The organism is Pantoea sp. (genome assembly GCF_032114055.1).
Lineage (GTDB): Bacteria > Pseudomonadota > Gammaproteobacteria > Enterobacterales > Enterobacteriaceae > Pantoea.
On the sequence record NZ_DAMCTB010000016.1, the window covers coordinates 1 to 57,579 of the forward strand.

Below are 57,579 nucleotides of genomic sequence, written 5' to 3' on the forward strand. Positions count from 1 at the left end.
GCCTCTCCCAAACCCCCGTCTGCAAATTCTTTTTGTTTATAACGATGCAGTGTTGTCTGCTGGGCTGAAAGCCAAAACCAGAGCCAGAGCAAACTCCGTGAACCTGAAGCGATAAAGTGCCCAACACAGAAAGAAGAAATAACAGCGGGGAGGGAGGCCGTCAGAGCCGCTGAGCGGATGAGGGATTTCAGGACGAGCGACAGGGATGTCGCGAAGAGGCGGGCTCGCGCCAGGGATGGCGCGTCCCGCCGGGCCGTGAGAAATCCGGAAGAAGCGAAGGGACCGCGAAGCGGCGGTGATGCAGGCCGGAGCCCGGGGTCAAGGGGGCGCGGCGACTGGCGCCCCCTTGTCGGTCGCCTGCAGAAGCAGGCCTGAAACTGCCCGGCCCGCCAGGCGAACGAAACCCTCTCCGGGTAAAACCACTGCAGGCGAACGAAACCTCATCAGGGGAAACCACTGCAGGCGAACGTACCCCTCTATTTATTCCCTAAAATCATAAAGAAAAATTTTTAATTATTTCCTGTTATCAACAGGAGTTCTTACTATCAGAAAATCAGATAATGTAAAGCGAGGTAAATAACGTGAATTTCCAGCAGCTTAAAATCATCCGCGAGGCGGCCCGCTGTGAGTTTAACTTAACGGAAGTTGCTAACGCGCTATTTACGTCGCAGTCAGGTGTCAGTCGTCATATCCGCGATCTGGAAGATGAACTGGGCGTTGAAATCTTTATTCGTCGCGGCAAACGTCTGCTGGGCATGACAGAACCGGGCAAAGCGTTACTGACAATAGCCGAACGCATTCTGGACGAAGCGGGGAAGGTGCGACGGCTGGCCGATGTGTTTACCAATGAAACCAGCGGCATCCTGACCATTGCCACCACTCATACCCAGGCGCGCTACAGCCTGCCGAAAGTCATCAAAGCTTTCCGTCAGCTCTATCCCAACGTCCGGCTCGAACTTAACCAGGGATCCCCGCAGGAGATTGTCGCTATGCTGCTGGCGGGAGAGGCGGACATCGGTATCGCCAGTGAAATGCTGGTCAACAACAGCAGCCTGGCAGCCTTTCCCTGGTTCAGCTGGCACCATGCGCTGCTGGTGCCAGCGGGGCATGAGCTGGTGCAGAATCAGCCGGTGTCACTCAGCACGCTCAGCCACTCTCCACTCATCACCTATCGCCAGGGGATCACCGGCCGGTCACGTGTCGATCGGGCTTTTCAGTCAGCGGGGCTGAAGCCGGATATCGTACTCAGCGCCCAGGACTCCGACGTGGTCAAAACCTACGTTAAGCTGGGATTAGGCGTTGGGATACTGGCCGATCAGGCGTGTGAAACCGAAGTGGGTGAAGAACTGGTGCGCATTGACGCCACGCACCTGTTTGACCCCAGCACGGTCTGGCTTGGCCTCAAGCGCGGCCAGCTGCAAAGAAACTATGTCTGGCAGTTTCTGGAGCTCTGCAACGCCAATCTTTCGCTGGAAGAGATCAAACGTCAGGCGCTCTCTTACAGCGGTGACGATGAACCGGTTATCGACTTCCAGATCTGATTGCCTGCCGCACCTTGCAGAGGTGCCAGGTGCCTGCGCGGCATAAAATTTCGAATCCGGGTCAAAAACTCGCTCACCCGTCTTTCTTACCCGGCATAACAACATCCTGCACACGTCAGGCGCGATAAAGTGGAATCCGCTTACCAAAAGGGGATGTTATGTCGCGACTACAACTCAACGACAGCGATCTGCTACGCCAGCAGGCACTGTTTGCCGGACGCTGGCAGGATGCGCATCAGGGTGCCACGCTGCCGGTTACCGATCCGGCCACGGGCGAAACGCTTGCCACGATTCCGGCCCTGGGACGGACAGAGACAGAACAGGCGATAGCCTGCGCGGACTCCGTGCGCATCAGCTGGGGCAAAACGACCCATGCCAGCCGTGCTGCGCTGCTGGAAAAATGGCATCAGCTGATACTTGATCATGCTGACGATCTGGCGACCATCATGACTGCTGAACAGGGCAAACCACTGGCGGAAGCCCGGGGGGAGGTGCTCTACGGTGCCAGCTTTGTAAAATGGTTTGCGGAGGAGGCCCGCCGCATCTATGGCGACACCATCCCCGCGCCCAGCGCCGATCGGCGCATTCTGGTGCTGAAACAGCCGGTAGGGGTAGCTGCGGCCATCACACCGTGGAATTTTCCCATTGCAATGATTACCCGAAAAGTCGCGCCTGCGCTGGCGGCAGGCTGCCCGATCATTGTGAAGCCTTCTGAGCTGACGCCGCTTTCAGCACTGGCGCTGGCCGTGCTGGCGGAGCGTGCCGGTTTTCCGCCAGGTGTGTTGCAGGTGCTTACCGGCCTGCCTCAGGAGATTGGTGAGACGCTGACCAGCAGCCAGACGGTACGCAAAATCTCTTTTACCGGCTCGACCCGTATCGGGCAGCTGCTGATGCAGCAGAGCGCCAACAGCCTCAAGCGCCTGAGCCTGGAGCTGGGCGGTAACGCGCCGATGATTGTCTTTGATGATGCCGATATTGAGATTGCGGTTGCGGGCGTCATGGTCAGCAAGTTCCGCAACGCCGGGCAGACCTGTGTCTGCGCTAACCGTATTCTGGTCCAGCGGAATATCTATCCCCGTTTCACCGCACGGCTGCTGGAGGCGGTCGCCACCCTCAAAGTGGGAGATGGCTTTGCGCCCGACAGTACAATAGGCCCATTGATTAATGCCCGCGCAGTGGAAAAAGTGAATGGTCACATTGACGATGCGCTCAGCCAGGGCGCAACGCTGCTGACCGGCGGTATCAGTCAGGACAACGGCACCTTTGTTCAGCCCACTGTGCTCGGTGATGTCACAGTCAGGATGCGCATCGCCCATGAAGAAACCTTTGGCCCGGTCGCGCCATTGTTCATTTTTGATGATGAGGATGAGGCGATTGCCATGGCGAATGATACGCCCTATGGACTGGCGGCCTATTTCTTTACCGAGAATATCCGACGGGCGTGGCGGGTGGCGGAAGCCCTGGAGACGGGTATGGTGGGCTTTAATACCGGGGCGGTTTCTCTGGAGGTGGCGCCTTTTGGTGGCGTGAAACTCTCCGGTATAGGACGCGAAGGTTCCCGATATGGAATAGAAGAATATCTTGAACTGAAAACCTTTCATATTGGCAGTCTGTAATACAAAAATAACGCGCCAGTCGGTCAATCCGGCTGGCGCATTTTTTTGCCGGAAATAAACAGAAATTCTCCAGCGTCAAATGCCTTCTTTTATAAAAGTAAAAAAAATTCCAGAGGTGTGAAGCGGGTCAGTGAATCGCCTGACGCTGCACACTGGGATGAACCCTTTTCACCAGAATATCCGCTTTGGTGCAATTTTCGTGCAGGCTGCACCAGCAGGGCGCATAATTTTTGTGAAGTAAATCATCTGTTTAATGCTTCGGCAATTCCGCAATAAATTCTGCGGCAATACGGCAGAAAATTTTTTTGCGCTGTTTTAAACGCATTTTTATTTTTTGTCCGGCTGGCATACTTTCTGCATTAGTTAATTAACAGCGCAGAAATGGGCAATCACAAAAAGTGATAACCCGGTCACTGATGGGTGTAACAAATAAGGAATGATTCCATGTTGAGTTTCGACCCTGAAAAAGTTTCTCTTCCGGCTGGCCATTATATTGGCGGCCAGCACTGCACGTCTCAGGGGGCCTCTTTTCAGGTGAAGCGGCCTTCTGATGGCCGGGTCTATGCCACGCTGCAGGATGCCACGCCGCAGGATGTCGATCGCGCGGTGACCGTGGCGCATCAGGCACTGAAAACCAGTGGCTGGGCCGGCTGCGCGCCACGCGAACGCGGACGGGTATTGCGGCGCTGGGCCGAACTGATTGAGCAGGACCCCCTGCTGGCCCAGCTGGAAGCACTGGGTTCGACCCGGCCAATCAGCGACGTGGTGCTGCATGAAATCCCCTTTACCGCTGAAGCCATTCGCTTCTATGCCGAATGCGCCGACAAATACAGTGGCGACCTTTTTCCGACCCGCGACAGCAGCCTTGGCATGCTGATAGCTGAACCTTATGGCGTCATCGCCGCCATTACCCCGTGGAATTTTCCGCTGTCAATGGCGTCATGGAAATGCGGACCGGCGCTGGCGGCAGGCAATGCGGTAGTGCTGAAACCCTCTGAGCTGACGCCGTTTTCAACGGTCCGCATGGCGGAGCTGGCGATTCAGGCGGGCTTACCGGCAGGGGTGCTGAATATTGTTCAGGGCAGTGGAGCCGTCACCGGCAGTGCGCTGGTCACCCATCCGCTGGTGCGTAAAGTGTCGTTTACCGGGTCGACCCTGACCGGCGCACGCATCATGAGTGATGCCGCGCAGCATGGCATGAAACCGGTCACGCTGGAGCTGGGCGGTAAAAGTCCGCAACTGGTGTTTGATGATGCAGGTGACCTGGAGGTCCTGGCCCAGCGGATCCTGCGCGGCTTCACGGCCAACGGCGGCCAGGCCTGTGTGGCAGGCACCCGGCTCATCGTACAGCGCAACATAGCTGATCCGCTGATCGAACGGCTCATACAACTCTGTCAGGAAGTCAGACCGGGCGTGACGTGGCAGGAGGAGAGCCGTTATGCGCCACTGATCGACGAACGTCAGGGCCGTAAAGTGAGCTCAGTGGTTGAGGCGGCGAAAGCGCAGGGCGCTGAAGTGCTGGTGGGCGGAGAACGTTTCGCCAGTACTGACGAGGGCTGGTTCTGGCAGCCCACCCTGCTGAGCCAGGTCACGCAGGATAACCCGGCGGTACAGCAGGAGATTTTTGGTCCGGTGCTGACGGTGCAGACGTTTGATGAGGAAGAGCAGGGCCTGGCTATGGCAGCGCATGACACCTATGGCCTCTGCGCCGGTGTCCATACCCTGAGTCTGCCGCGGGCGTTGCGTGCGATGCGCGCCATTGAAGCGGGCACCGTCTGGATTAACCGCTATGGCCGCTCTGGTGACTTCATCATTCCGACCGGCGGCTTTCTCGGTTCAGGCATTGGTAAAGATCTGGGCCGTCAGGCGTTTCAGGCCTGCCAGCGGCAGAAGAGTGTACTTATCGATTTTTAAGCGCAACTGACAAGACGAGGGTGTTACATGGCACTGTTTAAACCGAAATTTATCACGTTCGACTGTTACGGCACGCTGATTCGCTTCGATATGGCTGGCGCTGCGCAGCGCTGTTTTAGCGACCGCGTCGAACCGGAAGACATGCACGCCTTTACGACCGATTTTTCCGGCTACCGCCTGGATGAGGTGCTGGGCGCATGGAAGCCTTATTACGACGTGGTCAGCAATGCAATTCAGCGCACCTGCAAAAAATGGGGTGTCCGCTGGGACAAAGCAGACAGTGATTTTATCTATACGGACTGTGCCAGCTGGGGGCCCCATCCCGACGTGCCCGCCGGGCTGGCGAAGGTTGCCACAGAATTTCCGCTGGTGCTGCTGACCAACTCGATGAAAGATCTCATTCCGCACCATATTCCTCGCCTGGGCGCAACCATCCACATGGCCATCACGGCGGAAGAGACGGGCGCCTATAAACCGCAGATGAAAGGCTTTGAGTACATGCTCGACACACTCGGCTGCGGCCCGGAGGAGATCCTGCATGTTTCGTCCAGCTTCCGCTATGACCTGATGACCGCCCACGATCTCGGCATCAAAAACAAAGTCTGGGTCAATCGCGGTCATGAACCGGCCAATCCCTACTACCAGTACACCGAAATCAACGATATCGGCGGCCTGCCCGGCGTAGTCGGACTCTGAGGAACTCCCCATGAAACTGGAATCGTTCTGGCAGGCCACCGCCCCGGCATTTACGGGGGCCGCCCGTGAACCTCTGCCCGCGCAGGCGGAGGTGGTTGTGATAGGGGGCGGCTTTACGGGTGTCTCGGCTGCGCTGAATCTGGCGCGGAGCGGCATCAGCGTGGTGGTGCTGGAGAGTGGCGACGTCATGAGCCAGGCGTCAGCGCGCAACGGCGGTCACTGCAATACCGGCGTGGCTCACAACTTCGCCTCGCTGGTGGCAAGTCAGGGTCTGGAGCAGGCCAGCCGCTTCTACCGGGCATTTGACGATGCGGTGAGCTATGTCTGGCAGCTGATCCAGGATGAACAGATTGATTGCGACTTCCGGCTATGCGGCAAGCTCAAACTTGCCAGCAAAGCGTCGCATGTTGCCGGTCTGCGGGAAGCCTGTGAACTGATGCGCCGCACCGTGGATCCGCAGATCGAACTGCTCGATAAAACGGCGGTGCGCGACGAGATCGCCAGCGACGATTTCCACGGCGGTCTGCTGCAGAAGCGGGGCGGTCAGATGCACATGGGGAAATTTGGTGTCGGCCTGGCGGAGGCGGCAGCCCGCAGCGGGGCGAAGATCTACCCACATCACGCCGTGACGAAGCTGGAACGCCTGAAAGGCTATCAGCATCGGGTTCACACCGCGCAGGGCACGATTCTGGCCGATAAAGTGCTGATGGCGACCGGCTGCTCCAATGTCGGCCCCTTCCCCTGGTTTCAGCGCCGTATCGTGCCGGTTGGCAGTTTCATTGTGGTGACCGAAGCCCTCGATCCGGCGCTGCTGCGTCAGGTGCTGCCTCACAATCGGACCTATGTGACCTCACTCAACATCGGCAACTATTTCCGCACCACCACGGATAACCGACTGGTATTCGGCGGCCGGGCGCGGTTTGCGGTCAGCAATCCGACCTCCGATTCACGCAGCGGCGAAATCCTGCAGCACGCGATGACGCAGATGCTGCCGCAGCTTCGCCAGGCGCAGGTGGATTACTGCTGGGGCGGCATGGTCGATATGACCGCCGACCGTCTTCCTCATGCCGGTGAACAGGATGGACTCTTCTATTCACTGGGCTACAGCGGGCACGGCACACAGATGTCGGTCTGGATGGGGCGCGTGATGGCCGATCTGCTGGCCGAAAAACGCACCGAAAATCCCTGGCAGCGCGACACATGGCCCGCGCTGCCCGGTTATCACGGCAAGCCATGGTTTTTACCGCTCGCAGGACTCTATTACAAAGCAAAGGATCGCCTTTCTTAACGTCCCGTCGGGTGCTGGTCGCCAGGTTATCAGCACCGCCAGACCATGATCCTGGTTCGCCTGACTATTGAGGGTAGAGAGATGAGTAAATTTGATAATAACGACGCTGATGCGGTAAATCCGGCTCTGACGCGCATGATCACCGAAGGTTCACTGTCCCGCCGCAGCCTGATGAAAATCCTCTCCGCTGGCGCAGTGATGAGCAGCGGTCTGGTAGGTTTTTCCGGGGCTGCACTGGCGGACGATAAACCCGTCAAAGGCGGCAAACTGCGTGCGGCGATGTCGAACGCCTCTGCCACCGATACGCTTGATCCCGCCAAAAGCAATAACAGTGCCGACTACACTCGCCAGTTCATGTTCTACAGCGGCCTGACTGAACTGGATAAAAACCTGATGGCGCAACCGGCGCTGGCCGAATCGCTGGAATCCAGCGATGGCATCACCTGGCACATCAAGCTGCGCAAAGGGGTCACCTTTCATGATGGCAAACCGCTGACCGCCAGCGATGTCATCTTCTCGCTCAGTCGCCACAAAGATCCTGCTATCGCCTCTATCGCTTTTAAGCTGGCCGATCAGTTCAAATCTTTTAACGCCGTTAGTGACAATGAGGTGCAGCTGGAACTGAACAGTGCCAATTTCGACGTTCCTTATATGCTGGCGACACCGCCGTTTTTAATTGTGAAAGAGGGCACCACCGATTTCAGTAAAGGCATTGGCACCGGTCCGTTTATCTGCAAAACGTTTATGCCGGGTACCCGCACCATTGGCACCCGAAACCCCAACTACTACAAGCCGGGACTACCGCATCTGGATGAGGTCGAGCTGATTGGTGTCACCGACGGTGCAGCGCGCGTTAACGCCCTGATGTCGGGCGACCTGCAGATGGTTTCAACCCTCACCGCCGCCGACTGCAAGCGTCTCAAAGCCAGCGGGGAGTTTGGTGTACTGGAGAGTAAGTCAGGGATGTACACCAACCTGATTATCCGCACCGACATGAAGCCGGGAAACAACGAAGATTTCGTGCTGGCGATGAAATATCTGCAACCGCGTGAAATGCTGGTGAAAACGGTCCTGCAGGGCTATGGCGACGTCAGTAATGACACCCCGGTGCCACCGTGGCATCCGCTCTATAACGCCGATCTCAAACCGCGTCCGCTGGATGTGGAAAAAGCGAAGTTTCACATCAAAAAAGCGGGCATGACGGGTTCTGCAGTAGAGATCATCACCACACCAAATATTGAAGGGGCGAACGAAGGCGGCCAGCTGATTCAGCAGATGGCGCGCGGGGCAGGACTGAACGTCAAAGTGCGGCGCGTGCCGTACGACGGCTACTGGTCCTCGCACTGGATGAAGGATCCGTTGGGTTATGGCTCGATAAATCCGCGTCCGACCCTGGACATGCTCTTTTCGCAGTTTTATCTCTCTACCGCACCGAACAACGAATCGGGCTGGAAAAATCCCCAGTTCGACCAGCTGGTGGTGGCGGCACGTGGCGAGCGCGACGCGGCGAAACGCAAGCAGATGTATGGCGACATGCAGGCGCTGATTTATGACCACTGTGGCACGATTATTCCGACCTTTATCAGCTCAACCGATGGTTACAGCAAAAAGGTCAAAGGCGTCGAGCCCTGGCCGTCAGGCATGATGATGGGCTACCGCTTCCATGAATTTGCGTGGCTGTCTGCCTGATCCCAGCCTACCCCCTAAGGTTACTTATCAGGAGTTTGCCGATGAACAGATACATGCTGTTCCTGATTGCCCGGCGCACAGGTGCCGGCATCCTGACGTTGCTCATTGTCTCGGCGGTGGTGTTTTTCATCACCAGCCTGCTGCCGGGTGATGCGGCGCAGATGATCCTGGGTCAGAACGCCACGCCGGAAACGGTGGCGGCGTTACGGCAGCAGCTGGGTCTCGATCAGCCTTTGCTGATGCGCTATCTCCACTGGCTGGCGGGGCTGGTACAGGGCGATTTTGGCGTCTCGTTTGCCAGCCATTTGCCGGTTTCTCAACTGGTGGCACAGCGCATCCCCGCAACCTTTGAACTGGCGGGGATCACCACGCTAATCTGTGTGCCGCTGGCGCTGTTTATCGGCATCCTCGCCGCGATGAATCGCGGCTCCCGGCTCGATCGGGCGCTGGTTATCGCGACGATGGCAACGGTGGCGGTGCCGGAGTTTCTGGTGGCAACCGTAGCAGTACTGATTTTTGCCGTCCGGCTGCACTGGGTATCGGCCATGTCTTTCGGCAGCCCGGACAGTGATCTGTTGAGCTATCTCAAAGCGTACGCGCTGCCCGTGCTGACACTCTGTTGCGTGCTGGTGGCGCAGATGGCCCGTATGACGCGCGCTGCCATTATCAATCAGCTCGACAGCCCCTATCTGGAGATGGCGCAGCTGAAAGGGGTGTCGCCGCTCAGAGCCGTATTGCGTCACGCGCTGCCCAACGCGGTCGGGCCGATTGCCAATGCCATCTCTCTCAGCCTCTCCTATCTGTTTGGCGGGGTTATTATCATCGAAACCATCTTCAGCTATCCCGGTCTGGCCAGCCAGTTGGTCGATGCGGTCAGTAACCGGGACCTGCCCGTGGTGCAGCTCTGCGTCATGCTATTTGCCGCCTGCTACCTGGTACTGCTGCTGCTGGCCGATATTCTGACTATCGCCTTTAACCCGAAATGGAGAAGCGCATGAATACTCTCTTGTTGCCGTGGCGTTTCTTACAATCGCTCTCCTGGTCAGGCCGGCTGGGCCTGCTGGTTTCGCTGTTCTGGCTGCTGATGGCCCTGTTCGGCACCGCGCTGGCACCACACAGTATTGACGATATCGGCGGCGGTCCGCTGATGGGGGGACTGACGCCCGAGAATCTGCTGGGTACTGACTACCTGGGGCGCGACATGCTGAGCCGGATTCTCTACGGTGCGAAGTTCTCGATCGGTCTGGCATTGAGTGCCGCACTGCTGGCCAGCCTGGTCGGCACGCTGCTGGCACTGCTGGCCGCCGTAACCGGACGCTGGCTGGAAGAGTTGCTGGGGCGGATTAACGACGCGCTGCTCGTGCTGCCGGGCAAAGTGCTGTCGCTGATGATCGTGGCGGTGTTTGGATCCTCGCTGCCCATGCTGGTTCTGACCGCTGTCTTTACCTACTGGCCGGGCGCATTCCGCATCGCCTTTGCTATGGCCAGCTCGCTGCGCAGTATGGACTACGTGCGGGCCTCGCGGCTGCGGGGCGAAAGCCGCTGGTACATTGCGATCCACGACATACTGCCCAACATGGTGCACCCGATGCTGACTGACTTTGGCCTGCGTTTTGTCTATATCGTTCTGCTGCTGAGCGGCCTGAGTTTCCTCGGTCTGGGCGTGCAGCCGCCTTACGCCGACTGGGGAACGCTGGTGCGTGAAAATATGCAGGGTCTGTTTGACGGCTCGCCTGCGGTGCTGATGCCTGCGCTGGCGATTGCCAGTCTGACCATCGGAGCCAACCTGTTTATTGACAGCCTGCAGGCGATGCGCCCGATGACGCTGGTAAAGGAGGGAGCATGAACGTGACGCCACATACTGCAATGCCCGTGATTTCGGTCGACAAACTGCGCGTGACGGCGCAGACCGATCGCGGTGAAGCGATCGATCTGGTTTCTGACATTCACTTTACGGTGCAGAAAGGTGAGGTGCTGGCGCTGATTGGCGAATCCGGGTCGGGTAAAACCACGATTGCGATGGCGCTGATGGGCTATGCCCGCAGCGGCTGCCGCATAGCCGAAGGGCATGTGCACGTTGCCGGTACCGACGTCAACAGCCTCTCGCCGGGTCAGCTTCGCGCCTTTCGCGGCAACAAAGTTGCCTACATCGCCCAGAGCGCGGCGGCGTCGTTTAATCCGGGTATGAAAATCATGGATCAGGTGATCGAGCCGGTTGTTATCCACGGCACGCTGACCCGCAGGGAGGCAAAAGTCAGGGCGATTAGCCTGTTCCGTGAGCTGGCACTGCCGGATCCCGAAACCATTGGCGATCGCTATCCCCACCAGGTGTCGGGTGGTCAGCTGCAGCGTCTGATGACGGCGATGGCGCTGATCGGCGAACCCGACGTGGTGATTCTGGATGAGCCCACCACCGCGCTAGATGTGACGACGCAAGTGGAAGTGCTGAAAGCATTTCGCCGCGTGGTACTGCAGCGTGGCGTCACCGCAATTTATGTCAGCCACGATCTGGCCGTGGTGGCGCAGATGGCTGACCGGATCCTGGTGCTGTTGCGCGGCAGAATGGCGGAATATGGTTCGACCGCGCATCTGATGGGCGCGCCGCAGGCGGACTACACCCGACAGCTGATGGACGCCGCGCGACAGAAAGAGCGCCCCAGCAGCTGGTGTCCGTCGACAGCCGATCTGCAGCCGCTGCTGGAAGTGCGCGACATGAGCGCGGGTTATGGCCCGCGAGGCAGCGACGGACAGCCAAAAATACCGATTCTGGAAGGGATCAACCTTCAGCTGTGGAAAGGGCAGGCGATCGGCATTATTGGTGAGTCAGGCTCCGGCAAAACCACGCTGGCTCACGCCATCGCCGGGCTGAATGCGCCGAGTCAGGGGCATATCCTGTTCAACGGCCACTATATCGCAGGCGATATGCAGAAACGCCCGGATAACGAGCTGCGGCGTATTCAGTATGTGTTTCAGATGGCAGACACGGCGCTGAATCCGGCTCACAGCGTGGAGCGGATCCTGACGCGGCCGCTGACGCTGTTTCACGGCCTGAGCGGTGCGGCTCGGCAGCAGCGGCTCTGGCAGCTACTGGATCTGGTGCAGCTGCCGCGCAGCGTCTTATGGCGGCGTCCCTGGGCGCTGTCAGGCGGACAGAAACAGCGCGTTAATCTGGCACGTGCGCTGGCGGCGGAGCCGGATCTGATTCTGTGCGACGAAGTCACCTCGGCGCTGGATACGGTGGTCGCCGCCGCCGTGCTCGACTTAATCAGCGAACTACGACGTGAGCTGGGGCTGGCCGTGATCTTCATCAGCCATGACATGCATGCCGTGCGCGCGGTGTGCGATGAGATTGTGGTGATGAAGCGGGGTCGCATCGTTACTCAGCTGGCACGTCAGGACTACGATAAGCCAACCCGTGAACTCTATTTCGAGCGGCTGAAACGGGCGGTGCCGGAGCTGCGTCAGGGATGGCTGGATGAGCACGAAGAGATTTTGAAAGCGGAGTAGGCTGCACGTTTTCAGCCATGCTGAATGCGCCCACATTTATCCGTCTCTGCCACCATCTTGTGCGGCACAGACGGCACGGGTCAGCGCATCGCGGCGATGTCGCCATGCCGCTGATCGGTTACTGACAACAGAGGTCCTCTTTTTATGCCTGCACCCCTTCGTTATGTACAGGATAGTGTCAATTTTCCCGATTCCGCCGATGTGGTGGTCATTGGTGCCGGTATTGCCGGTGCTGCGGCTACCTGGGAGCTGGCGAAACAGGGCGTGAATGTCGTGCTCATCGAAAAAGGCCTGGTCGGCGCAGAACAGTCGAGCCGCAACTGGGGCTGGTGTCGCCAGCAGAATCGCGATGAGCGCGAACTGCCGCTGATTATGTATGCACTGCAACGCTGGGGCGAGCTGAATGCGGAAACCGGCGAGGAGCTGGGGTTCCGTCGCAGTGGACTGGTCTATGCGACAAAGGAGGAGTCGGAGATCGCCGCCTGGGATAAGTGGAACCAGATGGCAAAAGGCTATGGCATGCAGAGTGCCATTCTGACTGCAGAGCAGGCCAAAGCGATGACGCCTGGCAGCACCACAACCTGGCGCGGTGGCCTCTCATCGCCGACTGACGGTCATGCCGAGCCACGGTTGGCTGCGCCAGGGCTGGTGGCGGGTGCCCAGAAAAAGGGGGCACTGCTGTTTCAGCAGTGTGCGGTGCGCGGCCTGGATATAGCGGCAGGACGCGTCAGCGGCGTCTGGACAGAGCGCGGGCTGATCAAAACCAGCCGGGTGATCTGTGCGGCGGGTGCCTGGACCTCCATGTTCTGCCGTCGCCACGGCATCGAACTGCCGCTGGGCAACGTGATCGGGACGGCTTTCCGCACGCAGCCTATAGAACAGGCGATCGCCATGCCGCTCTATACCCCCGGCTTCGCCTGTCGGCCACAGCTGGATGGCAGTTATACCGTGTCGGTTTCCGGCCGGGGACGGCTGGAGCCGGGTGCCCAGGGGCTGCGCTATGCACGCCAGTTTTATCCGACTTTTAAAAGTCGCCGTAAAAACCTCACGCTGAACCTCGGCCTGTCACCGTTTTTCACAGGTCCGGAAGCCATGGGAAGCTGGGCTTTTGATCGCGAGTCGCCTTTTGAACGCACGCGTATTCTCGATCCGGCCGCCGATGCCGGGATTGTCGAAGAGGGGCTGGCGGCGATGCGGCGGGAATATCCGGCGCTGAGCGGTCTCAGGCTGGCGCAGTCGTGGGGCGGCATGATTGACAGCACCCCGGATGCTATTCCGGTGATCTCTGCAGTGGCAAAAGTGCCGGGACTGATCCTCTCGGCGGGCTACAGCGCCCACGGCTTCGGCATCGGGCCGGGCGCCGGACGACTGGCAGCCGATCTTGCCACCGAAGCCACACCGATAGTGGATCCGACACCTTACCGCTACAGCCGTCTGGTTGACGGCAGCGGACTCGATACGCCAGGCATGATGTAAGGAGAACGCGAATGAGCCTGACACTACGCGCAATGACACCCGATGATCTCGACGCCTGCTACCAGATGACACAGGCGCTGAAATGGCCACACCGGCGTGAAGACTGGCAGCTGGCGCTGCAACTGGGCGAGGGTACGGTGATTGAAGAGCAGGGTCATATCATCGGCAGCGCAATACTCTGGCGCTGGGGCGAGCGCGCCGCCACGCTGGGTCTGGTGATTGTGGATAATCAGCAGCAGGGGCGCGGGCTGGGCAAACAGCTGATGCTGGCGCAACTGGAAAAAGTGCCCGACTGTAATGTCCGGCTGCACGCCACCGAAATGGGCAAGGGATTGTATGAAAAGCTCGGTTTCGTCACCTGTGGCGAGATCCGTCAGCATCAGACCCGCGCACTGACCACGCCGCCAGCGGTGACGATTCCGCCGGGGCTGCAACTGCGTCCGGCGACCCTGGCCGATCACGCCAGGCTGGTGACGCTGGATCAGCAGGCAAACGGTATGTCCCGTCCGGCACTGTACGAACATTTGCTGCGTGACTGCCAGACGCTGCTGCTGGAGGATGCAGCACAGCAGATTCAGGGCTTCGCCAGCCTGCGCCGCTTTGGTCACGGCTGGGCGATTGGCCCGGTGATCGCGGCGGCTTTCCCGGTCGCGCAGGCGCTGGTCGCCACACTGATGCAGTCGCTTCAGGGGCAGTTTCTGCGCATCGACACCGATGCCAGCCTGCCCATGTCCAGCTGGCTTCATACCCTTGGGCTGGATCAGGTTGATGCGCCTGTCACGATGGTGCGGGGTACGCCGTGGACACCGCAGGGCATGCTGCCATTCGGACTCATGACGCAGGCGATGGCCTGATGCATATCGTTTATAAATCCGAACCGGAACGGGGGCGCATCTGGCAACGCTGGCTGGCGGAACATGCGCCGGACATTCAGCTGCATATCTGGCCCGAAACAGGCGATCCGGCGCAGGCAGAGGCGCTGGTTGCCTGGCTGCCACCGGCAGATATTGCGACGCACTTTCCCCGGCTGAAGCTGCTGTTTTCAGTGGGAGCCGGCGCGGATCAGTTTGACCTGCATGCGTTACCGCCCGATCTGCCGGTGATCAGAATGGTCGAGCCGGGGCTGACGCAGGGCATGGTCGAATATGTCACCTTCGCGGTGCTCGGTCTGCATCGCGACATGCCGCGCTATTTTCATCAGCAACGCCAGCAGCAGTGGCAGGCACACAGTGCAAAACCCGCTGCGCAGCGGCGGGTAGGGATCATGGGGCTGGGCGAACTGGGGCAGGCCGCATTAGCGCAACTGGTGGCGCTGGGCTTTGACTGTGCGGGCTGGAGCCGCACGCCGCGCCACTGTCCCGGTATTCGCTGCTGGCACGGCGACGATCAGCTGGCGGCGTTTCTGGCGCACAGCGAGATTCTGGTCTGCCTGCTGCCACTGACCGAAGCCACACGAGGCCTTCTCAACCGCGCGCTGTTCAGTCAGTTGCCACCGGGTGCGGCACTGGTGCAGGTCGGGCGCGGCCCGCAACTCATCGCGGACGATCTGCTGCAGGCGCTGGCAAATGGTCAGCTGCGCGCCGCCGTGCTTGATGTTACTGACCCGGAGCCGTTACCGCCGGCGCACCCCTTCTGGCACCATCCCGCCATCTGGCTGACACCCCACATCGCCAGCCAGACACAGAATGAGAGTGCTGTTGCGGCCCTGCTGGAAAACCTGCGGCGTTATCAGCGCGGTGAGCCGCTGCACGGTGAAATCGACCGTTCGCGAGGATATTGAGATGGAACACTTAGTGGCCCTGCGCCGTGATTTACATGCGCACCCGGAACTGGGCTTTCAGGAGCAGCGCACCAGTGACATCGTTGCCCGCTTCCTGCAGGCGCTGGGCATTGAGGTGCATCGTGGCATCGGTAAAACCGGTGTCGTCGGAATACTGAGAAAGGGCAGCAGTGAGCGCATGATCGGCCTGCGTGCTGACATGGACGCGCTACCGATGCGGGACCAGAGCGGTACGGCCTGGCAGAGCGAAACAGAGCAGGTAAGTCACGCCTGTGGCCATGACGGCCATACGGTGATGCTACTGGGGGCCGCCGAAAAACTGGCGCGCGAGGTCAGTTTTGACGGCACTGTCTGCTTTATTTTTCAGCCTGCCGAAGAGGGGCTGGCGGGCGCACAGGCCATGATCGATGACGGTCTGTTCAGCCGTTTTCCCTGCGATGCCGTTTACGCTATTCATAACTGGCCAGAACTGCCGCTCGGTCAGGTGCAGACCCGGCCCGGTCCCATCATGGCGGCGGCTGACCGCTTTGATATCCGCGTGCTCGGCGGCGGCGGCCATGCCGCTCAGCCGCATTTGACGGGCGATACCCTGCTGGCGGCCAGTGAGCTGGTGGTGCAGCTCAATACGCTGGTGTCACGCGCACTCGACCCCTGTGAAACGGCACTGCTTACCGTGACCCGGATGCAGGGCGGCTTTTCACACAATATGATTCCGTCAGAGGCGACGATAACCGGCACGGTACGCACCTTCAGCGCGGCCGCGCAGGATAGGATTGAAGCCCGGCTGCGTCAGATGGCAGAGCACATTACGGCTGCTCATGGCCTTCACGCCGAAGTCAGTTATCTGCGCTACTACCCGGCAACGCTGAATGGGGCGGCAGAGGCGCAGTTTTGTCTGCAGGCACTGACAGCGGCGGGCATCCGGGCAGACGTCGCCCCCCAGCCTGCGCTTACCTCAGAAGATTTTGCGTTTATGCTGCAGGCACGTCCCGGGGCCTATCTCTGGCTGGGTTCTGCACCCAGCAAGCCGCTGCATCATGCCGCTTATGACTTTAACGATGCGCTGATTCCTTATGGCATTGACACCTTTGTCACGCTGATTCGTCAGGCGCTGGCGGAGAAATTTCCCTGCTGAATGCTGCAGGATTTTGACAGGAAATGCCGCTGCATGGGGAATTACGGCAGCGTAATAACCTCGTGCATTGCGATACTTGAGCCAACCGAACGTTACGTGGATGAGGGTTTAAAATGCAGAATGTCATGGCAGAACAGCAGGCATACTCCGATAACAGCCTGTTACTTGATGCACGCGAGCAGCACGTCCCGCGCGGAGTTGTGACCGCCCATCCGCTGGTGATTGAACGCGCCAGGGGCAGTGAAGTATGGGATGTGGAGGGGAATCGCTATCTCGACTTCGTCGGCGGCATTGGTGTGCTGAATGTCGGGCATAACCACCCGGCGGTGGTCAATGCGGTCACCCGCCAGCTGGGCCTGGTCTCTCACGCCTGTTTTCAGGTGGTGGCTTATCCAGGCTACATCGAGCTGGCGCAGCGGCTGAACCAGCTGGTCGGCGGTGACGAGGCGTATAAAAGCGTCTTCTTTACCAGCGGCGCGGAAGCCGTGGAGAATGCGGTCAAAATTGCCCGCTCGCATACGCAGCGGTCTGGCATCATCGCGTTTGATGGGGCATTTCATGGCCGGACCCTGCTGGGCGTCACCCTGACCGGCATGTCCGCGCCTTACAAACAGAACTTTGGCCCGTTCCCCGGAGACATCTACCGGCTGCCTTTTCCGAATCCGCTGCACGGCATCACCGAAGCGGACTGCCTGAAGGCGCTGGATCAGCTTTTTGCCGTGCAGATCCTGCCGGAACGGGTCGCGGCGATCATCATCGAGCCGGTGCAGGGCGATGGCGGATTCCTGCCTGCGGGACCGGCCTTTATGCAGGCGCTGCGCCGGATCACCAGTCAGCACGGCATTCTGTTGATCTGCGATGAGGTGCAGTCCGGCTTCGGGCGCACTGGCACGATGTTCGCCTTCCAGCAACTGGGCATTAAACCGGATTTGATCACCCTGGCGAAAAGTCTGGGCGGCGGCCTGCCGATTTCCGGTGTGGTGGGCCGGGCAGAGATCATGGATGCGCCGACCCCTGGCGGGCTGGGCGGCACGTATGGCGGAAATGCATTGGGCTGTGCGGCGGCGCTGGCGGTACTGGATCTGTTTGAGCAGGAAAACCTGCTGCAGCGTTCGTGTCAGCTCGGCCAGCAGCTCAATGCCCGTCTGCGACAGCTGGCAGAAAAATATGCCTGTATCGGCGACGTGCGAGGTGTGGGCTTTATGCAGGCCGTGGAAATTCTTGATTTCGAAACCGGCCGTCCGGATGCGGCGCTGACCCAGAAGATCCTCGACAGCGCCTGCCAGGAAGGGCTGCTGCTGATTAAATGCGGTCTGCATCGCAACACCATCCGCTTCCTCGCGCCGCTGGTCACTACCGACTCACAGCTGGAAGAGGCGCTGCATATTTTTGATATCGCTCTGGCCCGCGCCACTGGCCGGTTGGGTTAAAACTGTTCCTCATTGTTTTTGTTAAAGTAAGTCGAAAATCTCCCGCTGGTATAACCACTGCGAAGCGCTGGCGCAGTGACTGTAAAGCGTGTTATATCTTCGGGAGGTTCTGCACAATTAACCACGAGCCTATCCGGTCAGGCGATTTAATTTGTCAGTCTGCTATGGGCAGTGCTCACCATCCCGACGGACTTTAGTTCGTGCTGGTTGTTCCGCGCTGTCCCGCTCAGGACTGACTGACACAATGACGCCTGCCGGAACAGGTTCTGACAGTGAGGGGATGCTATGAACGGCTTAATGAAACTCGACCGCATTGACATCAACATTCTGGTGCAGCTGCAGAAAGATGGCCGTATCAGCAACGTAAACCTCGCCGATGCCGTCGGCCTCTCGCCCAGTCCCTGTCTGCAGCGGGTCAAACGTCTGGAGCAGGCCGGATTTATCACCGGCTATGAAGCGCACATCAATCTCACCCGCATTACCGATTCGGTAACGGTCTTTACCGAAGTCACTCTCTCAGGTCATCGACGCGAAGACTTTATGAAATTCGAAAGTGCGATGCGCGACGTGGATGAGCTGATGGAATGTCACCTTATTACCGGCGGCTACGACTACCTGCTGCGCTTTATTACCCGCAGTATTGAGCATTATCAGGAAGTCATTGAGAAGCTGCTTGATGCTCAGATTGGTATTGATAAGTACTTCAGTTATATCGTCATCAAATCCCCGATTATGAAAAGCAGCGTGCCGCTGCGCTCACTGATCGGCAAACAGAATTCCGTCGAGTTCGGCGTATAACGGGCGGCCAGGCGTCGCCCCTTTCTCCTGGCATCCTGAAAGCGGGCTGTCATCCCGATCCCGTGCGACCCTCCTGACGCTTTTTCTGCACGCTCCTGCACGTTTTTCACCGCGCTAATCAGCGGCTTCTTCATCAGCATAAAATTTTTTTTCAGTGCGAATTTCAGCGGCTCTGCCGGGTTTCATCGCTGGCTACAGCCTCAACCGTTGCGTCAATCCTCTTACACTAATTCTGACCGAAACAAGGAGTGGCTATGGACTCATTACAGATTGCTGACCAGCAGTGGCAGCGCGATGCGTTCACCGTTTCAACCTGCCGCCAGCGGCTCGACCTGACATGGATTCACCTCCAGCTGGCGGAGAAATCTTACTGGGCTAAAGGCCAGCCGGCAGCAAAAACCCGGCGGGCGATAGCGGGTTCACTGCCATTTGGTCTTTATCACCAGCAGTCACAGATTGGTTTTGCCCGACTGATCACTGACTACACCCGCTTTGGCTGGCTGTGCGATGTGATGATTGATGAAAACTGGCGTAGTCACGGGCTGGGCAGCTGGCTGGCGACCTGCGTCCGTGAGCATCCGGAGCTGCAGACAGTTCATCGCTGGATGCTCTCAACCCAGGATGCCCACCAGGTCTACCAGCGACTCGGCTGGCGCGTGGTGCAGCATCCCGACATGCTGATGGAGTTTCCCCCTTCCTGAAACAGGAGTTAACCCGATATGCGATACCGCGTTGGCGTGGATATTGGTGGATCCTTTACCGATTTCGCCGTGCTCGATCAACACACTAATCAGATCCACACCCTGAAAGTCCTGTCGCGACCAGATAAGCCCGGTAGCGAAATCGTGGCCGGACTGACGCAGTTTCAGCAGCGTCAGGGCATTGACCCTGCAGAGATTGACTATTTCACTCACGGCACCACGGTCGGAATCAACGCGGTTATTCAGCGACGCGGTGTGCGTCTGGCGCTGTTTACCACCGAAGGCTTTTGCGATGTGCTGGAGCTGGCGCGGCTGAAAATCCCCCACATTCATGACCTGTTCTCGCGGCGGGCGGCACCGCTGATTACCCGCGATCGGGTCTTCGCCATCCGTGAACGCAGCGATGCGCACGGCAATGTGCTGCAACCCGTGGATCGCCAGAGTGTGCTTGACGCTATCCAGCAGGCACGCGCTACTGGCTGTCAGGGCATTGTGGTTTCGCTGCTGCACAGCTATCGAAACCGGCACAATGAAGCGGTGGTTAAAGCGATTATTGATGAAGTGGCGCCTGAACTGCTGACCTCCTGCTCTGCGGACATCTGGCCGATTATTCGCGAATATGAACGAACCATTACGGCCACTATTAATGCCTACGTGCAGCCGATGGTCATCCACTATCTGGAATCCTTTGAGCAGGCACTGAAACGGCTGGGCGTCAGGCCGCCGCCGCGCATTACCAAATCCAACGGTGGCGTGATGGGTGTCGAACAGGCGAAACGCGAATGTGTCCAGATGGTGCTCTCCGGCACGGCGTCCGGGGTCATTGGCGCCAGCTATCTCGCCAGCGCCTGCGGTTTCGACAAAATCCTGAGCCTGGATATTGGCGGCACCAGTGCTGATGTGGCGGTGATTATTGATGGCAATGTGGCGCAGGGTAACGGTGAAATTATCGGTGATTTCCCGATCTTCATTCCTTCTGTTGCCGTGACTTCAGTGGGGCAGGGCGGCGGTTCGCTGGCGTGGATTGATGGACAGGGCGTCCTGCAGATGGGGCCTGACAGCGCAGGATCGTTACCCGGCCCCGTCTGTTTTCAGCGCGGCGGCACACAGCCCACGGCCACGGATGCCTTTGCTGCCTGTGGCATGATGGGCCACGGTGCGCTGGGTTATGACGCCGTGACGGTGGATGTCGACGCCGCCTGCCGGGCCTGGCAACCCCTGGCTGAGGCGCTCGCGCTTTCAGTGCAGGAAACGGCAGAAACCGCTATCCAGCTGGCGATCTCCAGTATGTACAGCGATACCAGTGGCTTGCTGTCGCGCTTTGGTCTTGACCCGCGTGAATTCTGGTTCCTCGCTTTTGGCGGCGCGGGGCCCATGATGGGCTGTTTTCTGGCCCGTGAACTTAATATGAAAGGCGTTATTGTGCCGCCGACGCCAGGCGTACTTTCTGCCCTGGGCGGGCTGGTGGCAGACATCCGCAACGACTTTATCCGCACGCTGTATGGCGATCTGACGCCCGCGCTGGCTGATACCTTAGCCAGTGAAGCCACAGCATTACAGCAGCGCGCCTGCGGCTGGCTGGTGCAGGAGCATGGCAGCGATATGCCTTATAGCCTGCAGTTCAGTGCCGATATGCGCTACCGCGGTCAGTCATTTGAAATCGACGTACCGCTGGAGGCGGAGTGGCTGACACAGGCGGATGTCACCGCGCTGCATGATGCCTTTGATCGCCAGCATCAGGTCCTGTTTGGTCACTGCGACCCACAGGCACCCGTGCAGCTGATCAATCTGCGGCTGGTGATCGTCTCACCCACGCCAAAACCCGCAATGAATCCACTGGCCGTGGCCACGGACGCCGTGCCGGTGCTGAAGCAGACCCGGGCATGGATAGAGGGTGGCTGGCATCAGGTGGATCTGGTCCTGCGTTCGGTGCTGCGCGCCGGACATCAGCTCAGTGGCCCGGTCATCATTGCGCAGGACGACTGCACCACCTGCGTACCACCCGGGATGACCGTCATGGTTGATTCATTCGGGAACCTGCTGATTACGGCGAGCGAGGCATAACATGGCAATTGATGGGCGTAACTTACAAATCCTGGCGAACTACTGCGCCGCTGCGGCTGATGCGATGGCCTTTACGCTAATGCGTACCGCGCACTCCACCTTCGTGAAAGAAACCGAAGATTTCTCCTGCCAGATTGTCAGCCGTAACGGGCTGGCCTTTGCTTCACCGCGCAGCTTTGGCGCGCCCTGGTATAGCGGCATTGACTACGCGCCTGTGCTGGCGCTGATCGAGGAGTATGCCGAGGGCGATATCTGTATTACCAATGACGCCTATGCGGGTAACGTGGCCACGCACTCGCCCGATATTCATATCTGGAAACCGGTGTTTCATCAGGGCGACATTGTCTGCTTTGTTGTCGGTCATATTCATAACACGGACGTGGGGGGCGCGGTACCTGCCTCGCTGTCGCGCTCGCTGACCGAAATCGTTCAGGAGGGGATTCGTATACCGCCGCTGAAAATTGTGCGGCAGGGCCAGCTTAACGAAGAGGTTGCCAGCATCATGCGGCTCAACGTCCGTGCGCCGGAGCAGAACTGGGGCGATTTCAAAGCGCAGCTGGCGTCGGTGAATGTGGGTGAGCGAAAGATTCATGACATCATTGCCCGCTTTGGCATCGACGACTTTTTACAGGGCATTGAGGGTATTCTCGATTACGCCGAAGCGCAGGCGCGCGCCATTATTCGCACCATCCCTGATGGCGAGTATTTTTATGCCGACTACGCCGATGAAGATGGGGAGGGCGGCTACCCCTGTCGCATCGCTGTTACGCTTCGGGTCGAGGGCGATCGGCTGGAACTGGACTACACCGGCAGCGATCCGCAGCTGGCCTCGTCACTGAACATGCCGACCGGCGGGCGGGAGCGGCATCCGCTGGCGCTGGTGGGGGTCACCTATGTGCTTTCCACCTTGGACCGCTCGCTGCTGCTCAATGCGGGCACACTGCGACCCACCCGGGCAATTCTGCCGCCTGGCACGGTGATGAACTGCGAAGCACCTGCGGCGGTCGGGATGCGATCGCTGACCTGTGCGCTGTCGCAGATTGCGACTCTCGGTGTCTTCTCGCTGGCGATGCCGGCGCGCCTGCCGGCGAACTCGCCCGGCGGCAACTCCATTATGAATATCCGCACGCAGCTCCATGACCGCAGCGTCGTCGCCTCGCTGGGGCCGGTAGGTGGCGGAGCAGGCGGTACACCGCGTCATGACGGCCCCGATGGTTCCGGCGGTCTTTCCGCCTTCCTGAAAAACACCCCGATTGAGATCAACGAGGCGGAGGTCCCGATTCATTTTCATCGCTACGGGCTGGCGCAGGACAGTGCCGGAGCGGGTCAGTTCCGGGGCGGCTTAGCCACTGAAATGGCCTTTGAAATCTTCTCGCCCGGTACCACCATTACGGCACGCAACCGTAACCGTTCGGTGTTTGCCTCGGCGGGCGTCGTGGGCGGACGGAGCGGGGCGCTGTCGACCTTTTGCACCCGCCGCAACGGCGAAATCATCAGTCACGGCAACACGGACGTGATCCACTGCCAGCCAGGCGATGTGGTTGAAGTGCGCGGCCCCGGTGCAGGCGGCTATGGCCTGCCATCAAAGCGCGATGTGGCAGCGGTGCTGCAGGATGTGCGTTGCGGCTATCTCAGTATTGCCGCAGCCAGGAGAGAGTATGGTGTGGTCGTGACAGATAACCGCGCAGACCCTGAGGCGACCGCGCGCCTGCGTGCCAGTATGCCGCAGCAGCCAACCTGCCACTTTGAACACGGTGAAGCACGGCAGCGTTTTGAAGCACTCTGGACGCCAGCGCGTTATGAACTGCTGACGGCCTTTCTGGCGAGCGCACCGGTCAGCTGGCGTCACTTCCTGAAAACCCAGGTATTTCGCGGGGTTGAAGAATCAGGCGAAACGGCTGAAATGGCAAAAATATTCAGTGAGTTGCGTCAGCGATATCCGGCTATCGCGAACAGTTAAAGGCAATGGCTCATCGTCGACTACGCTTTAAGTCTGCATGGACTACGAGGGGAAACGCGACGATGAGCATGAAAACCAGTGATTTTTTTGTCCAGCGCCTGAAAGAGTGGGGTGTGACACGTATCTACGGCTACCCGGGAGATGGCATCAATGGGGTGCTGGGCGCAATTCAGCGTGCGAATGCTAAAGGAGAGGGCATCGAATTTATTCAGGTGCGGCACGAAGAGATGGCTGCCTTTATGGCCGCCGGACACGCAAAGTTCACCGGCGAGCTGGGGGTCTGCCTCTCTACCGGCGGACCGGGCGCCACCCACCTGCTGACCGGCCTCTACGACGCGAAAATGGATCATGCGCCGGTGCTGGCGATCGCCGGTCAGGCGGAAGCGACTGCCCGCGGGGCCAGCTATCAGCAGGAGATGAATCTGGACCGCATCTTCTCTGACGTCGCTAACTTTGTTCAGGAAGCCTCCGCCACCAGCCAGGTACGGCACCTGCTGGATCGCGGCGTGCGCATTGCCAAAGCGCAGAATGGCGTAGCGGTCATTATCATTCCTAAAGATATTCAGGATGAAGCGTGGGAGCCGCCGCAGCATCTGCACGGTTTTACCCATTCCGGTAGCGGTTATCAGCGTCCGAAAGTGGTGCCTTATCAGGCGGATTTGCAGCGCGCTGCTGACGTGCTGAACGCCGGTAAAAAGGTGGCAATCCTGATTGGTGCAGGCGCACGTGGCGCAGCTGTGGAAGTGGTTCAGGCCGCCAATGTGCTGGGTGCCGGTGTGGCAAAAGCCCTGCTGGGCAAGGATGTATTGCCGGACGATGCGCCTTTTGTTACCGGATCGATTGGCCTGCTCGGCACCAAACCCTCCTCCGATTTGATGCAGAACTGCGATACGTTGCTGATGATCGGCAGCGGCTTCCCGTGGACAGAATTTCTGCCAGAAGAGGGCAAGGCGCGGGCGGTCCAGATCGACATCGACCCCGCTATGCTGGGCCTGCGCTATCCCAGTGAGGTCAATCTGCATGGCGATGCGGCGGAAACGCTGCGTGCGCTGTTGCCGCTGCTGGAGCATAAGCAGGATCGCAGCTGGCAGGAAGAGATTGCCGTTCAGGTTCGTGACTGGTGGACGCTGATGGAGGAGCGCGCCATGGCGCCCGCCAATCCGGTTAACCCGCAGCGGGTGGTGTGGGAGATGTCACCCCAGCTTCCGGACAATACGATTGTGACCTCCGATTCCGGCTCGTGCGCCAACTGGTTTGCCCGCGATTACCGGGTTAAGCAGGGTCAGCGTGCCACGCTCTCTGGCGGGCTGGCCTGTATGGGTGCGGCGGTGCCCTATGCGATTGCGGCAAAATTTGCCCATCCGGAAAAACCGGTGGTGGCGCTGGTGGGCGATGGCGCCATGCAGATGAACAATATGGCCGAGCTGATCACCATTCAGAAATACTGGCAGCAATGGGCCGATCCACGCCTGATCGTCTGCGTGTTCAATAACCAGGATCTTAACCAGGTGACGTGGGAGCAGCGCGTAATGGAGGGCAATCCCCGTTTTGACGCCTCGCAGCAGTTGCCGGATGTGAAGTATGCCGAATTTGCCCAATCGCTGGGAATGGTCGGAATCTATGTCGATAATCCGGACAATCTGGCCGCGGCCTGGCAGCAGGCGCTCAGCGCCGACCGCCCGGTTTTACTGGAGGTGAAAACCGATCCGGAGGTCGCTCCGTTGCCGCCACACATCACCTTTAAACAGGCAAAAGCTTTTATGGCGTCCATGGCGAAGGGTGACCGCGGTGCGGCACAAATCATCAGTGACACCGCCAGCCAGCTGTTTCACAAAAAGCATTAGGGGCTAAATGGGGCTGTCGCGCCTCACTAACCTTATTCCCGGACGCTTTCGCGTCCGGGTTATTCGCCACTCATCTCACTTAACGGGAGTCTTACCATGGCTGCTCACTCCACCCCTGTCTGGCTGATATCAGGATGTTCGACCGGTTTTGGTCGCGAACTGGCACAGCAGACGATTGCGCGGGGTTTTAAGGTCATTGTCACGGCGCGAAACACCGATAAGATTGCTGATCTGGTCGAAGGGCACGACAACGCACGGGCGGTGGCTCTTGATGTGACACAGCCGGCGAGCATCGACCAGGCCGTACAGGCGGCACTGGACGCCTTTGGCACCATTGACGTACTGGTCAATAACGCTGGTTATGGCTATCAGAGTTCGATAGAAGAGGGCGTAGAGAGCGAAATCCGTGCGCAGTTCGATGCCAACGTGTTCGGCCTGTTTGCCCTGACCCGCGCCGTGCTGCCGGTCATGCGAAAAGCGCGCAGCGGCCACGTTATCAACATCACTTCAGTTGCGGGCTTAATTGGCTTTGCCAGTTCCGGCTACTACTCTGCCAGCAAACATGCGGTGGAGGGCTGGTCCGATGCTCTGGCGCTGGAGGCGGGCCCGCTGGGCATTCACGTCACCTGCGTCGAGCCTGGCCCGTTCCGCACCGACTGGGCGGGACGTTCACTGCATCAGACACCGAGCACGCTGCCGGATTATGCAGAGACCGCAGCCGCACGGATGAAAGCGACCGCCGAAAACAGCGGCACCCAGAAGGGCGATCCGGCGCGCGCCGCCAGGGCGATGATAGCTATTACGGAGGCGGAGCGTCCGCCACGCCATCTGGTGATGGGCGCCTGGGGGCATGAAGCCGTCATCAGCAAGCTCAAAGAGAGGCTGGCGGAAATTGAAGCCTGGAAACAGACGTCGGTCGGGACTGATTTTCCGGAATAGGGCGAGTGCAGTGTGGACAGCGTGACACCGCCTGCGGATGAGCCTGAAGAGTGTGAAAACAGAGAAGGCCCGTTAAGCGGGCCTTGCAGCGTAAGCGCGTGTTCCGGCTTCCTGCATTTCTCGCGCGTTAAACGCTGTCAGCTTGCGGGCAACAGGGCTGATGGCGAGCGCTTTCTGGCCTGAGCTAACGTAGTTCATTTTTAACCCAGGCATCGCGTCGTAGATCTCTTCCAGCGGCGTCGGACGATTACGGTCAGCAATTTCACCCGATGCAGCCTGGAAAAGAAAACCGCCGGTTGAGAAGCTTTCATCGTGACCGACGGGCGCTGGCGCGAAGCCAACGATCGCGGCTTTGATTGCCTGGTAATCTCTGACTGCTGCGCGGCGACCGAGCGGCATCATCATGAGGCGGCGCTAAGCATGATCCAGATGCAGGGGGGATCTTCGGTGCCGTTGCCTTCTCCGCTTCACTGCTGGACAGCCTGGGGGGGACGGTTAGCGTCAACATGCAAACAGGTGCTGCCTGACCGGTTTCAGGCAGCACCTGATGGCCTGCGCGCGTCATGGCGCTCAGGCCGCTTTTCGCAGTCACCTTTGCTGCGCGGATGAGGATTGTATCAGTGCCGCAAGCCGATCGGCGGGTACAGCCTGACTGAACAGATAGCCCTGCAGTTGATTACAGCCCGCATTCGCCAGCGCAGACATCTGGTCCGGCGTTTCGACACCTTCCGCCGTCACCATCAGACCCATGGCATGACCCAGTTTTACCACCGACTCCACAATCGCCATCGAATTTTCGGCCACGCCCAGCGACTGAGTGAAAGAGCGGTCGATTTTGATTTTATCCACGGGGAAGGTGCTGAGATAGTTGAGGCTGGAGTAGCCGGTGCCGAAGTCATCCAGCGCAATCCGGAAACCCGCTTCGCGCAACGCCACGATAATGGCGCGTGCCTCACGCTCATTTTCGATGAGTACCCCTTCGGTGATCTCCAGCTCCAGGCGCGCCGGGTTGCCGCCCTGCTCGCTGACGATAGTCATGACCCGCTCAATAAAGCCGGTAGAGCGAAACTGAACGGGTGAAACGTTGACCGCCACCAGCAGTTCAGGGAAGCGCTGCTGCGTCGCGCAGGCTTCGGCCAGTACCCACTCGCCCAGCGGAATAATCAGACCGGTTTCTTCAGCAATCGCAATAAATTCACCGGGTGCAATCGGGCCACGGGTCGGATGGTGCCAGCGCAGCAGCGCTTCAACGCCCACCATCTGCTGACCGCTAATGTCCATCAGCGGCTGATACCACACAGCCAGCCCCTGATGCTGTTGCAGTGCGATGCGCAGGTCGGCGGCAATAGTCTGGCGGGTGCGTACCGACTCATCCATTGCCCGTTCAAACTGACGGTATTTGCCCCGGCCGCCGTTTTTCGCGTCATAGAGCGCGATATCCGCTTTACGCATCAGCTCCATACGATCAACGCCATCTTTGGGGGCCAGCGACAGTCCGATACTGGCACCGCTCCAGACATCACTGCCGAACAGCGTAAAGGGCCGGCCCAGCTCGTCAATGATGCGCTGCGCCAGACTCTGCACCTGGCCAATGTTTTCAACCTCCTGCATTACGACAATAAATTCATCGCCGCCGAGGCGTCCCACGGTATCGCTGGCGCGCACCAGACAGCTCAGACGCTGTGCCACTGCGATAATCAGCTCATCGCCGGCATGATGACCGTGGGTGTCATTGATGGTTTTAAACCGGTCGAGGTCGATGAGCAGCAGCGCCACCCGCTGATCGTGACGTGTTGCCAGCGCCAGCGCCTGGGTCAGGCGATCCTCCACCAGCGCACGGTTAGGCAAGCCGGTGAGCACGTCATGAAACGCCAGGTGCTGCGCCTGCGCCTCCGAAGCGCCGAGTCTGAGCATCGACTGAGAGAGGTTGACCGAAGAGTGCCAGAGCCGTCGCACCATATAGAGGCAGAGCAGGGTTATGGCGAGCACCGCCAGCCCGGTAGAGGGGCCGATGGTTCGCAGCATGTCCGCACCGGGACGGGCGGGGATCCAGTTAAGGTAGCCCACCGGATCGCCCGCCTGCGCAATCAGCAGATAGCGGGCGCTGGCGTCCGGCTGTGGCGAACCATCGGAGAAGTGTAACCCCTGAAGCTGATTGCGTTCCGCCAGGCTGGCCAGATAACCATCATCCAGAAACTTCAGGCTCACCAGCCGGAAGCCTGGCAGGGGATCGCTTTCCTGCCGGACAGCCCCCACGGCCAGTGCCGCAGCACGCTGTGTCACGCGGGCATAATCGGCATTATCCTGGCGACCCGGATTGCTGACCAGCGGGTGATGCATGACCTCAGCAATCAGCGGATTGCGATCCGGATCGGCAACCGGCTGGCCTTCACGCCAGACCCGGACAATTGCATTTTGCGGACCCAGCACCATGATCAGCTGATGCCCAAACATCTCATAAAGCCACTCGCCAATATTCTCATCCAGCCATGTGTCACTGTGACCCGCCGCCAGGTGCTGCTGCAAGGGTGCCCAGCGTGACAGGCTGTGCAACTGGCGCAGATGTTCACTCAGACTTTGTGAAAAAGAGGCTTCAATCATCCGTTGCTGCTGATGCCGTGCTTCACTGTTGGTCAGCGATGTGCCGGCAAACAGCGCAGCGCCTGCACCGGTAAACGTCAGCAGTAAGATCGCCACCAGCGGCACCAGCACTTCGCGCAAAAAACTGCGCCGGAAATCAGAGGAAAGTTTAAGCGTGCTAATCATATTTTTGTTCTTCTCTGCATCAGGGGAACAGCTTAAAAATTAGCAGATGTCAGCCGATCGTCCATGCTGATCCTGATTTCGCAAGCGGCGTAAAGGCGGGTTTTCGCTGACCGCTATTTGCAACAGAACCTGTCTTTTGTATCAGTTAATTTAATGAAGTGGATCCGGTCGGCAGTCAAAGAAACTGACAGTGTGCGAGGTGGGCAGGATGACAGGCGTGAAGGCATCAGTGCCCGTATTCCCTGTGAACTTCGCGCCTATGGTTCATACTTGTAGACGCTGATTATTTGACGAGCGGATAACCGTGAAGGCAACGGTTACTGCATCTATTATTTGCCTGCCAGCCTGAAGCTGTCAGCTGACTGAAAGGGAAAATAATGCCATTGTTATTCGGTGAGTTATCTGGTTTCCCATCGTGGGTGCCTGTTGTATTACTCGTCTCGCTCTCCTTTGTACTCGGTTTTCTGGCCCGCCTGATCCTGCTCGGGTTTATTCGTTACTGGCAGAGCCGTGACAGAAAACTGTTTAAATCGCTCGAGAAACATCTCAGTGGCTCCATGTTTTTCTTCATTCCGCTTCTGATGATCAATGTCGGCATCCAATACATTAATTTCCATCCTGATTCACTGGATTTAATCACCAACATCATCAATGTCTTTATCATTATGTCCTTCTGCTCGGTCCTGATCCGGCTGACCAATGTGGCGCAGGATATGCTCTATATCCGCTATGACATCAATATTTCCAATAACCTGCGTGCGCGCAAAATTCGCACCCAGATTATCTATGTCAAAAAAGTGGTGATTGTTATCCTGGTTCTCTTTTGTGTGTCGCTGATTTTGCTGAGCTTCCCCGGCGTCCGGAAATTCGGCACCACCATCCTGGCCGGTGCCGGTGTGGCCGGGATTATTATCGGTTTTGCTCTGCAGAAGTCGCTGGTCAATCTGTTTGCCGGTATCCAGATCGCCTTTACCCAGCCGATTAAGATTGATGATGCAGTGGTGGTGGAAAAAGAGTGGGGCTGGATAGAGGAGATCAATCTGACCTACGTGGTAGTGCGAATCTGGGATTTGCGCCGTCTGGTACTGCCCATCACCTATTTTACCGAAAACCCGTTCCAGAACTGGACGCGCAATAACGCTCAGATCTTAGGATCGGTGTTTCTCTACGTCGACTACTCAATGCCGCTGGAGCCGCTGCGCCGGCATTTTGAAAAGGTACTGAGCGAAACGCGACTCTGGGATGGGGAAACGCAGGTGTTGCAGGTGACCGATACCACCGAAAAGACCATGACTATCAGGATGCTGATGACTGCGCAGAACTCACCGATCGCTTTCGATCTGCGCTGCTACGTGCGGGAAAAGATGATCGCGTTCATTCAGCAGAAATACCCGCAAAGCCTGCCACTGGTCAGGGCATCACTGACGGACAGCGTAAGTGAGAAGGAGACGCGAGAGCGCACTGAGTGACAGAAATCAGAAAGCAGAGCGGCCGCCCGGACAGGAAACCTGACTAAACGGGCGGGCGTTCTATTGTCTGAAGCCGCCTTAACATGGCGCGACCGGAAGTGCGTCTGACGCTGACAGACAGGGTGGCCTCTGCGCGGAGCGACGGCGTCAGTCAGGAAATACGCCAGCGCCTGTTAACCCCAGGTGTTTTTAAACGCATTCTCCTCTCTGTTGTCGCACGGCGGCGTCTGGATCATTTCAACGAATAAAGCCTTGTGCCCAACTCTCCTCCTCTATTTTCGCCGCTATCGACGCCTGAACGTTTCGAAATAAGTTTTGGGCCGACAGGATATTGCCTGGCTGGCGCATAAAGTATTTTCATTTCATAGACGTTTGCTGTGCTTTTTCCAGCCAAAAATATTGGTTTTGCAATTGCTCAATCCAGTAAAGATATAAATTCATCCCGAAGAGGGGATTGTTAACGTGATGATAATTAATGAGTTAAATGTTTTTTCAGAGGGGGTTGCGCTCTTAAAGGGCGGTGAGAATGAAATCTGCAGAAACAGATTATTACATTGTCAGCTTATGTAAAGGAGAAAAGGCAACCGGAAAAGGGGAGAATTCGAGCAGTTTTTTTGAAAATTAAATCTCTCTGTGCCTGCGATAAGCAGAACGCGAATCCTGCCATATACTTTACGCATATTCACGTAATGAATATACATGGGATTTTAACGCTATTTATTGCAGCACTGCGAACGTTTTCCGGCGTCTCAGTACAGGAGAGAGTAAAATGGATCAAACCGCATTTATGATCGGGTTTTCGATCATGGCTATCGCATCACTGGTTATTTACGCCACAGGCGGCAAACAGTTTCCTTCCCGTCACCATACGCTGATGCACGCTTCCGTGCCGTTTATCGCGGCGACGGCCTATCTGGCTATGGCCATGGGATTCGGCAATCTTATGCTGGACAATGGCATCACCGTCTATCTTGCACGCTATGCCGACTGGTCTGTCACCACCCCGATTCTGCTGGCCGGACTGGTGATGCTGGCCTTCCATGACGAAGGCAAGCCGGGTGAGATGGGCGGCTTTCTGACGGCCATCATCGTGCTGGATGTCATGATGATCATCACCGGTCTGATCTCATCGCTGGCTGAAAGTAGTGCTGCGAAATGGGTCTGGTATCTCTGGTCCTGTGCCGCATTTCTGGGTGTGGTTTACCTGCTCTGGGGTCCGCTGCGTACGATTGCTGCAGCGCGGGGACACGCTATGGCGGCAGCGTACAACAAAAACGTGGCGCTACTGACTGTGGTCTGGTTCATCTACCCGATTGTTTTCCTGGTGGGTCCGGAAGGTCTTCGGATTATTACCGATCAGACCTCTGTCTGGACGTTTTTGATTCTGGATGTCATCGCTAAGGTTTTCTATGCCTTTTATGCGGCCGCCAACCTCAAAAATGCGCTTTCACAGAGCCGCTATGCGGGTAAAGCAAGCGCATGATCCGGTTGAGGCAGGGCGGATGGGCGGGACTCTGGGGGGCTGCTTTTGTTGCCTCGCTGAGCCCCCTGTCTGTTCAGCTGGGCTTTGCGGTGATAGCAATTGGCTTTATCGGGATGGCACACGGTGCCAGCGATCTTGAAGTCGTCAGGCGCGAACGCCGGCTGCCGTTTCTCGTGGCCTATGGGCTGGTTATCGTGCTCTGTCTGTTCTGGTGGCATAATAATTCAGCCCTCGCACTGCCCGGATTTTTGCTGGCTTCCGCGATACACTTTACCCTTGAGGATGCTCCTCGCGGGCATCTCATCGAGCGCCTGGCGCGGGGGATCGGCATGATTACGATCCCTGCCACGCTGCATCTGAATTCGTTCAGTACCATTCTGTATCAGGCCGGCCTGACGTCGGCCATACCCGATTCTGTCGCCGCAGGCATTGCGCTGACGGGTGGGATATGTGCGGTGGGGCTGATTGTCACTGGCGTACGTCGTCACAACATCTCACTGATTACTGGCATACTGGCGCTGCTGCTGTTGCCGCCGTTTGTCGGTTTCTCCATGGGTTTTTTAATTCTGCATGCGCTGCCGCAGACCCGGTTACGGCGCGATCAGCTTGGATGTCGCAGCTACAACAGCTATCTGTACGCCACATGGCCCATACTCACGGCAGCGATTCTGCTGGCGGCAGCAACCGCCGTGATGATGCATCCCGCCGACAGGGCAGGTATCCAGTCGCTCTTTGCTGCGCTGGCTGCGCTGGCGATCCCTCACATGCTCATTACGCCCTGGTTTGAACCGCAGCAGCAGGCATAAAACAGGTTGCGCAGGTGACAGGCACATCGCCTTCACCCACGCCAGACGCAGTATAAAACGCGTGCAGAGCTGCTGGGGTTAACGCAGCGAAAAGCCTGCGTCAGCGTGTTCAGCCTTATGAACAAACTGCGCGATGCGCGATTCCAGTTGGGCGATATGGTCGTAGCTGATGCGTTTGAAGAAATCGCTGTCACTACTCTGGCTGACCACCTGCCGGAATCCGGTCAGCCAGCCGGCGCTGCTGCCTGGTGTATCCGTGAGGCTGAACAGGGTATCGCGTTCTTTCTGCGTGTCATGTGCTCCACGACTCAGCAGATCAAGCTGCTGCTGAAACTGGTTAACGCCTGCGCTGTCGCCATTCTGCCGGGCAATGTCCAGTGACTGCTGAGTGAGATCGTGCAGCAGCGTATCCTGCGCTTTTACCTTATCTTCGACAAATTTTGCCACTTCACGGTAGCTGTCTGCCTGTTTTTCCTGGGGAACAAAGCGTTCAACCAGCTTATTCAGCATGCCTTTTGTAACGGCAAGATCCATGGAAAGCGTCGTGGAGTTACCTGAACCGCTGTAGGATTGCAGCGCGTCTGAAATCAGTCCGGCCATATCGGCTTTAGAGAGGGTAGCATCGGACTGCAGGGCGGAAAAATGGGTGTCGATAGCGTTGGTAATGCCATTGGTGGCAGGGCCGCTCTTATTGATTATGCCGTTGCGCAGCTGAATCACCTCATTCAGATTCTTATCCCGGGCCGCCTGACTGAGCTGCGGCAGGGCGGAAGGCGCCGGGTCGATCAGTCTGCTGACCTGCTCTTTGGTCAGCGCGATCGTTTTTGGCAGAGCTGCCTGCTTGCTGAACAGGTCTGCGCCTGCCGGGCTGTTTTCAGATAAGCTAATCATTACTCTCTCCATGTTGTGTCAAAAAAGCCTGCTCATAATATCGGCCATCTGTTAACCAACTTTATGTTTTCCACCAGGCCGAATGCCGTTCTGTTACTGCCGTCAAAAAACGGGCCCGTCAGAAAAGGGCCGTGGCTGAAGCTGAAGCTGATTAACCAGTTGATTTTAAAATTATTAAAAGAGTGATGATGTTGTACTACCTATACCCGCATCGCCATCCCTCTCTTTCATCCTCCGGAAAAGCCGACGGCCCGGATTAATCCTGCTGATGTTCAGATGCTGCTGGTGGCTTCAGAGCCTGGGCGAGAGCGGCAGCCTGTTTATCATTTCTGCACGGCCACTCTTCAGGTGTTCGCCGTGTCACCCCGGCATCACCTTCACCACTCTTTCACCGCGCCGTCACGGTTCTGTCATCTGACCCCCGCAAGCTAACCCTATCCCGCAGCGCCTTATCACTGCGTTACCACTCTGCAACCCGTGAGGATTTCATCGTGATGGAGTTATCCAGACATCCGACCACTGTCTATCAGGCTGTTGCCGCCCAACTGGAGCAGGCGCTGAAAGAGCGTTATCGCTGCGGTGACTATCTGCCCTCCGAGCAACAGCTTGCCGATCACTACGACGTGAACCGCCACACGCTGCGCCGGGCAGTGGATGAGCTGGTGCAGAAAGGCCTGCTCCAGCGCCGCCACGGCGTCGGCATCCTGGTACTGATGCGACCCTATGACTATCCGCTGCATGCGCAGGCGCGCTTCAGCCAGAACCTGCTGGAGCAGGGCAGCCACCCGACCAGTGAACGGCTGCTGGCGGTGCTGCGTCCGGCCAGCAACGACGTCGCCAGTGCACTGGGCGTGAAAGAGGGCGACAACGTCATTCATCTGCGCACCCTGCGCCGCGCCAACGGCGTGCCGCTCTGTCTGATCAACCATTTCCTGGCCGATCTCAGCTGGTGGCCACAGCTTCAGCATTTTAACAGCGGGTCGCTGCACGACTTTCTGGTGGAGCACACCGGCAAACAGCTGGTGCGTACCCAGACGCGCATCAGCACCCGCCGCGCGCAGGCCAGAGAGTGCCGCCAGCTCGATATCGCCCTGCATGCGCCGCTGCTCTGCGTGCGCACCCTGAACAAAACCTGCGATGGCGCGCTGGCGGAATACTCCGTCAGCCTGACGCGCGGTGACATGATCGAACTGACCCTGGAGCACTAATGGAACAGCAAACGGATCGCCAGCGCTGGCTGTCGGTACTGGCCCACAGCAACGCCGTCATGCTGGAAACACACTGGCAGGCGCTTAATCTTCAGCCCGCATTCACCCTGGTCCGTCCGGCCGAGATCGGGCTGACGCGGCTTCAGGCGCGGATGGGCGCGACCGGCAACCGCTTTGTCATGGGTGATGCCACGGTGACGCGCGCGGTGGTGCAGTTGCAGGATGGCACCCTGGGCTACAGCTATCTGCTGGGGCGCGACAAAGCGCACGCCGAACGCTGCGCCCTGCTGGATGCGCTGTTGCAGCAGCCGGAAACCCGGCCGTTGCTGGAAGAGAAGATTATTACCCCGCTGGCGGCGTGGCGCGATGAGCAGCGTCAGCTGCGCGCCCGTGAAATCGCCAGCAGCAAAGTGGATTTCTTTACGCTGGTTCGCGGAGATAACTGATGACTTTACTGGCAAGTTTTAACCATCCGGTGGCGGATGCCCAGCGCGCATTTCGCCGCATTCTGAAAGCGATGAGCGAGCCGGGCGTCATGGTGTCGCTGCCCCTGCAGCAGGGCTGGGGCGCACTGTCGCCCGCCGCCACGGCGCTGCTGCTGACGCTGGTCGATCAGGAGAGCCCAGTCTGGCTGGATGCAAAAATCGACAGCGAGCAGCTGCGCAGCAACCTGCGTTTTCATACCGGCGCGCGGGTCAGCAGTGGGCAGGATGCGCCGTTCGCCCTGAGCCATGCAGCGGCGCAGCCCGATCCGGCGCTGTTCGCGGCCGGTGACCCTCTCTCACCGGAAAAAAGCACTACGTTGATCATCGACGTGCCGTCGCTGAATGGCGGCTTAACGCTGCGCCTCTCCGGACCGGGCCTGCGGGAAACCCGCGCCATTGCGCCGCAGCTGCCGGAGAGCGTGCTGGCCTATCTGCGCGCCCGGCCGCATCCGTTCCCGCAGGGCGTGGATCTGATCTTCACCTGTGGCGAGGCGATGATGGCTGTGCCGCGCACTACCGTTGTGGAGGTGTGCTGATGTATGTCGCGGTGAAAGGGGGTGAAAAAGCGATTTCAAATGCCCATCAGCTGCAGGCCGACCTGCGGCGGGGCGATCGGGCGGTCGCTGAACTCGGCTGCGATCAGGTGGCGCAGCAGCTCGGGCTGGCGGTCGATCGGGTAATGACAGAAGGCGGCATCTGTGATCCGGAACTGGCGGCCCTGGCGATTAAGCAGGCCAGCGGCGATCTGGTTGAGGCGATCTTCCTGCTGCGCGCCTATCGCACCACGCTGCCCCGGCTGGCGGAAAGCAGGCCGCTGGCGACCGGCGCGATGCGCATCGAACGCCGCATCTCCGCCGTCTATAAAGATCTGCCGGGCGGCCAGGTACTGGGGCCGACCTGTGATTACAGCCATCGTCTGCTCGACTTTATGCTGCTGGCCAACGGCGAGACACCGGTCGCGCCGCGCGACGATTGCCAGATCACTGAGGCGTGCCCGCATATATTCAGCATGATGAGCAGTGAAGGGCTGGCCGCCGAAGAGGTGGATGACGGCAGTGAGCCTGCCGATGTCACCCGCGAGCCGATGCAATTCCCCGCCTCACGCGCTGCACGGCTGCAGCAACTGGTGCGCGGCGATGAAGGCTTTCTGCTGGCGCTGGGCTACTCGACCCAGCGCGGTTATGGCCGCACCCACCCGTTTGCCGGTGAGATCCGCACCGGCTATCTCAGCGTCTGCCTCTGTCCTGAAGAGCTGGGTTTTGAGCTGGAGATTGGCGAACTGCTGCTGACGGAGTGTGAAATGGTCAACGGCGTGGCCCACAACGAGGCGGCGGCACCGCACTTCACCCGCGGCTACGGCCTGGTTTTTGGCCGCGCCGAACGCAAGGCGATGGCGATGGCGCTGGTGGATCGGGCACTGCAGAGCCGCGAACAGCAGGAGCGCATTACCAGCCCGGCGCAGGATGAGGAGTTTGTGCTGTCACACGCCGACAACGTCGAAGCCGCGGGCTTTGTCTCGCATCTTAAGCTGCCGCACTATGTTGATTTCCAGGCCGAGCTGGCGTTGCTCAGACAGCTGCAGCACGATTATCAGGAGCGCCAGCATGGCTGAACTCACCGGCTACAACAACGGCTATCTCGACGAGCAGACCAAACGCACCATCCGCCGCGCCATCCTGAAAGCGGTGGCGATCCCCGGCTATCAGGTACCGTTCGCCGGACGTGAGATGCCGATGCCTTACGGCTGGGGCACCGGCGGCATCCAGATCACCGCCAGCGTGATTGGCGATCAGGATGTGCTCAAGGTGATCGACCAGGGCGCGGATGACACCACCAATGCGGTGTCGATCCGCCACTTCTTTCAGCGGGTCAGCGGTGCGGCCACCACCGAACGCACCACCGATGCGACCCTGATCCAGACGCGTCATCGCATCCCGGAAACGCCGCTGAAGGAGGATCAGATCCTGATTTTCCAGGTGCCAATCCCGGAACCGCTGCGTTTTATCGAACCGCGCGAAACCGAAACCCGTCTCCTGCATGCGCTGGAGGAGTACGGCATCATGCAGGTGAAGCTCTACGAGGATATCGCCCGCTATGGCCATATCGCCACCACCTACGCCTATCCGGTCAGGGTCAACGGGCGCTATGTGATGGATCCCTCGCCGATCCCCAAATTCGACAATCCGAAAATGGACATGATGCCCGCGCTGCAGCTGTTTGGTGCCGGGCGCGAAAAGCGCATCTACGCGTTGCCGCCTTACACCCGCGTGGAGAGCCTCGACTTCGACGATCACCCCTTCACGGTCCAGCAGTGGGAGGAACCCTGCGCACTGTGCGGCTCGCGCCACAGCTATCTGGATGAAGTAGTGATGGATGACCAGGGGACGCGGATGTTTGTCTGCTCCGACACCGATTTTTGCCATCAGCAGCAGGAACAGCACCATGCACAGTGAACAGCCGCTGCTTGCGGTCAGTCAGCTCACTCATCTCTATGCGCCGGGCAAAGGGTTTGAGCAGGTCAGTTTCGATCTTTATCCCGGTGAGGTGCTGGGAATTGTCGGCGAGTCCGGCTCTGGTAAAACCACGCTGCTGCAGAGCCTGTCGGCGCGTCTGGCGCCTCAGCAGGGCATCATTCTCTATCGGGGAGGCGATCTCTGGCAGATGAGCGAGAGCGACCGCCGTCGCCTGTTGCGCACCGAGTGGGGCGTGGTGCATCAGCATCCGATGGCAGGGCTGCGTTCGCAGGTCAGCGCAGGGGGCAACATCGGCGAACGGCTGATGGCGACCGGGCAGCGCCACTATGGCGACATTCGTGCCGCGGCGAGCCGCTGGCTGCAGGCGGTGGAGATCGATGCCGGTCGCATCGACGATCTGCCCACCACCTTTTCCGGCGGCATGCAGCAGCGTCTGCAGATCGCCCGCAACCTGGTGACGCAGCCGCAGCTGCTGTTTATGGATGAGCCGACCGGCGGGCTGGATGTCTCCGTGCAGGCGCGCCTGCTGGATCTGCTGCGCACGCTGGTGCGTGAGCTGAATCTGGCCGTGATCATCGTCACTCACGATCTCGGCGTGGCGCGACTGCTGGCGCATCGCCTGCTGGTGATGAAACAGGGGCGGGTGGTGGAAAGCGGTCTGACCGACCGCGTGCTGGACGATCCTCACCATCCCTACACTCAACTGCTGGTCTCTTCGGTGCTCAATTAAATGATGACGAACCGTGCCCGCCTGCGGGTTGAAAATCTCTGCAAGACCTTTGTGCTGCATAACCAGAACGGCGCGGCGCTGCCGGTGCTGCACAACGCCAGCCTGACGGTGAACGAGGGCGAATGCGTGGTGCTGCACGGCCACTCCGGCAGCGGCAAATCCACGCTGCTGCGGGCGCTGTATGGCAACTATCAGCCCGACAGCGGCCATATCCGTGTCGCCCATCAGGGTGACTGGATCGACATGGCGCAGGCCCCGGCGCGGCAGATTATTGCGCTGCGGCGCGATACGCTGGGCTGGGTCAGCCAGTTTCTGCGGGTGATTCCGCGGGTGCCGACGCTGGAGATTGTGATGCAGCCGCTGCTGGAGCGCGGCGTTGAGCGCGCCCTCTGCGAGGCGCGGGCCGCTGAACTGCTGAGCCGCCTGAATGTCCCGCAGCGCCTCTGGCCACTGGCTCCTTCCACCTTCTCCGGCGGCGAGCAACAGCGGGTTAACATCGCACGCGGCTTTATCGCTGACTATCCGGTGCTGCTGCTGGATGAGCCGACCGCCTCACTCGACAGTGTGAACAGCGCGGCGGTGGTGGAATTAATTGAACAGGCGCGCGCCCGGGGTGCCGCCATCGTCGGTATTTTTCACGATCGGGCTGTGCGTGAGCGGGTAGCCGATCGGCTGCACCTGATGCAGCCGATCGAAACAGGAGCGCAGGCATGATCATCAATAACGTCAGGCTGGTGCTGGAAAACGAAGTGGTGAGCGGCTCGCTGGAGTTTCGTGATGAGCGTATCAGCAGCTTCAGCGAAATCCGCAGCCAGCAGCCGGGAGCGCTGGATGGTGAAGGAGCCTGGTTGCTGCCGGGGCTGGTGGAGCTGCACACGGATAATCTCGATAAATTTTTCACGCCGCGCCCCAAAGTAGACTGGCCCGCCCATTCGGCGATGAGCAGTCACGATGCGCTGATGGTCTCCAGCGGCATCACCACTGTGCTGGACGCGATTGGCGTCGGCGATGTGCGCGACGGCGGGCACCGTCTGGATAACCTCAGCAAAATGATCGACGCCATCCGCGACAGCAACCGTAAAGGGCTGAACCGGGCCGAGCATCTGCTGCATCTGCGCTGTGAGCTGCCGCATCCCACCACGGCGTCACTGTTTGAGGCGCTGATGGGCACCCCGGAGCTGGCGCTGGTTTCGCTGATGGATCATTCACCGGGCCAGCGGCAGTTCGCCTCGCTGACCAAATATCGCGAATATTATCAGGGCAAGTATCAGCTCAGTGATGCGGAGATGCATCAGTTCGAACATGACCAGCTCACCCTGGCGGCGGCGTGGTCGCAGCCCAATCGCGAGACGATAGCCGGGCTCTGCCGGGAACATGGCATCGCCATCGCCAGCCATGACGACGCTACCGCTGCCCATGTTGAAGAGTCGCACGCGGCGGGCAGCCGCATCGCCGAGTTCCCGACCACGCTGGAGGCGGCGCGCGCCTCGTGCTACCGCAACATGCAGGTGCTGATGGGCGCGCCCAACATCGTGCGTGGCGGATCCCACTCCGGCAATGTCGCCGCCTGGGAGCTGGCCGCCAGCGGGCTGCTGAACATCCTCTCTTCCGATTACTACCCGGCCAGCCTGCTGGATGCCGCGTTCCGGCTGGCGCAGGATGCCCGCAACAGCCTGGACATAGCGCAGGCTGTTGCGCTGGTCACCTGCAATCCGGCGCGCGCGCTGGGGCTGTTTGATCGCGGGGTGATCGCCGAAGGCTGCCGCGCCGATCTGGTGCTGGCCCATACCGCCCACGGCTATCCGCATGTGCGGCACGTCTGGAGCAAAGGCCGGCAGGTCTACTGATGGCGCGGCTCATCTGGCTGACCGGCCCCTCCGGGTCAGGTAAGGATAGCCTGCTGGATGCGCTGCGTGCAGCACCGCCGCCCCGGCTGCTGATCGCCCATCGCTACATCACCCGCGCCGCCGATGCGGGTGGTGAGAACCATGTGGCGCTGAGCGAAGCGGAGTTTACCCGCCGCGCCGCGCTGGGGCTGTTCGCGGTGAGCTGGCAGGCGCACGGCTTCCGTTATGGTATCGGCTGTGAGGCGGAGCAGTGGCTGGCGCGCGGGCAGAGTGTGGTGGTGAACGGCTCACGGCTGCATCTGGCCCAGGCGCAGGCCCGTTTCGGCGCGCAGTTGCTGCCGGTCTGTCTGCAGGTTTCCCCCGCGGTGCTGGCGGCGCGGCTGCGCCAGCGCGGACGGGAAGATGAGGCAGAGATTGCCCGGCGGCTGGCCCGCGCGGCGCAGCCCCAGCCCGACGGCTGCCTGATCCTTAATAACGATGGCGCCCTGGCGGAGACCGTCCGGCAGCTGCGCCAGCTTCTGGAGGCGCATCCATGACGCGGACGCAACCCGGCACCGCTTCCGGCACGGACAACAACAGACCGGCCGCTCTGACACTCACTTTTCTGGGCACCGGCGGGGTGACGGCGGCACCGCTGCCGGGCTGTGCCTGCCGTGCCTGCCTGCGGGCCACGCACGACCCGCGTTTTGCGCGCGCGCCCTGTAGCGCGCTGATTGAATATGGCCGCGAGCGGGTTCTGCTGGATGCCGGGCTGCCGCTGCTGGCGTCCCGTTTTCCGCCCGGCACCCTGTCGCGCATTCTGCTGACGCACTACCATATCGATCATGTCCAGGGGCTGTTTGCGCTACGCTGGGGGCGGGGCGATCCGATCCCGGTCTGGGGACCGCCCGACCCGCGTGGCTGTGACGATCTCTACAAACACCCCGGCCTGCTCGATTTCCGGCCCGCCCTGACGCCGTTCGTGGCGCACGCCTTTGGTGAACTGCAGGTTACGCCGCTGCCACTGCAGCACTCCCGGCTGACGCACGGCTATCTGCTGGCATGGCATGACATCCGCATCGCCTGGCTGTGTGACACCTGCGGTCTGCCGCCCGACACCGCCGACTTTCTGCGCGGTCAGCCGCTGGACCAGCTGGTGATTGACTGCAACGATCCGCCCTGTGCCACGCCGCGTAACCACAATGATGTGACGCAGGCGCTGGCGACAGTGGCGCTGCTCCGGCCGCGTCAGACCTGGCTGACGCACCTCAGTCATGAGATGGATAACTGGCTGGCGGAAAACAGGCTACCGGACGGCGTGCAGCCCGCCCGCGATGGACAGACGCTGCGATGCGATGCCGCGTGGCCTGTCACCGTTTGATCATCTGGCTGTCATCCCGCGTTCATCATGCCACGCCTTAATAAGCCGCAGAACGTAATCAGCGATGACGGAGAACAGCATGGCACAGGCCCTCTTGAAAACGGTGGTCGATAACGATCTGCCGCCAGCCAGCTTCAGCGGACAAAAAGTGTTGTCAGTGCAGAAACTGAGCAAAGCCTGGGGCGACACGACGGTGCTGGATCAGGTCAGTTTCGACCTGCATGCCGGGGAGCTGGTCGGGGTCATCGGCCGTTCGGGCGCCGGTAAGTCGACTCTGCTGCACATGCTCAACGGCACCATCGACGCCACGTCCGGCGCGATTATCAGCATGCAGGGGGAGGCGGAGCGCAACGTGGTAACGCTCAACAGCCGCCAGATGCGCGAGTGGCGCAGTCAATGCGGCATGATCTTTCAGGATTTCTGTCTGGTGCCGCGCCTCGACGTGCTGACCAACGTGCTATTGGGGCGGCTGAGCCAGACCGGCACGCTGAGGTCTTTCTTTAAAATCTTCGCCGACCACGACCGGGCGCACGCCATCGAACTGCTGCAGTGGATGAACATGCTGCCGCAGGCGCTGCAGCGGGCCGAAAACCTCTCTGGCGGGCAGATGCAGCGGGTGGCGATCTGCCGTGCGCTGATGCAGAACCCCAGGATCCTGCTGGCCGATGAACCGGTGGCGTCGCTGGACCCGAAAAACACTAAACGCATCATGGATGTGCTGCGTCAGGTCAGCGAGCAGGGCATCAGCGTGATGGTTAACCTGCACTCCATTGAACTGGTGAAACGTTACTGCACCCGGGTGATTGGCATCCAGCGCGGCGTCGTGCTGTTTGACGGTCATCCCTCCCGACTAACCGACAGCCTGCTGCACCAGCTGTACGGTGATGAACTCAACCAAATTTATTAACGTCCACTGTAAGAGAACCACGTCGAATGAAACTGACTTCTTTAGCACTCCTGACTTCGGTCATGGCATTTGGTGTCAGCGCAGCGGATGCGCCAAAACAGCTTAATCTGGGCATTCTGGGCGGCCAGAACGCTACGCAGCAGATTGGCGACAATCAGTGTGTGAAGGCCTTCTTTGATAAAGAGCTGGGTGTGGATACCCAGATGCGCAACGCCTCTGACTATTCGGGGGTGATCCAGGGCCTGCTGGGCGGCAAAATCGATATGGTGCTGAGCATGTCGCCCGCCTCGTTTGCGTCGGTCTACATCCAGAACCCGAAAGCGGTGGATGTGGTCGGCATTGTGGTCGACGACAAAGATCAGTCGCGCGGCTATCACTCGGTGGTGATCGTGAAGGCGGACAGCCCCTATAAAAAGATTGAAGACCTGAAGGGTAAATCGTTCGGGATGGCCGATCCCGACTCGACCTCCGGCTTCCTGATGCCGAACCAGACGTTTAAGAAGCTGTTCGGCGGAACGGTAGATGACAGATATAACAATACCTTCTCCAGCGTCACCTTTTCCGGTGGCCACGAGCAGGACATTCTGGGCGTGCTGAACAACCAGTTTGATGGCGCGGTCACCTGGACCTCAATGGTCGGTGACTACAACAGCGGCTACACCTCCGGCGCGTTTGGCCGTCTGATCCGGATGGACCACCCCGATCTGATGAAGCAAATCCGCATTATCTGGCAGTCCCCGCTGATCCCCAACGGTCCGGTGCTGGTCAGCAACAGGCTGCCCGCTGACTTTAAAGCGAAAGTGGTGTCGGCGATTAAAAAGCTGGATAAAGAGGATCACGCCTGCTTCGTGAAAGCAGTGGGCGGTCAGCAGCATATCGGTGAGGCGACGGTCGCCGACTATCAGAACATCATCGACATGAAGCGTGACCTGATGAAAGGCAGCCGCGGCTGAAACTGACTTATCTTCCCCGCACTAGCGGGAAAAGCGGGATGCGGCAGTCCGCGCGGTATCCCGCTGTTTTTGTGCCGGAGATCCCCCTTTGACCGAATTCGAACATTACTATCAGCGCATCCGCCGTCAGCAGAAACGTGACACGCTGATCTGGTCGCTACTGCTGGTGGCACTCTATCTGGCGGCGGGCAGGATCGCCGAGTTTAATCTGCTCATCGTCTGGCAGTCGCTGCCGCACTTCTTCGACTATCTGCATGAGATCCTGCCGGTGCTGCATCTGCCGCTGCTGTTTGCCGACGGTAAAACTGAAGGCTCGCTGGCCTACTGGGGCTACCGCTTGCCCATTCAGCTGCCGCTGATCTGGGAAACCCTGCAGCTGGCGCTGGCCTCGACGCTGGTAGCAGTGGGCGTGGCGGCGGTGCTGGCGTTCTTCGCCGCCGGCAACACCCAGACGCCGGCCAGCGTGCAGCTGGCGATTCGCGCCGCTGTCGCCTTTCTGCGCACCATGCCGGAACTGGCGTGGGCGGTGATGTTTGTGATGGCATTTGGCATCGGCGCCATCCCCGGCTTCCTGGCGCTGGCGCTGCATACGGCAGGTAGCCTGACCAAACTGTTTTATGAGGCGATTGAGTCGGCGTCGGAAAAGCCGGTGCGCGGGCTGGCAGCCTGTGGGGCCAGCAAACTGCAGCGGATGCGCTTCGCCTTCTGGCCACAGGTTAAGCCGGTTTTTCTCTCCTACAGCTTTATGCGACTGGAGATCAACTTTCGCTCATCAACCATTCTGGGCCTGGTGGGCGCAGGCGGGATCGGCCAGGAGCTGATGACCAATATCAAACTGGACCGCTACGATCAGGTGAGCATCACGCTGCTGCTGATCCTGATTGTCGTGTCGCTGCTGGATACCTTATCCGGTCAGCTTCGCCGCCGTGTGACAGGAGACCGCGCATGATCAGCCACGTAACCGATATCACACAGATGAAGCAGCAGCATGGCGAACTCTTCGCCGCGCAGCCGCGCTACCTGCGTCGCCTGGCGCTGATCGCGCTGGCGGTGCTGCTCTACTACCTCTATTTCTTCTCGGTGTTCGGGCTGGAGTGGGCGCGTCTGCTGGCGGGCTGCCAGCAGCTGGGGCGCTATTTCCTGCGGATGTTTGTCTGGCATGACTTCATGAACTGGCCCTTTGGCTACTATCTGTCACAGGTCGGCATCACATTAGGGATTGTGTTTGCCGGCACGCTGACCGCCTCACTGCTGGCCCTGCCGCTGTCGTTTCTGGCGGCGCGTAATGTGATGCACGACCGCGCCGCCAGACCGCTGGCGTTCCTGATGCGGCGTCTGTTCGACGTGCTGCGCGGCATCGACATGGCGATCTGGGGGCTGATCTTTGTCCGGGCGGTCGGGATGGGGCCGCTGGCCGGGATACTTGCCATCATCCTGCAGGATGTGGGTCTGCTTGGTAAGCTCTACGCCGAAGGGCACGAAGCGGTGGAGCGTTCGCCGGGGCGCGGGCTGAGTGCCGTCGGTGCCAACAGCCTGCAGAAGCACCGGTTCGGCATCTTCACCCAGTCATTTCCGCAGTTTCTGGCATTAAGCCTCTATCAGATTGAGTCCAATACCCGCTCGGCGGCGGTGCTGGGCTTCGTCGGCGCAGGCGGGGTCGGCCTGGTCTATGCCGAGAATATGCGGCTGTGGAACTGGGATGTGGTGATGTTCCTGACGCTGATTCTGGTGGTGGTGGTCATGGTGATGGATGTGATCTCCAGCCGTCTGCGTAAGCGATACATCAGCGGGACACCGGTGCCACTGTGGCAGCCTGCTGCGCGCGATTAAGCCGTTCGCTGCGCTGCCAGGCGCGCTGCAGCGCCTGCACCAGCTGAGCCTGCTGCCAGGGCTTCGCCAGCCGTTCACACAGCGGCAGCGTTACCGGCTGGTGGCGCAGGTCCTGACCGCTGATGAGCAGCGTCGCCAGCTGCGGCCAGTTCTGCTGCGCCTGGCGGATCACCTCCGCGCCGTTGATCTCGCCGGGCAGCATCAGGTCGCTGATCAGCAGGTCAATATCGGGGGTCTGGCGCAGCAGCGCCAGCGCCTCTTCACCGTCACCGCACTCCAGCGTCAGATAACCCAGCTGATGCAGATGCTCACACAGCGTCTGGCGCACCGCCGGTTCATCATCCAGTACCAGCACCAGCCGGTTGCTGCCAGCCTCTGCTGGCGGGGGCGGGGGCGGTACGATCGCCGGCGTCACGGCGGTTTCTGCGGCGCGCGGCAGCAGCAGCCTGACCGTGGTGCCCTGACCGGGCGTGGTTTCCAGTTCGATCTGTCCGCCCGACTGCCGTACAAAACCGTAAACCATCGACAGCCCCAGTCCGCTGCCGCTGCCGGTCGCTTTGGTGGTGAAGAAAGGCTCAAACACCTGTTCGCGCACGGCGGCTGACATGCCGCAGCCGTGATCGATCACTTCGATTGTGACGCGGTCACGTTTTTCAGTGCCTTCTGTCCGTCGCTGATTCCAGATGCGCAGCCGGATTTCGCCACCCTGCTGGTGCATCGCATCCCGTGCGTTGACCACCAGATTGATCAGCGCATTCTCCAGCTGACCGGCATCAATCCAGGCGGGCCAGCCGGGACGCTGCGCATCGATAATCAGCTGCTGTCCGGGCAGCAATGAGTGCTGTAACAGCTCCTGCAGGTTATCCACCAGCGTCACCACTGACACCGAACGGGGAAAAAGGGCCTGCTTGCGTGAAAAGGCCAGTAGCCGCTGGGTCAGCTGGGCAGCACGGTCGGCAGCCTGACGCGCCCGCGCAATCCGGCTGGCCAGCGGGCCGGGCATCGGCTGCCCCTCGGTCAGCGCCAGACTGCCGATGATCACCGCCAGCAGGTTATTGAAATCATGCGCCAGCCCGCCAGTCAGCTGGCCGACCGCCTTCATCTTCTGGCTGTGCTGCAGCGCCTCTTCCAGGGTTTTCCGCGCAGTGCGATCCAGAACGGTGTTGACCATGCCACGGCGTGGGATCGGGCTGAAGCGCAGCTCCAGCGTGCGGCCATCGGCCAGCCGGATCTCCTGCGGTTCCCCCGGATCGTGCAGATCCACCGCCAGCGGGGCCAGCAGCTTCTGATAGTGAACGCCGCGATGCAGCGCGCGCGGCGCAATGCCGAGCAGCTCTGCATACTGGGCGTTCCACACCACCAGCTGACCCCCGTTGTCAAACAGAGCGAAGCCGTCGCGCATCGCCAGAAAGGTTGACTCCAGCTGGTTACTCTTCTCTTTCAGCAGGCGTGAGGTGTGCGCCAGCGAGGCGGTATTGCGCGCAAAAACGTTAAAGGCCCGCGCCAGCTCGCCCAGTTCATCACGGCGCTGCACCCCCGGTACGCTGACGTTCTGTTCGCCCTGTGCCAGCCGCGTCATCGCACCGGCAATCGCCGTCAGGCCCGACCCGAGGTTGCGGTAGATATAGATCCCGGCATAGCCGGTGATCGCCAGCGCCAGCAGCACAAACAGCGCGATAAACCCGATGATTGATTCCAGTTCACGATGGGTGGCCAGCGTCCGCGCCTCGCTCTGCAGCGCCACCTGCTGCACCGACGCGCTGATGTCATCATTCAGCATCGCCACCAGTGCCTTGATCCGGTAGGTGGCGTAGGCAATCGCCAGATCGCTCTGCTCCAGTGCTTCCGCCAGCGGCAGCAGACGCTGCTGGGTTTCCAGCAGTCGCTGCACTTTTTCGCCAGTCACGCCAGCCAGCGGCACAGCGCGCCATGCGGTCATCAACTGCTGAAGCTGCTCAATGACCGCGATGGGCGACGGCGTGCGGATCGCGATTGTCATCAGCCGTTCAGTCTGCTCGCGCAGCGCGGCATCCGGCAGGGGCCGCTGTTCCCGCTGCACCAGCAGACCGATATGGCTGAGCAGAATCTGCGCCTGCCAGAGGTCGCTCAGCATCGTGTTGCGCTGCAGGTGGCGCTGATGGCCGGTCAGCAGCAGGCGGTTAATGGTCTGCTCCAGCATCAGGCTGCGGGCGCGGATCCGGGCGAGGCGCTCGGGCTGGCGGACCGCCAGCGGCGCGCTGGCCAGCAGGCTCAGCGACTGCTGCAGCGCCTGCTGATTCTGTTGTAACCGCTGTGATTCGCTCTGATACTCCAGCGCCCCGACGACCTGCGACAGCCGGACCGCCGCCGTCGCCACGTTAGCGGTGTCCCGCGCCAGCGCCAGGCTGCCGTTCATGTCTGCCAGCGTCTGAGCCTGCGCCTGCTCCTGAATCGCGCCGGCGTGACGAAAGCCAACGATCGCCACCACGCTGACCATCAGCGTGACCAGCACCACCAGCAGATTAAACAGCAACAGACGCCCACGCGCGCCGGCCTGCCACGGATAGCTGTGCTGCATCCCACACCTCTTTTTCACGGCAACCGTGGGCCGAGTATAGGAGTGTGCAGGCTGCGGTTTATGACAAATATGAATGGCCGCTGACATTTTCCGTTTATCTGGCGTTGCTTTACTGGCGGCTATCCACAGTCGGCAGGAGCGAGGCGATGACAGCCAGACCCATACTGGAAATGCGGGGGATTACCCGGCGCTTCGGCAACTTTTATGCCCTGAAGGGCGTCGATCTAACGGTCTGGCCCGGCGAGGTCCACGCGCTGATGGGGGAGAACGGGGCAGGAAAAAGCACGTTAATGAAAATTCTGGCCGGTGCCTATACCGCCAGCAGCGGGGAAATCCTTATTGAGGGCCAGCCTTACGCCCTGAAGGGGCCGAAAGAGGCGCTGGCCGCCGGGATCACCCTGATTTATCAGGAGATCAATCTGGCTCCCAACCTGACAGTGGCGGAGAACATCTTTCTGGGCAGCGAAATCGCGCCGGGCGGGCTGGTGAAACGGCGGGCGATGGCGGAAGAAGCGCAGCGGGTCATCGACCGGCTCGGCGCCCAGTTCAGCGCCTGGGATCTCGTCAGCCGGCTGAGTATTGCCGAGCAGCAGCAGGTGGAGATTGCCCGTGCGCTGCAGCGCAACAGCCGCATTCTGGTGATGGATGAGCCGACGGCCGCGCTCTCCAACCGGGAAACCGAACAGCTTTTTGCGCTGATCAAACGGCTGCGCAGCGAAGGCATGGCCATCATCTACATCAGTCACCGCATGGCGGAGGTGTATGAACTCTCCGACCGCGTCAGCGTCCTGCGCGACGGGGAGTATGTCGGCAGCCTGACGCGGGAGCAGCTCAACGCCAGCGAACTGGTGCGGATGATGGTGGGACGGCCGCTCAGCGACCTGTTTAACAAAGACCGCACTATTGCTCTCGGTGATATCCGGCTGGCAGTTAATCACCTCACCGACGGCGGCAAAGTCCATCCCAGCAGTCTGGCGGTGCGGGCCGGGGAAATCGTGGCGCTGGCCGGGCTGGTAGGCGCGGGCCGCAGCGAACTGGCGCAGCTGATCTTCGGCGTACACAAGCCGAAGGGGGGCGAGATCTGGATCGACGGTGAAAAGGTCACCATCCAGTCGCCGCGCGACGCGATTGCACGCGGCATCGGCTTCCTCACCGAAAACCGCAAAGAGCAGGGGCTGTTTCTGGAGATGGCGGCGCAGGAGAACATTGTGATGGCGACGCTGGAGCGGGACGCCAGCTACGGGATGCTCAACCGCCGCAAAGGCCAGCGTATCGCTTCTGAGGCGATTGCCTCGCTGAATATTCGCGTACCGCACGCTCAGGTCCGGGCGGGTGGGCTGTCTGGCGGCAATCAGCAGAAGCTGCTGATCTCGCGCTGGGTGGCGATTGGGCCGCGCATTCTGATTCTGGATGAGCCGACCCGCGGCGTTGACGTCGGGGCCAAAAGCGAGATCTACCGGATGATGCAGCAGATGGCGCGGCAGGGCGTGGCGATTCTGATGATCTCCAGTGAGCTGCCGGAAGTGGTCGGAATGAGCGACCGCGTTTACGTGATGCATGAAGGCACCATCGTCGGTGAGCTGGAGGGCAGTCACATCAGTCAGGAAAATATTATGACGCTGGCGACCGGTGCGCACAGCGCGTCAGCCAGCGAAATTTAAGGAGACCATGATGACTCAACTGGCCCGCACCAAAGCCCCGACGCTGAAACGTGCCCTGATGGGCGATCTGCTGCAGACGGTGGGGATCCTGCCGATTCTGATCCTGATTGTCGCGGTGTTTGGCTTTATCACACCTAATTTCTTCACGGAAGCCAACCTGCTCAATATCACCCGCCAGGCGTCGATCAACATCGTGCTGGCGGCAGGCATGACCTTTGTGATCCTGACCGGCGGCATCGACCTGTCAGTGGGGTCGATGCTGGGCACCACGGCGGTGGTGGCGCTGGTGGCATCGCTGGACCCGATGCTCGCCTCCCTGACCATCCCGATGGCGCTGGGTGCGGGTCTGATTATGGGGCTGTTCAACGGCATCCTGGTCGCCTGGGCCGGACTGCCGCCCTTTATCGTGACGCTCGGCACTTATACCGCGCTGCGCGGTGCTGCTTATCTGCTGGCGAACGGCACCACGGTGATTAACTCCGATATCAACTTCGAATGGATCGGTAACGGCTATCTCGGCCCGGTGCCGTGGCTGATTGTGATCGCTTTTGCGGTCATCGCCATCTGCTGGTTCATCCTGCGCCGCACGACGCTGGGGGTCCATATCTATGCGGTCGGCGGCAATATCCAGGCCGCGCGGCTGACCGGCATCAAGGTGGGCATGGTGCTGCTGTTTGTCTACGGCATGAGCGGCCTGCTGTCGGGGCTGGGCGGCTTAATGAGTGCCTCACGCCTGTACAGCGCCAACGGGAACCTCGGCGTCGGCTATGAGCTGGATGCCATTGCGGCGGTCATCCTCGGCGGCACCAGTTTTGTCGGCGGTATCGGCACCATCACCGGCACCCTGATCGGCGCGCTGATTATCGCCACGCTGAATAACGGCATGACGCTGATGGGCGTCTCCTATTTCTGGCAGCTGGTGATTAAGGGGGCAGTGATCATCATTGCAGTGCTGATCGATAAATACCGTACCCGTCATCATGTGAGCTGAGATTTAACAGGGCGGATGCGCCACGCTGCATCGGCCCCGTTCCAAACGCCATTTAGTGGTTGGCACTCTGATAACAGCAGGAGAAGGTCTATGCGTTTTAATCCGATTGTAACCGGGCTGCTGGCGGCAACGCTCTTCAGTTCCGGCCTGGCTCAGGCAAAAGAACTTAAATCTATCGGCGTCACGGTCGGCGATCTGGCTAACCCCTTCTTCGTGCAGATCACTAAAGGTGCAGAGATGAAGGCGCGTCAGCTGGCGGGCGATAAGGTGAACGTGACGCTGGTTTCCAGCGGCTATGACCTCGGCCAGCAGGTCGGCCAGATCGACAACTTCATTGCGGCGAAAGTGGACATGATTATCCTCAACGCCGCGGATTCAAAAGGGATCGCCCCGGCGGTGAAGCGGGCGCGTGACGCCGGGATTGTGGTGGTGGCGGTGGACGTGGCGGCCGACGGTGCGAATGCGACCATCACCTCCGACAACACCCAGGCGGGTGCAATGGCCTGTAAATATATCTCGGACCGCCTGAAGGCCAAAGGCAATGTGGTGATCATCAACGGCCCTCCGGTCTCAGCGGTGCAGAACCGTGTGGAAGGGTGCATGAACGAGCTGAAAACCCATCCTGAGATCAAGCTGCTCTCTTACAACCAGAACGCTAAAGGCAGCCGCGAAGGCGGACTGGAGGTGATGACCGGACTGCTCTCCGCCAATCCCAAAATTGATGCGGTGTTTGCGATCAATGACCCTACGGCTATCGGTGCCGATTTAGCGGCGAAACAGGCGCAGCGCAGCGAATTCTTTATTGTCGGCGTCGATGGATCGCCGGATGGTGAAGAGGCGCTGAAGCGCAAAAACTCCCTGTTTGTGGCAACACCGGCTCAGGACCCGCAGGTGATGGCGGCCAAAGCGGTGGAGATCGGTTATGACATCCTGCAGGGCAAACCGGCGCCGGATAAACCGGTATTAATTCCCGTGAAGCTGATCGATCGCGATAACGTCGGCAGCTATCAGGGCTGGACGGTGAAATAAGGCGTGAGGCGGCACCTTGTGTGCCGCCCGCAGGAGGCCATCATGCAACGTTCCGCGGTCAATCACTACCTGCAACAGACCCGCGAGTTTTTCCGGCAGCAGAATGTTCATCTGCCGCCGTGGGCCGACTACGGGCTGAGCCAGTGGCGCGCCCGCGATCCTGATGCAATGCAGGAGATTCTGGCGCTGCGGCTAGGCTGGGATCTCACCAGCTTTGGCGCGGCAGATTTTTTGCAGACCGGGCTGACGCTGTTTACCCTGCGCAACGGCTCGCCGGGTGGACGCCCCTGGCATAAACCCTATGCGGAGAAGATCATGCACGTTCGCGAAGGGCAGCTCACGCCGATGCACTACCATCCGCGCAAGATGGAGGACATCATCAACCGCGGCGGCGGGAATCTGATCGTCGAGCTGCATAACCGCGAGGAGGACGGGCTGGCGGATTCGCCGGTCACGGTATCGCTGGATGGGCAGCGTCAGACCCACGCCGCCGGTTCACAGCTGCGGCTCTCGCCGGGTGAAAGCGTAACGCTGGAGGCGGGCGTCTGGCACAGTTTCTGGGGAGAGCGCGGCTATGGCGACGTGCTGGTGGGCGAAGTGTCGATGCCCAACGATGACGAAAATGACAACGTCTTTCTGACGCCGCTGGCCCGATTCAATCCGCTGGACGAAGATGAAGCGCCGCGCTGGCTGCTCTGTAACGACTACGGCCGCGGCTTTGCCTGATCCCTATGCCGGACGCTGATTATGACTTCGCGGGGTATCCGGGAGCGGACAGCCTCATCTTTCTTATGCTGCGGGCGGGCGGCTCACCGAACAGCCGAGCGTATTCACGCGTAAACTGCGTCAGACTTTCGTAGCCCACATCCGCCGCCACGGCGGCGACATTGCCGGGACGCTGTACCAGCATTTTTCGCGCCTCATAAAGCCGCAGATGTTTCTGATACTGCAGAGGAGAGAGGCCGGTGCTGGCCCTGAAGCCACGATGAAATGCCGAAACGCTCATCCCTGCTATAGCGGCCAGTTCATCGATACGGCATACGTCCGCGTAGTGCATCCGCATCCAGAACAGCGCCTTCCTGATCTTTGCGAAAGGGCCGTTTACCGCGGCTGCCTGACGCAACACGATACCCTGTGGCCCCTGCAACAGTCGGTAAAGGATTTCGCGCTCTATCAGCGGAGCCATTACTCTGATCTCTCCGGGTCTGGCCAGCAGACGTACCATCCGCAGCCAGGCATCTGCCAGCGCATCATCCACGCGATTCACTGCGATCCCCTGTGGCGGGATGTTTCCGGCAGCGGCAGGCAGCTCATGCAGCAGGTCACTGACGGTGGCAAAATCGACCATCAGGCGCACGGCCAGATAGGGTGCTATCTCACTTGCCGCTGTAATTTCCCCGCTGGCAGGAAGATCGAACGACGCGGTAAAGGTTTCGCCGGCGGCATAGGGTATCGCCTGATTTCCTACCTGCAGCGTTTTCTCGCCCTGCAGGATCAGACTGACGAAGGGGGGATAGATATCCGGGGGCAGCAGCAGCGGCTGGCTGACGCGATAGAGGTCGACGCGCGGGATCGCCGTCGCAGTGAGCGCATTTTTTGCGTGCGTCAGCACCTCATCTCTTAACTGGTGGAGCGGATTCATGTTGCGGATCTCCGGCGCGTCGGCACCTGAAAGGAGAAAAGCAGGAACAGGCAAATATTAAGCAGGAATGCAGCCGCCATGCAACCGGGCGCCGCGTAGTGTGGTCGTCTGAACGCTGAACAGGAAGCACTGAATGAACACTGCAGAGGCTGTAATCATGATTACCGGCGCATCGTCGGGGATTGGGGAAGCGACCGCGCGTGCCGCGCTGGCGGCGGGCGCACGGGTGATCTTACTGGCACGGCGGACATCCCGCATTGAGGCCCTGGCCGCAACGTCTGCAAAGGCGCTGGCAGTGACCTGCGATGTGACGTGTCCCGGGCAGATTGAAAAGGCAATCAGGCTGGGGCTCAGCCATTTTGGCCGGATTGACGTGCTGGTCAACAATGCCGGGCAGGGCCTTTACGCCGCGGTTGAAGAGATCGACGTGGCCGATTTTCAGGCTGTGCTGGGCCTTAACCTGATTGCCCCGTTGAGGATGATGCAGGCGGTGATCCCGCAGATGCGGCGGCAGGGCGAGGGGTGCATCATAAATATCAGTTCCGGGGCAACGCTGGGCACCTGGCCAGGATCGGCCGCCTATACCAGTTCCAAGGCCGCCCTGAATATGCTCTCCGCCGTGGCGCGGCTGGAGCTGGCCGAAAGCGGGATTAGGGTGTCGACGATCGCGCCATTTATGACCGCGTCAGGCTTCTATCAGTCGGTAAAGGCAGGGCAGGCGGTGGCAAGTGAGCAGGCGCAGCAGAGCGCCGCATTCGCACACGCGCCAGAACGGGTTGCTGCCGCCATCCTTTCGGTGATCGAAAGCGGCGCGGCACAGGTGGATCTTGTGCCGCGCGTATATGGCGGAACGCTTGATGAGTAAGAACACTGAACTGCTACACGGCCCGGCGGCACGACTCAGGCGATCTGGCTGGTGCGCGGCGCAATTTCTGGCCTGACCACGTCAGCCGAGAAAACATAGCCCAGTCCGCGAATTGTGCGGATCAGATCCGGCTGATGGGGATTGGTTTCAATCTTCCGCCGCAGCCGCATGATCAGCACATCAATGGTACGATCAAACACGTCAAGACTTTCGCTGTGGGTCAGCTCCAGCAGTTGATCGCGGGTCAGCACCTTGCGGGCATGACGAACCAGCGCCCGCAGCAGGCTGTATTCGCCCTGCGTCAGCGGCACCAGTTCGCGCTGCGGATTAAACAGCTGGCAGCGTCCATCGTCCAGTTGCCAGCCGCTAAACCGCCAGCCTGTCTGGCCAGGATCGGCCAGCACCGTTCGCTCACTGCGCCGCAGGGCCGCCCGCGCACGTGCCACGACTACGCGGGGATTAAAGGGCTTCGCGATGTAGTCATCTGCGCCCATCTCCAGGCCTACCACCATCTCCGCTTCCGATCCCATGCCGGTAAGCATAATCACCAGCACCTCCGGCCGCTGCCGGCGAAGCTCCTGCAGCACCAGCAGACCATTGGTGTCAGGCAGCATCATATCCAGCATCACCAGTGCGATGTCCGGGTGTTCGCTGAGCATCGACAGCGCGTCACGTCCCTGATGACAGCGGTAAACCGTCAACAGATGTTCACTTAACGCATCCTGCAGGACATCACAGACGGCAGGATCATCATCCACCACCAAAATCGCTGGCTTCATGGCGCGGCCTCAATGTTGCAAAAGAGTTAATTCAGGAGTCTACACAGGCCAGAAAAGGTTGCTGGGAGAGCATGCTGAAACGTGACCAGCTTCGCCAGTGAGAGTGCAGAAGCGTGCGCTGACGCAGAGTTTTCAGGCCCTGCATATCAGCCGCAGGAAAACGATTGCGCAGGAACGGTGCATTGCACCATAATCGCGCCTCGTTTTGGCTCGGAATTGTCTCAGGCTTCTCCGGCCCTGCCAGGTAATCGATTGCGTCTGAAGATGGCATGGCAATTGCTTTTGGCAGTGGGTTAGTCACGGATGTCAGGCGATATCGGCTTGTCAGTATGCAGCGGCCGCTCTCCCTTTCCCGGAAACAGAATAATCAGCATGCAAACCCCTTTGGCAAGAGAGACGGCTGTCTCCTGTATCGAGAGATGATGATGTTAGAAAAACTATTCAAACTCAAAGCACACAACACCACGGTTCGTACCGAGATTATTGCCGGGATCACCACTTTCCTGGCAATGGCATATATTCTGTTTGTTAACCCGAGCATTCTGGGCGCAACCGGCATGGATAAAGGCGCGGTGTTTGTTGCAACCTGTCTGGCGGCGGCAATTGGCTGCGTGTTGATGGGGCTGATTGCCAACTACCCGATTGCGCTGGCACCGGGCATGGGGCTGAATGCGTTCTTTACCTACACTGTCGTACTGCACATGGGCTATACGTGGCAGGTGGCGCTGGGCGCCGTATTCCTCTCGGCAGTGATTTTCTTTGCGATGTCGCTGTTTAAAATCCGTGAGTGGATTATTACCAGTATTCCGCTGCCGCTGCGCGCCGGGATTGGCGCAGGTATCGGGCTGTTTCTGGCGATTATTGCGCTGGAAGGGGCCGGCATTGTCGTTGATAACCCGGCGACGCTGGTCGGCATTGGCGATCTCACCAAACCGGGACCGCTGCTGGCCATGCTCGGCTTTATCGTCATCGTGGTGCTGGAAGCGCGTCGCGTAACCGGTGCGGTGCTGATCGGTATCCTGCTGGTCACCTTTATCTCCATGGGCATTGGTCTGACACCCTTTGCAGGCGTGTTCTCTGCGCCGCCGTCGATTGCGCCAACCTTTATGCAGCTGGATATCGCGGGCGCGTTTAACGTCGGCCTGGTCAGCGTGATTTTTGCCTTCCTGTTCGTAGACGTGTTTGATAACACCGGTACGCTGCTGGGCGTGACCAAGCGCGCCGGCCTGGCGGATGAGCAGGGTAACGTGCCGAAGATGGGCCGTGCGCTGATTGCGGACAGTGCGGCGGCACTGTTTGGCTCACTGCTGGGCACTTCAACCACCACCAGTTATGTGGAATCGGCGGCGGGTGTGAGTGCGGGTGGCCGTACCGGTCTGACGGCGATTGTGGTCGCCGTGCTGTTCCTGCTGGCACTCTTTTTCTCGCCGCTGGCGTCAAGTGTACCGGTCTATGCTACCGCGCCTGCGCTGCTGTTTGTGGCGGTATTGATGGCATCGGGTCTGGCCGAGATTGACTGGAAAGATATCACCACCGCCGCGCCGGTGACGGTGACTGCGCTGACTATGCCGCTGACCTATTCCATCGCTAACGGCATCGCGTTTGGCTTCATCACGTGGACGCTGGTTAAGCTGCTGAGTGGTCGTGCGAAAGAGGTGAATGCGGCGCTGGTGATCCTGTCGATTCTGTTTGTGATCAAGCTGGGATGGCTGAGTGCCTGATTATTGCCTGGTGGCAGGGTTGCACTGAGCGGGTTTCGCCCGCCAGGCGAGCGGGAGTTTCAGGTTGCCCGCGCGGGCGGACGCGTCAAGGGGCGGACGCCCGCCCCTTAACAATACCGGCGTCCGGCTGCCTCCGCGCTGCGGATGCCTCTGTATACACCGTCGCCGGTGGGTTTATTGCCGGGTTCTGGCAGTGCAGGCCGCTGGCGGCGGGGGAATATCATGCTGGGGCTGCGGTGCAGGGGCTTCGTTTTACATCGGGCTGGCGCTGAGCAGGTTTCGGATAGCAGCGGCGGCACGGTGAGCAGGTTTCGCCCGCCGGGCGAGCGGGAGTTTCAGGTTGCCCGTGCAGGCGGACGCGTTAAGGGGCGGACGCCCGCCCCTTAACAATCCCGGCGTCCGGCTGCCTCCGCGCCCCGCTGTGCGGGGTGCCCTCGTCACGCCCTGCGGCCTGCGGACCGTCCGGACGCGCCCTCCCTGGCGCGTGCCGTCCTTTCGCCGACGTCCTGTCGGCTCATCCTGGCCTCCGGGTGTTCCTCGGCGCTGCGGACGCCTCTCCCAAACCCCCGTCTGCAAATTCTTTTTGTTTATAACGATGCAGTGTTGTCTGCTGGGCTGAAAGCCAAAACCAGAGCCAGAGCAAACTCCGTGAACCTGAAGCGATAAAGTGCCCAACACAGAAAGAAGAAATAACAGCGGGGAGGGAGGCCGTCAGAGCCGCTGAGCGGATGAGGGATTTCAGGACGA

The 57,579-nt window shown here is 59.8% G+C and carries 49 protein-coding genes and 1 pseudogene; 44 read left to right on the forward strand and 6 right to left on the reverse strand.

Going from position 1 to position 57,579, the window contains the following annotated elements:
* Positions 1-581: 581 nt before the first annotated feature.
* The 20 genes from cbl (at position 582) to RT657_RS18680 (ending at position 26,378) form a co-directional block, all read left to right on the forward strand.
* Positions 582-1,541: an HTH-type transcriptional regulator Cbl gene (gene cbl, locus RT657_RS18585; RefSeq protein ID WP_313656238.1), complete on the forward strand. Its 960-nt coding sequence runs from the start codon at positions 582-584 to the stop codon at positions 1,539-1,541.
* A gap of 158 nt (positions 1,542-1,699) precedes the next feature.
* On the forward strand, positions 1,700-3,157 hold the full coding sequence (locus RT657_RS18590) for an NAD-dependent succinate-semialdehyde dehydrogenase (protein ID WP_313656239.1): 1,458 nt from the start codon (positions 1,700-1,702) through the stop codon (positions 3,155-3,157).
* 444 nt (positions 3,158-3,601) lie between these two features.
* Positions 3,602-5,071 carry an aldehyde dehydrogenase family protein gene (locus RT657_RS18595; RefSeq protein ID WP_313656240.1) on the forward strand — a complete coding sequence of 490 codons (1,470 nt, stop codon included), beginning with the start codon at positions 3,602-3,604 and terminating at the stop codon, positions 5,069-5,071.
* 27 nt (positions 5,072-5,098) lie between these two features.
* Positions 5,099-5,767 (forward strand): haloacid dehalogenase type II, encoded by a 669-nt coding sequence (locus tag RT657_RS18600; RefSeq protein WP_313656241.1) that lies wholly within the window; start codon positions 5,099-5,101, stop codon positions 5,765-5,767.
* Positions 5,768-5,777: 10 nt separating this feature from the next.
* Positions 5,778-7,055, forward strand: coding sequence for an FAD-binding oxidoreductase (locus RT657_RS18605; RefSeq protein WP_313656242.1), 1,278 nt, complete (start codon positions 5,778-5,780; stop codon positions 7,053-7,055).
* Between the two features lie 81 nt (positions 7,056-7,136).
* Positions 7,137-8,744, forward strand: coding sequence for an ABC transporter substrate-binding protein (locus tag RT657_RS18610; protein ID WP_313656243.1), 1,608 nt, complete (start codon positions 7,137-7,139; stop codon positions 8,742-8,744).
* Between the two features lie 41 nt (positions 8,745-8,785).
* Positions 8,786-9,742 carry an ABC transporter permease gene (locus tag RT657_RS18615; RefSeq protein WP_313656245.1) on the forward strand — a complete coding sequence of 319 codons (957 nt, stop codon included), beginning with the start codon at positions 8,786-8,788 and terminating at the stop codon, positions 9,740-9,742.
* Complete coding sequence (locus RT657_RS18620; protein ID WP_313656247.1) at positions 9,739-10,590, forward strand: ABC transporter permease; 852 nt, start codon at positions 9,739-9,741, stop codon at positions 10,588-10,590. Before RT657_RS18615 ends, RT657_RS18620 begins: the two co-directional genes overlap by 4 nt.
* Entirely contained in the window at positions 10,587-12,251 is a 1,665-nt protein-coding gene (locus tag RT657_RS18625; protein ID WP_313656249.1) for an ABC transporter ATP-binding protein, read from the forward strand. Before RT657_RS18620 ends, RT657_RS18625 begins: the two co-directional genes overlap by 4 nt.
* Before the next feature lie 144 nt (positions 12,252-12,395).
* Positions 12,396-13,727, forward strand: a complete 1,332-nt coding sequence (locus RT657_RS18630) for an FAD-binding oxidoreductase (RefSeq protein ID WP_313656251.1) — start codon at positions 12,396-12,398, stop codon at positions 13,725-13,727.
* 11 nt (positions 13,728-13,738) lie between these two features.
* Positions 13,739-14,581: a GNAT family N-acetyltransferase gene (locus tag RT657_RS18635; RefSeq protein WP_313656252.1), complete on the forward strand. Its 843-nt coding sequence runs from the start codon at positions 13,739-13,741 to the stop codon at positions 14,579-14,581.
* Positions 14,581-15,507: a glyoxylate/hydroxypyruvate reductase A gene (locus tag RT657_RS18640; RefSeq protein ID WP_313656254.1), complete on the forward strand. Its 927-nt coding sequence runs from the start codon at positions 14,581-14,583 to the stop codon at positions 15,505-15,507. Before RT657_RS18635 ends, RT657_RS18640 begins: the two co-directional genes overlap by 1 nt.
* A 1-nt stretch (position 15,508) precedes the next feature.
* Complete coding sequence (locus RT657_RS18645; RefSeq protein ID WP_313656255.1) at positions 15,509-16,642, forward strand: M20 aminoacylase family protein; 1,134 nt, start codon at positions 15,509-15,511, stop codon at positions 16,640-16,642.
* A 113-nt stretch (positions 16,643-16,755) separates the two neighbouring features.
* The gene (gene gabT / locus RT657_RS18650; protein WP_313656256.1) at positions 16,756-18,072 is read left to right on the forward strand and encodes a 4-aminobutyrate--2-oxoglutarate transaminase; all 1,317 of its coding nucleotides are present in this window, start codon (positions 16,756-16,758) and stop codon (positions 18,070-18,072) included.
* Positions 18,073-18,357: 285 nt separating this feature from the next.
* A complete protein-coding gene (locus RT657_RS18655; RefSeq protein WP_313656258.1) occupies positions 18,358-18,870 on the forward strand; it encodes an Lrp/AsnC family transcriptional regulator in 513 nt (170 codons plus the stop codon).
* Between the two features lie 254 nt (positions 18,871-19,124).
* Entirely contained in the window at positions 19,125-19,571 is a 447-nt protein-coding gene (locus RT657_RS18660; RefSeq protein WP_313656260.1) for a GNAT family N-acetyltransferase, read from the forward strand.
* 18 nt (positions 19,572-19,589) lie between these two features.
* Entirely contained in the window at positions 19,590-21,635 is a 2,046-nt protein-coding gene (locus RT657_RS18665; RefSeq protein WP_313656262.1) for a hydantoinase/oxoprolinase family protein, read from the forward strand.
* 1 nt (position 21,636) lies between these two features.
* Positions 21,637-23,595, forward strand: coding sequence for a hydantoinase B/oxoprolinase family protein (locus RT657_RS18670; protein WP_313656263.1), 1,959 nt, complete (start codon positions 21,637-21,639; stop codon positions 23,593-23,595).
* Between the two features lie 62 nt (positions 23,596-23,657).
* Complete coding sequence (locus tag RT657_RS18675; RefSeq protein ID WP_313656265.1) at positions 23,658-25,439, forward strand: thiamine pyrophosphate-requiring protein; 1,782 nt, start codon at positions 23,658-23,660, stop codon at positions 25,437-25,439.
* 96 nt (positions 25,440-25,535) lie between these two features.
* Positions 25,536-26,378 (forward strand): oxidoreductase, encoded by an 843-nt coding sequence (locus RT657_RS18680; RefSeq protein ID WP_313656266.1) that lies wholly within the window; start codon positions 25,536-25,538, stop codon positions 26,376-26,378.
* Between the two features lie 72 nt (positions 26,379-26,450).
* Here the strand turns inward: RT657_RS18680 and RT657_RS18685 are convergent, their stop codons facing one another.
* Positions 26,451-26,783, reverse strand: coding sequence for a hypothetical protein (locus RT657_RS18685; RefSeq protein ID WP_313656300.1), 333 nt, complete (start codon positions 26,781-26,783; stop codon positions 26,451-26,453).
* Between RT657_RS18685 and RT657_RS18690 the strand changes: the two are divergent.
* A pseudogene (locus RT657_RS18690) lies at positions 26,709-26,905 on the forward strand (isochorismatase family protein); the annotation flags it as partial. The gene RT657_RS18685 and the pseudogene RT657_RS18690 overlap by 75 nt on opposite strands.
* A 61-nt stretch (positions 26,906-26,966) precedes the next feature.
* Here the strand turns inward: RT657_RS18690 and RT657_RS18695 are convergent.
* The gene (locus RT657_RS18695; protein ID WP_313656268.1) at positions 26,967-29,144 is read right to left on the reverse strand and encodes an EAL domain-containing protein; all 2,178 of its coding nucleotides are present in this window, start codon (positions 29,142-29,144) and stop codon (positions 26,967-26,969) included.
* Between the two features lie 377 nt (positions 29,145-29,521).
* On the opposite strand from RT657_RS18695, the gene RT657_RS18700 reads away from it, so the two are divergent.
* From RT657_RS18700 to RT657_RS18710, 3 genes are all read left to right on the forward strand, one after another.
* Positions 29,522-30,613, forward strand: a complete 1,092-nt coding sequence (locus RT657_RS18700; protein ID WP_313656269.1) for a mechanosensitive ion channel family protein — start codon at positions 29,522-29,524, stop codon at positions 30,611-30,613.
* A gap of 769 nt (positions 30,614-31,382) precedes the next feature.
* Complete coding sequence (locus RT657_RS18705) at positions 31,383-32,096, forward strand: bacteriorhodopsin (protein ID WP_313656270.1); 714 nt, start codon at positions 31,383-31,385, stop codon at positions 32,094-32,096.
* Positions 32,093-32,902 carry a Brp/Blh family beta-carotene 15,15'-dioxygenase gene (locus RT657_RS18710; protein WP_313656272.1) on the forward strand — a complete coding sequence of 270 codons (810 nt, stop codon included), beginning with the start codon at positions 32,093-32,095 and terminating at the stop codon, positions 32,900-32,902. Before RT657_RS18705 ends, RT657_RS18710 begins: the two co-directional genes overlap by 4 nt.
* Before the next feature lie 78 nt (positions 32,903-32,980).
* Here RT657_RS18710 and RT657_RS18715 read toward each other — a convergent pair whose 3' ends face one another.
* Positions 32,981-33,793 carry a hypothetical protein gene (locus RT657_RS18715; RefSeq protein ID WP_313656274.1) on the reverse strand — a complete coding sequence of 271 codons (813 nt, stop codon included), beginning with the start codon at positions 33,791-33,793 and terminating at the stop codon, positions 32,981-32,983.
* Between the two features lie 494 nt (positions 33,794-34,287).
* Here RT657_RS18715 and phnF point away from each other — a divergent pair, with 494 nt between their 5' ends.
* The 14 genes from phnF to phnE (RT657_RS18785) all read left to right on the forward strand — a co-directional run bounded on the left by phnF (position 34,288) and on the right by phnE (RT657_RS18785) (position 45,587).
* Positions 34,288-35,001 carry a phosphonate metabolism transcriptional regulator PhnF gene (gene phnF / locus RT657_RS18720; protein WP_313656295.1) on the forward strand — a complete coding sequence of 238 codons (714 nt, stop codon included), beginning with the start codon at positions 34,288-34,290 and terminating at the stop codon, positions 34,999-35,001.
* Positions 35,001-35,447: a phosphonate C-P lyase system protein PhnG gene (gene phnG / locus RT657_RS18725; RefSeq protein ID WP_313656275.1), complete on the forward strand. Its 447-nt coding sequence runs from the start codon at positions 35,001-35,003 to the stop codon at positions 35,445-35,447. Before phnF ends, phnG begins: the two co-directional genes overlap by 1 nt.
* A complete protein-coding gene (gene phnH, locus RT657_RS18730) occupies positions 35,447-36,022 on the forward strand; it encodes a phosphonate C-P lyase system protein PhnH (RefSeq protein ID WP_313656276.1) in 576 nt (191 codons plus the stop codon). Before phnG ends, phnH begins: the two co-directional genes overlap by 1 nt.
* Positions 36,022-37,098, forward strand: a complete 1,077-nt coding sequence (locus RT657_RS18735) for a carbon-phosphorus lyase complex subunit PhnI (RefSeq protein WP_313656278.1) — start codon at positions 36,022-36,024, stop codon at positions 37,096-37,098. The genes phnH and RT657_RS18735 overlap by 1 nt, the downstream gene beginning before the upstream one ends.
* Positions 37,091-37,939 (forward strand): alpha-D-ribose 1-methylphosphonate 5-phosphate C-P-lyase PhnJ, encoded by an 849-nt coding sequence (locus tag RT657_RS18740; RefSeq protein ID WP_313656279.1) that lies wholly within the window; start codon positions 37,091-37,093, stop codon positions 37,937-37,939. The genes RT657_RS18735 and RT657_RS18740 overlap by 8 nt, the downstream gene beginning before the upstream one ends.
* Positions 37,929-38,690, forward strand: coding sequence for a phosphonate C-P lyase system protein PhnK (gene phnK, locus RT657_RS18745; RefSeq protein ID WP_313656280.1), 762 nt, complete (start codon positions 37,929-37,931; stop codon positions 38,688-38,690). The genes RT657_RS18740 and phnK overlap by 11 nt, the downstream gene beginning before the upstream one ends.
* A complete protein-coding gene (phnL, locus tag RT657_RS18750) occupies positions 38,691-39,404 on the forward strand; it encodes a phosphonate C-P lyase system protein PhnL (RefSeq protein ID WP_313656282.1) in 714 nt (237 codons plus the stop codon).
* Positions 39,401-40,537 (forward strand): alpha-D-ribose 1-methylphosphonate 5-triphosphate diphosphatase, encoded by a 1,137-nt coding sequence (gene phnM, locus RT657_RS18755; protein WP_313656283.1) that lies wholly within the window; start codon positions 39,401-39,403, stop codon positions 40,535-40,537. Before phnL ends, phnM begins: the two co-directional genes overlap by 4 nt.
* Positions 40,537-41,073: a ribose 1,5-bisphosphokinase gene (phnN, locus tag RT657_RS18760; RefSeq protein ID WP_313656284.1), complete on the forward strand. Its 537-nt coding sequence runs from the start codon at positions 40,537-40,539 to the stop codon at positions 41,071-41,073. Before phnM ends, phnN begins: the two co-directional genes overlap by 1 nt.
* Before the next feature lie 53 nt (positions 41,074-41,126).
* Positions 41,127-41,897 (forward strand): phosphonate metabolism protein PhnP, encoded by a 771-nt coding sequence (gene phnP, locus RT657_RS18765; protein ID WP_313656296.1) that lies wholly within the window; start codon positions 41,127-41,129, stop codon positions 41,895-41,897.
* A 79-nt stretch (positions 41,898-41,976) separates the two neighbouring features.
* A complete protein-coding gene (gene phnC, locus RT657_RS18770) occupies positions 41,977-42,804 on the forward strand; it encodes a phosphonate ABC transporter ATP-binding protein (protein WP_313656285.1) in 828 nt (275 codons plus the stop codon).
* A 26-nt stretch (positions 42,805-42,830) separates the two neighbouring features.
* Complete coding sequence (gene phnD / locus RT657_RS18775; RefSeq protein ID WP_313656286.1) at positions 42,831-43,757, forward strand: phosphonate ABC transporter substrate-binding protein; 927 nt, start codon at positions 42,831-42,833, stop codon at positions 43,755-43,757.
* Between the two features lie 88 nt (positions 43,758-43,845).
* A complete protein-coding gene (gene phnE / locus RT657_RS18780; protein ID WP_313656287.1) occupies positions 43,846-44,706 on the forward strand; it encodes a phosphonate ABC transporter, permease protein PhnE in 861 nt (286 codons plus the stop codon).
* Positions 44,703-45,587: a phosphonate ABC transporter, permease protein PhnE gene (gene phnE, locus RT657_RS18785; RefSeq protein ID WP_313656288.1), complete on the forward strand. Its 885-nt coding sequence runs from the start codon at positions 44,703-44,705 to the stop codon at positions 45,585-45,587. The genes phnE (RT657_RS18780) and phnE (RT657_RS18785) overlap by 4 nt, the downstream gene beginning before the upstream one ends.
* Here the strand turns inward: phnE (RT657_RS18785) and RT657_RS18790 are convergent.
* Positions 45,541-48,144, reverse strand: coding sequence for an ATP-binding protein (locus tag RT657_RS18790; RefSeq protein WP_313656289.1), 2,604 nt, complete (start codon positions 48,142-48,144; stop codon positions 45,541-45,543). The genes phnE (RT657_RS18785) and RT657_RS18790 overlap by 47 nt on opposite strands.
* Before the next feature lie 146 nt (positions 48,145-48,290).
* Here RT657_RS18790 and RT657_RS18795 point away from each other — a divergent pair, with 146 nt between their 5' ends.
* From RT657_RS18795 to RT657_RS18810, 4 genes are all read left to right on the forward strand, one after another.
* The gene (locus tag RT657_RS18795) at positions 48,291-49,805 is read left to right on the forward strand and encodes a sugar ABC transporter ATP-binding protein (protein WP_313656290.1); all 1,515 of its coding nucleotides are present in this window, start codon (positions 48,291-48,293) and stop codon (positions 49,803-49,805) included.
* A 10-nt stretch (positions 49,806-49,815) separates the two neighbouring features.
* Complete coding sequence (locus tag RT657_RS18800) at positions 49,816-50,796, forward strand: ABC transporter permease subunit (protein WP_313656297.1); 981 nt, start codon at positions 49,816-49,818, stop codon at positions 50,794-50,796.
* A gap of 90 nt (positions 50,797-50,886) precedes the next feature.
* Entirely contained in the window at positions 50,887-51,825 is a 939-nt protein-coding gene (locus tag RT657_RS18805) for an ABC transporter substrate-binding protein (protein ID WP_140916947.1), read from the forward strand.
* Between the two features lie 42 nt (positions 51,826-51,867).
* Entirely contained in the window at positions 51,868-52,551 is a 684-nt protein-coding gene (locus tag RT657_RS18810) for a D-lyxose/D-mannose family sugar isomerase (RefSeq protein WP_313656291.1), read from the forward strand.
* A gap of 19 nt (positions 52,552-52,570) precedes the next feature.
* Here the strand turns inward: RT657_RS18810 and RT657_RS18815 are convergent, their stop codons facing one another.
* On the reverse strand, positions 52,571-53,467 hold the full coding sequence (locus RT657_RS18815; protein ID WP_313656292.1) for an AraC family transcriptional regulator: 897 nt from the start codon (positions 53,465-53,467) through the stop codon (positions 52,571-52,573).
* 133 nt (positions 53,468-53,600) lie between these two features.
* Between RT657_RS18815 and RT657_RS18820 the strand changes: the two genes are divergently transcribed.
* Positions 53,601-54,332 (forward strand): SDR family NAD(P)-dependent oxidoreductase, encoded by a 732-nt coding sequence (locus RT657_RS18820; protein WP_313656293.1) that lies wholly within the window; start codon positions 53,601-53,603, stop codon positions 54,330-54,332.
* A 35-nt stretch (positions 54,333-54,367) separates the two neighbouring features.
* Here RT657_RS18820 and RT657_RS18825 read toward each other — a convergent pair whose 3' ends face one another.
* Positions 54,368-55,111, reverse strand: coding sequence for a response regulator transcription factor (locus RT657_RS18825; RefSeq protein WP_313656294.1), 744 nt, complete (start codon positions 55,109-55,111; stop codon positions 54,368-54,370).
* A gap of 422 nt (positions 55,112-55,533) precedes the next feature.
* Between RT657_RS18825 and RT657_RS18830 the strand changes: the two genes are divergently transcribed.
* Positions 55,534-56,832: an NCS2 family permease gene (locus RT657_RS18830; protein ID WP_211278756.1), complete on the forward strand. Its 1,299-nt coding sequence runs from the start codon at positions 55,534-55,536 to the stop codon at positions 56,830-56,832.
* Positions 56,833-57,579 lie beyond the last annotated feature (747 nt).

What these genes read in the sequence shown, in the direction of transcription:
- RT657_RS18590 (WP_313656239.1), top strand. Translation starts at nt 1,700, where the DNA reads ATGTCGCGACTACAACTCAACGACAGCGATCTGCTACGCCAGCAGGCA.
- RT657_RS18595 (WP_313656240.1), top strand. Translation starts at nt 3,602, where the DNA reads ATGTTGAGTTTCGACCCTGAAAAAGTTTCTCTTCCGGCTGGCCATTAT.
- RT657_RS18600 (WP_313656241.1), top strand. Translation starts at nt 5,099, where the DNA reads ATGGCACTGTTTAAACCGAAATTTATCACGTTCGACTGTTACGGCACG.
- RT657_RS18605 (WP_313656242.1), top strand. Translation starts at nt 5,778, where the DNA reads ATGAAACTGGAATCGTTCTGGCAGGCCACCGCCCCGGCATTTACGGGG.
- RT657_RS18610 (WP_313656243.1), top strand. Translation starts at nt 7,137, where the DNA reads ATGAGTAAATTTGATAATAACGACGCTGATGCGGTAAATCCGGCTCTG.
- RT657_RS18615 (WP_313656245.1), top strand. Translation starts at nt 8,786, where the DNA reads ATGAACAGATACATGCTGTTCCTGATTGCCCGGCGCACAGGTGCCGGC.
- RT657_RS18620 (WP_313656247.1), top strand. Translation starts at nt 9,739, where the DNA reads ATGAATACTCTCTTGTTGCCGTGGCGTTTCTTACAATCGCTCTCCTGG.
- RT657_RS18625 (WP_313656249.1), top strand. Translation starts at nt 10,587, where the DNA reads ATGAACGTGACGCCACATACTGCAATGCCCGTGATTTCGGTCGACAAA.
- RT657_RS18630 (WP_313656251.1), top strand. Translation starts at nt 12,396, where the DNA reads ATGCCTGCACCCCTTCGTTATGTACAGGATAGTGTCAATTTTCCCGAT.
- RT657_RS18635 (WP_313656252.1), top strand. Translation starts at nt 13,739, where the DNA reads ATGAGCCTGACACTACGCGCAATGACACCCGATGATCTCGACGCCTGC.
- RT657_RS18640 (WP_313656254.1), top strand. Translation starts at nt 14,581, where the DNA reads ATGCATATCGTTTATAAATCCGAACCGGAACGGGGGCGCATCTGGCAA.
- RT657_RS18645 (WP_313656255.1), top strand. Translation starts at nt 15,509, where the DNA reads ATGGAACACTTAGTGGCCCTGCGCCGTGATTTACATGCGCACCCGGAA.
- gabT (WP_313656256.1), top strand. Translation starts at nt 16,756, where the DNA reads ATGCAGAATGTCATGGCAGAACAGCAGGCATACTCCGATAACAGCCTG.
- RT657_RS18655 (WP_313656258.1), top strand. Translation starts at nt 18,358, where the DNA reads ATGAACGGCTTAATGAAACTCGACCGCATTGACATCAACATTCTGGTG.
- RT657_RS18660 (WP_313656260.1), top strand. Translation starts at nt 19,125, where the DNA reads ATGGACTCATTACAGATTGCTGACCAGCAGTGGCAGCGCGATGCGTTC.
- RT657_RS18665 (WP_313656262.1), top strand. Translation starts at nt 19,590, where the DNA reads ATGCGATACCGCGTTGGCGTGGATATTGGTGGATCCTTTACCGATTTC.
- RT657_RS18670 (WP_313656263.1), top strand. Translation starts at nt 21,637, where the DNA reads ATGGCAATTGATGGGCGTAACTTACAAATCCTGGCGAACTACTGCGCC.
- RT657_RS18675 (WP_313656265.1), top strand. Translation starts at nt 23,658, where the DNA reads ATGAGCATGAAAACCAGTGATTTTTTTGTCCAGCGCCTGAAAGAGTGG.
- RT657_RS18680 (WP_313656266.1), top strand. Translation starts at nt 25,536, where the DNA reads ATGGCTGCTCACTCCACCCCTGTCTGGCTGATATCAGGATGTTCGACC.
- RT657_RS18685 (WP_313656300.1), bottom strand. Translation starts at nt 26,783, where the DNA reads ATGATGATGCCGCTCGGTCGCCGCGCAGCAGTCAGAGATTACCAGGCA.
- RT657_RS18695 (WP_313656268.1), bottom strand. Translation starts at nt 29,144, where the DNA reads ATGATTAGCACGCTTAAACTTTCCTCTGATTTCCGGCGCAGTTTTTTG.
- RT657_RS18700 (WP_313656269.1), top strand. Translation starts at nt 29,522, where the DNA reads ATGCCATTGTTATTCGGTGAGTTATCTGGTTTCCCATCGTGGGTGCCT.
- RT657_RS18705 (WP_313656270.1), top strand. Translation starts at nt 31,383, where the DNA reads ATGGATCAAACCGCATTTATGATCGGGTTTTCGATCATGGCTATCGCA.
- RT657_RS18710 (WP_313656272.1), top strand. Translation starts at nt 32,093, where the DNA reads ATGATCCGGTTGAGGCAGGGCGGATGGGCGGGACTCTGGGGGGCTGCT.
- RT657_RS18715 (WP_313656274.1), bottom strand. Translation starts at nt 33,793, where the DNA reads ATGATTAGCTTATCTGAAAACAGCCCGGCAGGCGCAGACCTGTTCAGC.
- phnF (WP_313656295.1), top strand. Translation starts at nt 34,288, where the DNA reads ATGGAGTTATCCAGACATCCGACCACTGTCTATCAGGCTGTTGCCGCC.
- phnG (WP_313656275.1), top strand. Translation starts at nt 35,001, where the DNA reads ATGGAACAGCAAACGGATCGCCAGCGCTGGCTGTCGGTACTGGCCCAC.
- phnH (WP_313656276.1), top strand. Translation starts at nt 35,447, where the DNA reads ATGACTTTACTGGCAAGTTTTAACCATCCGGTGGCGGATGCCCAGCGC.
- RT657_RS18735 (WP_313656278.1), top strand. Translation starts at nt 36,022, where the DNA reads ATGTATGTCGCGGTGAAAGGGGGTGAAAAAGCGATTTCAAATGCCCAT.
- RT657_RS18740 (WP_313656279.1), top strand. Translation starts at nt 37,091, where the DNA reads ATGGCTGAACTCACCGGCTACAACAACGGCTATCTCGACGAGCAGACC.
- phnK (WP_313656280.1), top strand. Translation starts at nt 37,929, where the DNA reads ATGCACAGTGAACAGCCGCTGCTTGCGGTCAGTCAGCTCACTCATCTC.
- phnL (WP_313656282.1), top strand. Translation starts at nt 38,691, where the DNA reads ATGATGACGAACCGTGCCCGCCTGCGGGTTGAAAATCTCTGCAAGACC.
- phnM (WP_313656283.1), top strand. Translation starts at nt 39,401, where the DNA reads ATGATCATCAATAACGTCAGGCTGGTGCTGGAAAACGAAGTGGTGAGC.
- phnN (WP_313656284.1), top strand. Translation starts at nt 40,537, where the DNA reads ATGGCGCGGCTCATCTGGCTGACCGGCCCCTCCGGGTCAGGTAAGGAT.
- phnC (WP_313656285.1), top strand. Translation starts at nt 41,977, where the DNA reads ATGGCACAGGCCCTCTTGAAAACGGTGGTCGATAACGATCTGCCGCCA.
- phnD (WP_313656286.1), top strand. Translation starts at nt 42,831, where the DNA reads ATGAAACTGACTTCTTTAGCACTCCTGACTTCGGTCATGGCATTTGGT.
- phnE (WP_313656288.1), top strand. Translation starts at nt 44,703, where the DNA reads ATGATCAGCCACGTAACCGATATCACACAGATGAAGCAGCAGCATGGC.
- RT657_RS18790 (WP_313656289.1), bottom strand. Translation starts at nt 48,144, where the DNA reads ATGCAGCACAGCTATCCGTGGCAGGCCGGCGCGCGTGGGCGTCTGTTG.
- RT657_RS18795 (WP_313656290.1), top strand. Translation starts at nt 48,291, where the DNA reads ATGACAGCCAGACCCATACTGGAAATGCGGGGGATTACCCGGCGCTTC.
- RT657_RS18800 (WP_313656297.1), top strand. Translation starts at nt 49,816, where the DNA reads ATGACTCAACTGGCCCGCACCAAAGCCCCGACGCTGAAACGTGCCCTG.
- RT657_RS18805 (WP_140916947.1), top strand. Translation starts at nt 50,887, where the DNA reads ATGCGTTTTAATCCGATTGTAACCGGGCTGCTGGCGGCAACGCTCTTC.
- RT657_RS18810 (WP_313656291.1), top strand. Translation starts at nt 51,868, where the DNA reads ATGCAACGTTCCGCGGTCAATCACTACCTGCAACAGACCCGCGAGTTT.
- RT657_RS18815 (WP_313656292.1), bottom strand. Translation starts at nt 53,467, where the DNA reads ATGAATCCGCTCCACCAGTTAAGAGATGAGGTGCTGACGCACGCAAAA.
- RT657_RS18820 (WP_313656293.1), top strand. Translation starts at nt 53,601, where the DNA reads ATGAACACTGCAGAGGCTGTAATCATGATTACCGGCGCATCGTCGGGG.
- RT657_RS18825 (WP_313656294.1), bottom strand. Translation starts at nt 55,111, where the DNA reads ATGAAGCCAGCGATTTTGGTGGTGGATGATGATCCTGCCGTCTGTGAT.
- RT657_RS18830 (WP_211278756.1), top strand. Translation starts at nt 55,534, where the DNA reads ATGATGTTAGAAAAACTATTCAAACTCAAAGCACACAACACCACGGTT.